Consider the following 57,671-nt stretch of genomic DNA (forward strand, 5'->3'; position numbering starts at 1 on the left):
TGCCAACGAGGCCTGGCCGAACCTGCAGTATCACTTCCTGCCGATCGCGATCAGCTACAACGGCAAGAGTGCGGTGCAGGGCCACGGCTTCCAGGCACATGTCGGTTCCATGCGCTCCCAGAGCAAGGGCCGTGTCCGACTGACCTCACTGGACCCCAAGGCCGCGCCCTCGATCTTCTTCAACTACATGGCCGAGGAGCGTGACTGGGAAGAGTTCCGCGCCGCCATTCGCCTGACTCGCGAGATCATCGCTCAGCCGGCACTGGACGATTACCGTGGCCGCGAACTGGCGCCGGGCGCTGATGTCCAGACGGACGAGCAGCTCGACGAATACGTACGCAATCATGCCGAGACGGCCTACCACCCGTGCGGCAGCTGTCGCATGGGCAGTGACGCGACCTCCGTGGTCGATGGCGCCGGTCGCGTGCATGGTCTCGACAACCTGCGCGTCGTGGACGCCTCGCTGTTCCCGGTCATCCCCACCGGCAACCTGAACGCACCGACGATCATGCTGGCGGAGAAGATGGCCGACAAGATTCGGGGCCGTGCTCCGCTGCCACCGTCCGACGCCGACTACTTCGTGATCGAGCCGGGCACACCGGCCAAGCAGCCCGCCAAGCGCCAGATCGATTCCGCGCCGATCAACGGCTGATCCCGCGCGATCAACGTAAGCCTCCGTTATGCTGACGGCAGGCATGGAAGCACCATCGATCGTTCGAGGCCCCGCACTGCGGGGCCTTTTTTATGTCTGGCATGTCTCGCTTCCAGACCATCACTTCCGTCGTGGCAGCCCACCTCCCCGTTTCTCCCCGCCCGCATCGCTTCATCCCGCCCGCATCGCTTCATCCCGCCCGCATCGCTTCATCCCGCCCGCACCGCCTCATCCCGTCTCATGGCATCAGCAGCTCCGATGACGTCCCGACCGGGGCCAGTGCCTCTCCCTGTATCCAAGGCCCCTTTCGCTGCCCATACGCCTTGCACAGCCACCATTGCTTTCCCCGCGACGCCTCTTCCATCGCTTCACCTTTCATACCTTCGACCTTGGGTGGACTGGCGGAGTGAGTCGAGTTGGGATAGGCTGACAATAATTCAAACAACTGTTCTAAACGCATGGCTGCTATGCTGAAGAGGAAGGCCATTCGCTAGAGCTCCCGCAACGCAACCTGGAGATCCTGCCATGACGCAGCTCATCCTCATCCTCGTCGCCCTTGCCGGTCTGCTGACCGTCATGGCACGTGAATCCGGTGCACTGGCCGCCATCGGCGTGCTGGCGGTCACCGGCCTCATCGGCCTGGGCATCGACACCCCGGTGCTTGGTGTCCTGCTGTTGATCAGCGCGGCACTGGTCGCCGTCTGCGGCCTGCCGGCGCTGCGCACCAAGTGGCTCAGCCCGCGGCTGTTCGCGATGTTCAAGAAGGTGTCGCCCAAGGTCTCGGCGACCGAGAAGGTAGCCCTGGAAGCCGGTACCGTGTTCTGGGACGCCGAATTGTTCTCCGGCAAGCCGCAATGGGACACCCTGACCGCACAGCGCAATGAGGGCATCTCCAGTGAGGAGCAGGCCTTCATCGATACGCAGTGCTCCATCGCCTGTGGCATGACCAACAGCTGGGAAATCGCCCGCGAGCGTGCGGATCTTCCCGAGGAACTGTGGGAATTTCTCAAGCGCGAGAAGTTCTTCGGCATGATCATTCCCAAGCAGTACGGCGGCCTCGGCTTCTCGGCCAAGGCGCAGTCACTGGTACTGCAGAAGCTGGCGGTCAACGAGACGCTGATGGTCACCGTCGGCGTGCCCAACTCCCTCGGCCCGGGTGAGCTGCTGCTCAAGTACGGCAGCGAGGAACAGAAGGATTATTACCTGCCGCGCCTGGCGGATGGCCGCGAGATCCCCTGCTTCGGCCTGACCGGCCCGCGTGCCGGCAGTGACGCGACCTCCATTCCGGACACCGGTATCGTGTGTCGCGGCATGCATGACGGCGAGGAAGTCGTCGGTATCCGCCTCAACTTCGAGAAGCGCTGGATCACCCTGGCGCCGGTCGCCACCGTGGTCGGCCTGGCCTTCCGCATGTTCGACCCCGAGCACCTGCTGGGGGACGTGGAAGACATCGGCATCACCTGCGCCCTGATTCCGCGTGATACCGACGGCATGGACATCGGCCGTCGCCATCACCCGATCGGCGCGCCGTTCATGAATGGCCCGATCTTCGGCAAGGACGTCTTCATCCCGCTCAGCTATCTGATCGGTGGCGAGCAGATGGCCGGCCAGGGCTGGAAGATGCTGGTCGAGTGTCTGTCGGTGGGTCGCTGCATCACCCTGCCGTCCGGCTCCGCGGGCATCTCTCGCTACGCACTGGGCTGGAGCGCCGGTTTCGCGCGCATTCGCCGCCAGTTCAACCTGCCGGTGGCCGAGATGGAAGGCGTGCAGGAGCCGCTGGCTCGCATGGCCGCGATGAACTACATCAGCCAGGCCGCCGTACTGCATACCGCCAACATGATCGACAACGGCCACAAGCCGGCCGTGCCCTCCGCCATCCTCAAGAGTCAGCTGACCGAGATGGCCCGCACGCTGCTGACCGATGGCATGGATATCCACGGCGGACGCGGCGTGACGCTCGGCCCGCGCAACTACATCGGCGTGGCATATGCCGGCACCCCGGTCTCGATCACGGTGGAAGGCGCCAACATCATGACCCGCAACCTGATGATCTTCGGTCAGGGGGCCATCCGCTGCCATCCGTACGTGCTGGAAGAGCTGGCCGCCAAGGATGCCGATGACCTGAACGCCTTCGACAAGGCCTTCTTCCGCCATGCAGGCCTCATCTTCGGCAGCGCGGCCCGCGCCTTCAGCCAGAGCTTCGGCATCGGCGGCAAGACCACCGGCTTCGACGCCGTTGCCACGCCCTATGCCAACCACATCAATCGCTTCAGCGCCGCCTTCTCGCTGTCCGCCGATGCGGCCATGGCCAGCCTCGGCTCCAGCCTCAAGGCACGCGAGATGCTGTCGGCTCGTCTGGGTGACGTGCTCTCCAACCTCTACCTGGCGTCCCTGACGCTCAAGCAGTGGCACGAATCGGACGCCTGTGAGCACGAGGAAGCGCTGTTCCACTACAGCATGCAATGGTTGCTGCATCGCACCGAGAAGGCACTCGACGAACTGCTCGCCAACCTGCCCAACCGTGCCCTGGCCACGACATTGCGCGTCGTCACGCTGCCGCGTGGTCGTCAGTTCGCCATGCCCAGGGACAGCCTGACCCGCGAGATCGCACGTGCCGTCTCCACCGACAGTGCACTGCGTACCAAGCTGACCGACAACACCTGGGACGCTCAGGACGAAGGCCAGAAGGACAATGCCCTCGCCCGCTACAACGCGCTGCTCAAGGATTACCCGCGTGCGGAGCCGATCTACAAGACGCTGGCCAAGGCCTACCACAAGGGCGAGATCCCGGCCGACGCACTGTCACCGGAAGCGCGCATCGAAGCGGCGGTCGAGGCCGGTATCCTGTCCGCTGAGGATGGCGACTTCATGCGCGTCTTCGAAGCCGAGGTACTCGACATGCTGACCGTCGACCACTTCGATTTCGACGCCTTCGTGCGCAAGCCGATGGCGAGTGACGGCACAGCCTCCAACCCACAGCAGGACGCCGCCTGATCACCGGCCGACGCCCGCGTGAGCGATGCAAGACCTGATCGCTGATCGCAGAACCAAAAAGGCCCCGCTCAGTGAGCGGGGCCTTTTTATTGGCAGGAGGCGCCATGCTTCGCGTCATCTCGATCTCAGATATGACGCGCGAAGTGCTCGAGATCACGCACGAAGGCGTTCTTGTAGGTCTCGAAGTCCTTCGGGCGCGCCTTGAAGGTGCGCTTGATGCGCTCGCGATCCAGACGCAGCGGCTCGTCCAGCGCCGCGAGAGTGCCGACACGCGCCGCCGGATTCATGCCGACCAGCTCACGCGGGCGATCGCCTTCGGCCTCGGCCTCCAGCCAGTCGTTGATCCCGGCGCGACGCAGCACGCTGACCAGCGAGCCGTCGGTGAGACGCACCTGCAGACGACCGTGATCCGCCAGCTGTGACACCAGCGCGATGCCGTGGTCATGGCCACGATGGACCGGCGGCGTCGCCCACAGGGCAAGATTCAGCCCGCGCGCATTCTCGTCGAGCACCAACAGGGCGGCGGAGTGGATGCGCTCGGCATCGTCCACCAGCGCGAACAGGCGAGCGGTCTCGTTCTCGAACCAGACACCTCGGACACCGGCATAGCTCACCAGCGCATCCAGCCCCCCCTCGCGGCCATGCACTTCGGCACACAGCATCGCCAGACACGCATCGCGCCGGGCACCGGCACTCACTTCCACCACTTTCATCGCATTCTCCGCCACAGGCATTTTCAGCGCGCAAGACTAGCACACTCGCCGGATGATCGCCTGATCCACCGCGCCCCGTGCAGGGCCGACGGTAGTTACCCGCACATGAACATCCAACCGTCATAAAGTTGTAAGGAAAGCCTTCTAGAGTCGTCTACGCTTTTCGGACGATCATCATAAGAACAAAAAGATGTTCGCTTGATCGTTCGCCATCGATCGACAGCAGTCAGCCTGCGCGACTCCCACAAGGCTGACCAGGGACCCTCTCAGGAGCTCGACCATGCGCCGCCCTACCCATCACGCAATGCTCAACACCCGTGGCACCCGTCATCTTGCCAGCCTCGCGCTGGCAGTCGGTTTCGCGACCGCTTCCGCCAGTGCCCTGGCCGCCACCGAAGTCGAGTGGTGGCACGCCATGGGGGGCGGACTTGGCAAGAAGGTCGACGAGATCGCGGCCGACTTCAATGCAAGTCAGGATGAATTCGTCGTCAAGCCGGTCTTCAAGGGCAACTACTCCGAGACCATGACGTCCGCCATTGCCGCCTTCCGGGCCGGCAAGGGCCCGGACATCGTGCAGATCTTCGAGGTCGGCACCGCCACCATGATGAGCGCCAAGGGTGCCATCATGCCGGCCCATCAGCTGATGGCGGACTATGCACCGTCAGAAGGCGCGAGTTTCGATCCGAAGGCCTACCTGTCTTCCGTCACCGGCTACTACACCGACACCGAAGGCAAGATGCTGTCGATGCCGTTCAACTCCTCCACCCCGGTCACCTATTACAACAAGGACATGCTGGCCAAGGCCGGTGTCGAATCCGTGCCGGCCACCTGGCAGGAGCTGGGTGATGCCCTCAAGAAGGTCGTCGATTCCGGCGCGGGCAGCTGTGGCCTGACGACCACCTGGCCGTCCTGGGTGATGCTGGAGAACTTCTCGGCACGCAATGACGTACCCTTCGCCAGCCAGGCCAATGGCTTCGCCGGCACCGATACCCGCCTTGAATTCAACAAGACCGCCGTGGTCGACCACATCCAGCGCCTCGACGACTGGCAGGCCGACAAGCGCTTCGTGTTCGGCGGTCGCTTCGATGACGCGGCGCCGAAGTTCTACTCCGGTGAGTGCGCGATGATGATGGGCTCCTCCGCCAGCTATGCCGGCGTCAAGGAAAGCGCCAAGGGCTTCGAGTTCGGCGTGGCACCGCTGCCCTACGACAGCGACGCGATCGAGACGCCGCAGAACTCCATCATCGGCGGCGCGTCACTGTGGGTGCTGTCCGGCCACAGCGATGAGGAATACCAGGGCGTCGCCAAGTTCTTCCAGTACCTCTCCAGGCCCGAAGTCCAGGCCGACTGGCACCAGTTCACCGGTTACCTGCCGATCACCACCGCCGCGGCGGAGCTGACACGTGAGCAGGGCTTCTACGCCGAGAATCCGGGCACTGACGTCGCCATCACCCAGATGACCTCCGTGACCCCGACCGAGAACTCCAAGGGCCTGCGTCTGGGCAACATGGTGCAGATACGTGACGTGATCAACGAAGAGCTCGAGAAGATCTTCGCTGGCAAGGAAAGCGTGCAGGACGGTCTCGATCAGGCTGTCGAGCGCGGCAACAAGCTGCTGGAGAAGTTCGAGCGCGCCAACGGCTGAACACCGCCACACCATGGTGGGCCGCCTGGGCGGCCCACCATGCCTGGATGCCAGAGAGCGGAAAGCGCACCCGAAACCGGTGCCCTTTCCCTTCTCTCCCGGCTTGATGGCGCATGGTCGGCCGAATCCACGCCGACCATGCGCACACGACTGACGTGATCAGTCCCTCTTCCTTGCGAGACCTCTGCTGCATGGCCCATTTCAATCGACATCCCTTCACGCCGTGGATCCTGCTGGCCCCCCAGCTGATCATCGTCGGCGTGTTCTTCTTCTGGCCGGCCCTGCAGGCCATCGAACAGGCTTTCTATATCGAGGATGCCTTCGGGCTTTCACGTGAATTTGCCGGACTTGCCAACTTCCTCGCGGTCCTCGGCGAAGCCGAATATCTGGAGACCCTGTGGACGACGGTCTACTTCTCGTTTGCCGTCGCCTTCGGCGCCATGGCACTCGCCCTTGGGCTGGCCGTGCTGGCAGACCGCGTGCTGCGTGGCGCCAGCACCTACAAGACCTTCCTCATCTGGCCCTATGCCGTCGCACCTGCCGTGGCCGGCGTCCTGTGGCTGTTCCTGTTCGACCCGACGCTCGGCATCCTGCCGGAACTGCTGTCCGCCATCGGCATCGACTGGAATCACAACCTCAACGGCAACCAGGCCATGCTGCTGGTGGTACTGGCCTCGATCTGGAAACAGATGAGCTACAACTTCGTGTTCTTCCTCGCAGGTCTCCAGGCGATCCCCAAGAGCCTGCTGGAAGCGGCCGCTATGGATCGCGCCGGCCCCTGGCGACGTTTCTGGACCATCACCTTCCCGCTGCTCTCCCCGACCAGTTTCTTTCTGCTGGTGATGAACGTGGTCTACGCCTTCTTCGAGACCTTCGGCACCATCGATGCCACCACCTCGGGTGGTCCGGGCGGCTCGACGCGCACCCTGGTCTACAAGGTGTATGAAGACGGTTTCGTCGGTCAGGATCTGGGGTCGAGTGCCGCCCAGTCGGTGTTGTTGATGGTCATCGTCGGCGTGCTGACGCTGATCCAGTTCAAGTATGTCGAGAAGAAGGTGCAGTACTGATGCGCTACAACCGTCCCGGGCTTGATATCGCAAGCCATGCGCTCTTGATCGTCGGCTGCGCGCTGTTCTTCCTGCCGGTGTGGATCGCCTTCAGCGCCAGCACCCACGAGATGGGCGACCTCTACTCCAACGTCGCCCCCGTCTGGATAGGCGAGGCAGGATTCGACAACTACCGCCACCTGCTGGAAGACCCCGTCAGCAGTCTCGGCGCCGACGTGATGACCCTGCTGTTCAATTCGATGCTGATGGCACTGGGCATCGCCATCGGCAAGATCATCATCTCGGTACTGGCGGCCTATGCGATCGTGTTCTTCGAGTTCCGCTTCCGCAAGCTGTGCTTCTGGCTGATCTTCATCACCCTGATGTTGCCGGTGGAGGTGCGCATCCTGCCGACCTTCAAGGTGGTGGCCGACCTCAACATGCTGGACAGCTATGCAGGCCTGATCCTGCCGCTGATCGCCAGCGCTACCGCGACCTTCCTGCTGCGCCAGTTCTATCTGACCATCCCGGCCGAACTGGTCGAGGCGGCACGCATCGATGGCGCCGGGCCGTGGCGCTTCCTCAAGGACATCCTGCTGCCGCTGTCGAAGACCAACATCGCGGCACTGTTCGTGATCATGTTCATCTACGGCTGGAATCAGTACCTGTGGCCGCTGCTGATCACCACGGATGCCGACTACCTGACCATCGTCGTCAGCCTCAAGCGCATGCTGACCACCGGCGACGGCCTGGTGCCGTGGCAGGACGTCACCGCCACCACGCTGCTGGCCATGGGGCCGCCGGTGCTGGTGATCCTGTTCATGCAGCGCTACTTCATCAAGGGGCTGGTGGACAGCGAGAAGTGACCTCCTCTCGCCCCGGCACCTCGTGATTCGCGCCCCTTTTACCTGACGCCTTGCGCCCGGCCACCTGATTCCGTTCCGCCGTGATGGGCCGCTCTCACGCCTGTCACGGCACCGTTTTGGATATTCATCTCATGGCAACACTGACACTCAAGCAGCTCAAGAAGCAGTACCCCAATGGCTACCAGGCCCTGCACGGCATCGACCTGGAGTTCGGTGAGGGCGAGCTGATCGTCATCGTCGGCCCTTCCGGGTGCGGCAAGTCCACCCTGCTGCGCACCCTGGCGGGGCTCGAGGATGTCTCCGAAGGCGATCTGGAGATCAACGGCAAGCGCGTCAATGACCTGGAGCCCGCCGAGCGCGATATCGCGATGGTGTTCCAGAACTATGCGCTCTACCCGCACATGAGCGTGTTCGACAACATGGCCTACGGCCTCAGGAACCGTCGCACGCCCAAGGACGAGATCCAGCGCCGCGTCAGCGAGGCCGCCGAACTGCTGGGCCTGACCGAGCTGCTCGACCGTCGTCCCAAGCAGCTCTCCGGCGGCCAGCGTCAGCGTGTCGCCATGGGGCGCGCCATCGTGCGCAAGCCGCAGGTCTTCCTGTTCGATGAGCCGCTCTCGAATCTCGATGCCAAGCTGCGCGTGCAGATGCGCCTCGAGATCCGCCGCCTGCAGAAGCGCCTCAAGGTCACCTCCGTCTATGTCACCCATGACCAGACCGAGGCCATGACCCTGGCAGACCGCCTGGTGGTGATGAATGGCGGCCACGTCGAACAGTTCGGCACGCCGATGGCGCTCTATGACCGACCCGCCAGCCAGTTCGTCGCCGGCTTCATCGGCTCGCCTGCCATGAACTTCCTGAGCGCCACCCGTACGGAGGCAGGCCTCTCGCTGCCCTGCGGCGCGCGCCTGGCATTGCGACCGGCGGCCAGAGAACACGAGGCGACTCCCATGGACGCCGCACTGACGTTGGGCATCCGCCCGGAACATCTCGAGGTTCTGCAGCCGGACAGCCCGCTGCCACCGGGTGCCGCGGAGCTTGTGGCCCGCATCGAGCTGGTCGAGCCACTGGGCGCGGACACCCTGGCGTACTGCCGACTGGACGGCCAGGCGGAGCCGCTGGTGGTGAGACTGGACGGCGAGCATGCCGTCGCCGAGGAGCAATGCCTGCGCCTGGCCATTCCGCCTGCACGCGCGCATCTGTTCGGTGCGGATGGCAAGCGCCTGACAACTCACGAGTGATGGAGCACCTGGCCTGCGCACGAGTCGCCACAGCGAAACCTGGAGCGGAACCTGTCGCGAAAGGCACATGCACACAAAAGTGATTGCCCCCGTAGCGTCATCATCGGATGGTAACAAGGACACGCCGGGTGCTCGTCCTGACGCGTCGAGCCTGACACCATCCACCAACGAGGTTCATCGATGTCATCATCTTTCTCCCACGGCACATCGCTTGCATTGCCAATAGCCATCGCTCACCGCGGGTTGTCCGCCTATGCACCGGAAAACACGCTCAGCGCCATTCGCGCCGCCCATGAGGCCGGCCACCAATGGGTGGAGCTGGATGTCCAGCTGCTCAAGGATGGCACTCCTGTCATCTGGCACGATGCCAGCGTCAATCGTTGCTCCGATGGGCGTGGACGGCTGAGAAATCTGGATCTGGCAGCGGCCCGGGCGCTGGATGTGGGCAGCTGGTTCAGTGCCCGCTTTGCCGGGGAACGCATGGCGACACTCGAGGAAGCCCTGGCATTGATCGCCTCGCTGAGCATGGGGCTCAATCTCGAGCTCAAGCTGAGTCCAGGGCACGACACTCGAGCACTGGTCGAGAAAGTCGTGCCCATGGCGGTCGAGGCGCTGCCCGTCGGGCGGCTGATTCTCTCGTCATTCGACCCGCAAGCCCTGCGCATGAGCCGGGAACGTGACGGCAAGGTGATGATCGGGCTGCTCTACGACGCCATTCCCGACGACTGGGAGGCATTGGCCGAGGACGTGAAGGCAGTCACCGTACATGCGGACTGGCGTGCACTGACACGTGTCGCGGCGAGTCGCGTCACGGCCACCCAGCGCAAGCTGCTCTGCTACACGCCCAACGATGCCGCGGCCTTCTCCCCTCGCTGGGCCTGGGGGGTCAGTGCCGTCATCAGCGATGACCCCGGTATCTTCTCCGAGCAGGACCTTGCGCAGTCTCCCTGTACCGAACGCACCTTATCGTGAGATCGCCATGAGCCAGTCACTGGAGACATTGAGCCCGCGCCAGCTGCGCATTCTCGAGCGCCTGGCGCGAGACGGCCAGTTGAGCGTCGAGCCGCTGGCCGTGGACTTCGAGGTCACACCGCAGACCATACGCCGCGATCTCGGCGTGCTGTGTGATCTCGGACTGGCGCGACGGCGTCATGGCGGCATCGAACGTCCGCTGGGTGGACACAATCTGGGCCACACCCAGCGCAGCATGCTGGCAAGACCGGCCAAGCAGGCCATGGCGGCCCAGGTCGTCGCCGAGATAGCCGATGGCGCCTCGCTGGCACTGGGAATCGGCACCAGCGTGGTGGCTGTCGCCGAGGCACTGATCGCCCGGCGCGGCCTGCGCGTGATCACCAACAACCTGCAGGTGGCACAAGCGCTTTCCAGCCACCCGGATGTCAGCGTGCAGCTTGCCGAGGGCCAGCTTCGCCCTCGGGATCTCGATGTGGTCGGCAGCGCCACCGTGGCCTTCTTCACCCGGCATCAGGTGGACATCTCCGTGCTGGGATGTGGCGGGCTGGATGCCGAGGGGCTGCTGGATTTCGACCCTGAAGAGGCCGCCGTCAGTCGCGCCCTGCTCAGGCATGCCAGACGCCGCATCCTGGTCACCGATGCCAGCAAGTGGGGGCGTGCCGCCATGTGCCGGATCGGCCCGCTCACCGATATCGATCTGCTGATCACCGACAGCCCCCCACACGCCAGCGAGCACCAGATGGCGTTGACCGAGGCGGAGGCTCACTCACTGCAGGTGATGTACCGCCAATGAATCACTCAGCCCCCGCCCCTGTGGCCCACCGCTCACGAGGATGATCGGAATCACCATGCAAGCCTTCGCTCACTGCCCAGCCACCACCCTGTCCGGCATTCGCTACCTGCTGACCGACATCGATGACACCCTCACCCGGGAAGGGCGACTCGATGCCTCGACATTGGCGGCTCTCGAGCGTCTGGAGGCAGCCGGCATCAAGGTCATTCCGGTCACGGGCGGCTGTGCCGGCTGGTGCGATCATATCGCCAGGGCCTGGCCAGTGGCCGCCGTGATCGGGGAGAACGGCGCCTTCGCCTTTCAGCGCCAGGGGCAGCGGATACTCACGACCTGGTGGGAGGACGAAGCACGTCTGCGCGCGCGTCAACGCCATGTGATGACGGTGGCGCGCCAGCTGCTGCTCAATCACCCCCAGGCCGCACTGGCCCAGGACCAGCCCTTCCGCTACGCGGATGTCGCGGTGGACCACTGTCAGGCCGTCAGCCCGCTGTCGCAGGCACAGATCCACGCCATCATCGCCGGCTTCACGGCCGCCGGCATTCAGGCGCGTGCCAGCTCCATCCATATCAATGCCTGGCAGGGTGACTTCGACAAGGCACGCATGGCCGTGCGTGTCCTGACCGAGACCTTCGGACTGGACCGCATGCAACTGGAACAGGAGGTGATGTACGTCGGCGATGCCCCCAATGACGCGCCGATGTTCGCTACCTTCCGGCATACCGTGGGCGTCGCCAATATCCTCAAGCATCGTGCAGCGCTGGGCTGGGAGCCCGCCTGGCTGACCCGCCACGGTCATGGCGCCGGGGTCGAAGAAATCGCCGATGCCCTGCTCGGGTCACATGCGGCCATCGACAGCGGACACTGAGACTGCCGAGCGGCTGCACTTGTCGTACTGAGCCTGCCAGACCGAGTCCTTCGAGCTGAGCCCGTCGAACTGAGCTCACCAAGCTTGACCTGGCGACATGAAAAAGCCCGCCTCGGCATTCCGAGACGGGCTTTTGTTGTCTGAAAGATAACAATATCAACAAAGAACAGACTGCCTACTGTGGAAAGAACAGCCCACGCAAGCCTTCACCCGGGTCTTCGAAACGCATGAAGGCCTCGCCCACCAGGAAGCCGTGGACACCACGGTCACGCATCTTCGCCACATCTTCACGGGTGTGGATACCTGATTCGGTCACGACGCGCACTCCCGATGGCATGTCGGTCAACAGGTCCAGCGTCGTCTCCAGTGAGGTCTCGAAGCTACGCAGATCACGGTTGTTGATTCCGACCAGCTCGATCCCCAGCGCCAGCGCACGCTTGAGCTCCTCGCCATCATGCACCTCGACCAGCACATCCATGCCCAGCTCTCGCGCCTGATCATGCAGAGCACTCAGGCGTGCATCGTCCAGTGCCGCGACGATCAGCAGAATGCAGTCGGCACCGATGGCACGCGCCTCGAGCACCTGATAGGGATGAATGATGAAGTCCTTGCGGATCACCGGGATCGAGACGGCGTCGCGCGCCTCGATCATGAAGTCCTCATGCCCCTGGAAGAAGTCGGCATCGGTCAGCACCGACAGGCAGGCAGCGCCGGCCTGCTCATATGCCACGGCGATCTCGGCCGGCGCGAAGTCTTCACGAATCACGCCCTTGGAGGGAGAGGCCTTCTTCACCTCGGCGATGATGGCCGGCTCACCGCGATCGATCCGAGATGTCAGCGCCTTGATGAAACCACGCGGCGCGCTCTGCTTCTCGATCAGCGCCTGAAGATCCGCCTCGCCCACCGCCGCACTGCGCTCGGCGATCTCTTCTTCCTTGCGCGCCAGAATTCTGGCCAGGATGGTCGGCAGCGCCTTGTCAGTCGTCTGTTGCTCGGTACTCATCAGCGGGTCGCTCCTTCATCATTGACCTGGGCGTAGACACGGGTGAAATCGGCAAGCTCCTTCATCTTCTCGAAGGGCAGCTTGCTGGCCTGCACGTCCTCGGCAATATTGACGCCTTCCTTGAGACTGTCTGCGATACCGGCCACGTACAGGGCCGCACCGGCATTGAGCGCCACGATATCGCTGGCCGGCCCCTCGTCTCCGCGCAGCGCCTGCTGCACCAGCTTCAAGCTGTCGGCAGACGTCGCGACTGCCAGCGAATCTAGCGACTGGCGCGCGATACCGAAGTCTTCCGGCGCGATGCGGTATTCGCGGATCTCGCCATCCTTGAGCTCATTGACCAGGGTCGGCGCCGCCAGCGAGATCTCGTCCAGACCGTCATCGCTGTGCACCACCAGCACATGCTCGGCCCCGAGACGCTTGAGCACTTCGGCCATCAGCGGCACCAGCGCGGGGTCATACACGCCGAGCACCTGACGGGTAGCGCCAGCCGGATTGGTCAGCGGACCCAGGATGTTGAACATGGTGCGCACCCCCATCTCGCGACGCGGACCGATCACGTGCTTCATGGCAGCATGATGATTGGGCGCGAACATGAAGCCGACCCCGATATCATCGATGCAGCGCGCGACCTGTTCGGCATTCAGCGCCAGATGGATGCCAGCCGATTCGAGCAGATCCGCACTGCCGGACGACGAGGAGACACTGCGGTTGCCATGCTTGGCCACATGCCCACCGGCGGCGGCCACGACGAAACTTGCGGCAGTGGAGACATTGAACAGATTGGCCCCATCTCCGCCGGTACCCACGATGTCCACCGCATCGGTGGCGCGCACCGTGACTCGCGTCATCAATTCACGCATCACCTGCGCGGCAGCGGCCAGCTCATCGACAGTCTCGCCTTTCATCGACAGGGCCATCAACAGTGCCCCTATCTGCGCCTGGGTTGCCTCGCCGGTCATGATGGCCGTCATGACCGCATGAGTGTCGTCGTAGCTCAGGTGCTGGCGGCGCATCACGGCGCCAATCGCCTCACGCATCTGCATGTTGTGTCTCCGCAGACGCCAGCCTCGGCGGCTGACGCATGAAAATGAAATATGACTCTTGCGATCTGCATCCGCTCAAGCGGCTTTCTCGACCTCGCCGCGACGCAGGAAGTTAGCCAGAAGCTCATGACCCTGCAATGTGAGGATCGACTCGGGGTGGAACTGCACACCCTCGACATCAAGCTCGCGATGGCGCAGCCCCATGATCAGCTGCGGGGTGACATCGTCGTCTCCCGTCCAGCTGGTGACGACAAGACACTCAGGCAGACTGTCGCGCTCGACGACCAGCGAGTGATAACGCGTGACTTCCAGCGGCTCGGCCAACGCGGCGAAGACGCCACTGTTGTCGTGATGGACGGCGGAGGTCTTGCCATGCATCACCTGAGGGGCACGCACCACCTTGCCACCGTAGACCTGACCGATGGCCTGATGGCCGAGACAGACCCCCAGGATCGGCAGCTTGCCGGCAAAGTGACGGATGACGTCCAGGGTAATCCCGGCCTCATTGGGCGTGCACGGCCCCGGCCCCAGCACCAGATGCGTGGCACCGAGCGCCTCGATCTGCTCGAGCGTGATGGCGTCATTGCGCACGGTCAGCACTTCGGCCCCAAGCTCGCTCAGATACTGGACGATGTTGTAGGTGAAGCTGTCAAAGTTGTCGATCATCAGCACGCGTGGCGCGCTGGCGTCCTGCGAAGTGAATGCCTGCATGGTCAGTGTCCATTCTCGGGAGCGGATCCGTGCCGTGATTCACCGGCCTGCCCGCCCTCCTTTGGTGTCGTTCCCGCCGTCCAGCAACAAAAATGCCGCCCTGGTCGGCGGCATTCTTCTGGTCGTACGTCCTCGAACTTCAGACATGCGAAAGCCGCCCCGATGTCAGGAGCGCCACCACTGCTGGTTGAGGTCGTGCGGGTTACGTAGCGTCATGGGTCAATAGTGCGTTGAGCCGTTGGGAGTGTCAATCACATGCGACATTGCAGGGAGCGGCCCCGCAAGGCCGCCGGGCCACTCCCTGTCGTGCATGGCGCGGCAATCAGTCCAGGTTGTCCAGGCCCCGCTCCGCCATCGCCACGGCACGGAACAGTGCGCGCCCCTTGTTGAGGGTCTCGTCCCACTCGGACTGCGGGACGGAATCCGCGACCACCCCGGCACCGGCCTGGACGTGAAGCACCTGATCCTTGAGCACGGCGGTACGGATCGCGATCGCGGTATCCATGTTGCCGTGCCAGGAGAGATAGCCCACCGCACCCGAGTAGATGCCACGCTTGACCGGCTCCAGCTCGTCGATGATCTCCATGGCGCGAATCTTCGGCGCGCCGGACAGCGTGCCCGCCGGGAAGGTGGCACGCAGCACGTCCATCGGCCCCAGCCCTTCCTTCAGCTTGCCGGTGACGTTGGAGACGATGTGCATGACGTGGGAGTAGCGTTCCACCACCATCTGGTCCGTCACCTTGACGCTACCGGTCTGACTGATGCGCCCGGCATCGTTGCGGCCCAGGTCGATCAGCATCAGGTGCTCGGCGATTTCCTTGGGGTCCGAGAGCAGATCCTTCTCGAGCGCCAGATCCTCCTCTTCGGTGGCACCGCGTACGCGCGTCCCGGCAATGGGACGCACCGCGACTTCACCATCCTCGAGACGCGAGAGAATCTCGGGCGACGAGCCGATGACGTGATGATCATCCAGATTGAAGAAGAACATGTACGGCGAGGGATTCAGACTGCGCAGCGCACGATAGAGATCCAACGGCGCGGCACGGTAGGGAATCGACATGCGCTGGGACGGCACGCACTGCATGACATCACCGGCCAGCACGTATTCCTTGATCTTCTCGACCGCGCCCTTGAAGCCTTCCTCGGTGAAGCCGGAAGTGAAATCGGTCTCCTGGACCGGATCACCGCCGGTGCCGGGGCTGACGGTATTCAGCGTGGCGCTGCGCAGCTGGATCTCGAGGCGCTCGAGACGCTCACAGGCTGCCTCGAAGGCATTGGGTGTCTCGGGGTCGGCATGGGTCAGCAACGTCAGGCGGCCAGAGAGATTGTCGAAGATCACCAGCTCGTCGGCCACCATCAACAGGATATCCGGCACGCCCAGCGGGTCCGGCTTCTCGACGCCCCGCAGGCGCGGTTCGATGTAGCGCACGGTGTCATAGCCGAAGTAGCCGACCAGCCCGCCATTGAAGCGTGGTGCGCCCTCGATGACCGGCACCCGGAAGCGCGTCTGGAACTGCTCGATCCACTCGAGCGGATCTTCCACCTCGGTCATGCCGGTCTGCTCGCCATTGACCAGATGCGCCACGACCTGACCACGCACCTCGATGCGCTCACGGCACGGCAAGCCGATGATCGAATAGCGCCCCCACTTCTCGCCGCCCTGCACGGACTCCAGCAGGAAGGTCCACGGCATGTCAGCCAGCTTGAGATAGGTGGACAGCGGTGTGTCGAGGTCCGCCAGCACGTCACGAGTAACGGGAATGCGGTTGTAGCCTGCCTCGGCCAGTTCAGCGAAGTGTTGTGGGGTCATCATGACCTGCAGTTCCTTCCACGGAGGGGGCGTTGCCGGTACGCGACCGGCTTGTCTGGCGTCAGTCTATCATCGCGTGCCGGTGGCGGCAGCGCTGTCTGGCAGGCTCAGCCTGCGACGACCAGCTCGGCAAGGGACTCGACGATGTGATCCGGATGACTGCGCGCGATCGGCTCACCGTGGTTGTAGCCGTAGGGCACCGCCAGCGTCCGGAAACCGGCGGCGCGACCTGCCGCGATATCGTGACGTGAATCCCCGACCATCAACGCCTCCCGCGGCGCGACCCCCAGGCGCTCGGCCGCGAACAGCAACGGCGCGGGGTCCGGCTTGCGCGTCGGCAGACTGTCGCCGCCCAACGCCAGCGCGAAGTGTTCCGCCAGCGAGAAATGCGAGAGCAGCGGTTCGATGAAGGTTTCCGGCTTGTTGGTGATCAGCACCACGACCACACCGGCCTGATGCAACCCCTCCAGACAGTCACGCGCACCAGGATATAGCCGTGTACGCGAGCTGGGGTCCGCGGCGTAATGCGCCAGGAAGCACTGATGCGCGCGCTCGACCCGCGTCAGATCATCCGTCGCCAGACCATGCGCCTCAAGCGCTCGCTCCACCAGCACCCGCGCGCCATTGCCGACGAAGTCGCGCACGCGGTCTTCCCCGAGTGCCGACAAGCCTTCATCGACCAGCATCCTGTCGATCGCGTTGGCAAGATCCGGCACCGAGTCGATCAGGGTGCCATCCAGATCGAAGGCCACCATCTTGATGCCCCGCAATGCCGGATGCGCCAGCCCGTGATCGAGGCTCTGTACCTGCTCGGGTCGGGGCCCGAGAGCGTCCCCGCCACGCGCGGTATCGCAGGGCGTGGAAGTGGAATGAGACGCGGTCTGGACAGACGCCTCGTCGGAAGTCTGCATTACCGTCTTTTCGCTCACCTGGCCTCCTGAGATCACTCGCTGAATCCGGCTGTCACGGGACGAGAATCGTCCGCCATTCATCCACGCAACGCATGGTTTCATCTGTTTTGTTGGAAAAATCCGTAAAAAAATTACATTCCTTCACCCTGCCACTATTAGCACGCCAGCGGTCACGTTACCATAGCGCCATTCAGTCGACCGTCCCTCCGGGTGTGGCGCCAGTGACAACGAAAAAACGCGCAACCCGACGCTCCGGCGACAGCCAGTTTCTGCTTGTCCTTTTCGATCTTGTCACTCTCAGGAGCTCTCCATGGCTATTCCCCGCATCGTGGTTGTCGGCGGTGGCGCCGGCGGTCTGGAACTTGTCACTAAGCTTGGCCACAAGCTGGGTCGCAAGAAGAAAGCCGAAATCATCCTCATCGATCGCAATTCCACGCATATCTGGAAGCCTCTGCTGCACGAAGTGGCCACCGGCGTGCTGGATTCCGGTCTTGATGAGGTGTCCTACCAGGGCCATTCCAAGGCCCACGGCTACAAGTTCCAACGCGGGACTCTCGAAAGCCTGGAGCGCGAAGAGAAGCAGCTGACACTGGCGGCCATCCACGATGCCAACGGCACCGTACTGCTGCCCTCGCGCACCCTGAGCTATGACTATCTGGTGCTGTCGCTGGGCAGCGTGTCCAACGACTTCGGTACCCAGGGCGTCGCCGAGCACTGTCACTTCCTGGACAGCCCGCAGCAGGCCGAGAAGTTCCGTCGCGACATGCTCGACACCTTCCTGCGCTTCAGCGCCAATGGCGACAAGTGTGAGCGTCAGCAGCTCAACGTCGCCATCATCGGCGCCGGCGCTACCGGGGTCGAACTGTCCGCCGAGCTGTTCGATGCCTCAAAGATGCTGCACAGCTATGGCTTCTCCTCGCTGGAGGATCGCCAGGTCAAGGTGCATCTGATCGAGGCCGCTCCCCGCATCCTGCCGGCCCTGCCGGAGCGCATCGGCAAGCCGGTCGCCAAGGAGCTGACCCGACTCGGTGTGGACATCCACACTGACACCCGCGTGACCTGCGCCGACGAACGCGGCATCACCACGGCCGATGGCACCCTGATCGAGGCGGATCTGAGCGTATGGGCCGCCGGTATCCGAGCGCCGTCCTTCCTGTCGGAGCTGGGCCTGTCCACCGAGCGCAACCACCAGGTCAAGGTCCACCAGACCATGCAGAGCATCGACGATGACGCCATCTTCGCGCTCGGCGATTGCGCCAGCTGCCCGCAGCCGGATGACAAGCGCGTGCCGCCACGCGCCCAGGCCGCTCACCAGCAGGCCAGTCTGATGGTCAAGAATCTGCGTGCGGCAATGGACAACAAGCCGCTGAAGGAATTCGTGTTCAAGGATCACGGCTCGCTGATCTCGCTGGCGCACTTCGATGCCGTCGGCTCGCTGATGCGCGGCGCCTCCGCACGCTCGTTGTTCATCGAAGGCCGCCTGGCCAAGTTCTTCTACGCCTCGCTGTATCGCATGCACCAGATGGCGATCCACGGCGTGATCAAGACCGGCATGACCGTGATCGTGGATGGCCTGAATCGCTACCTGCGTCCGAAGATGAAGCTGCACTGATCACCTGTTCAGAACGAAAACGCCCCCCGACGGTCTCCGTCGGGGGCGTTTTCGTTCAGGCACTTGTGCGTTCAGGCACTTACCCGAGCAGGCTCTCAAGCGTCAGTTCGCCGGCAATCAGGCGCCGCTTGGCGGAGACACTCAGCTGCTTGACGCGGTACTCGAGCTTGAGTGCCCGCGAGCGATCCCCGACCGCCTGTTGATAACACAACGTCAAGGGCCCCTTGCCACGCAGGGCACGCGCGCCCCGCTTGCCGCCGGCATGCTCGCTCAGGCGACGCGTCACATCGGTACTGATGCCGGTATAGAGGCGCCCCTGGGCCGTCTCGAGGACATACAGCCACCACTCGGATGACGTCTCGCCCGTCTGCGCCGCCGCGTCCGCGACACGCGGTTCTCCCGGCACAGTCGCTTCCGGCACAGTCGCTTCCGGCATGGCCGGATCAGCCACGCACGCTGGCAAGCTCGGCACGCAGTTTCGCCAGCACGCTGTCATAGCGGTTGGCATCGCTGTCGCTGCGCGCATTGAAGATGGCGGAACCCGCGACGAAGGTGTCAGCCCCGGCACGCGCGATCTCGGCGATGTTGTCGACCTTCACGCCACCATCGATCTCGAGACGGATGTTGTAGCCGGAGGCATCGATGCGCCGGCGCGCTTCACGCAGCTTGTCCAGCGTTCCGGGGATGAAGGACTGCCCGCCGAAGCCCGGATTGACGCTCATCAGAAGGATCATGTCGACCTTGTCCATCACATAATCGAGATAGGACAGCGGCGTGGCCGGATTGAACACCAGGCCGGACTTGCAGCCCGCGTCACGGATCAGTTGCAGCGAGCGATCGACGTGATCGGAGGCTTCCGGATGGAAGGTGATGAAGCTGGCGCCTGCCTCGGCGAAGTCACCGATCATGCGATCCACCGGGGTGACCATCAGGTGCGCATCGATCTCTGCCGTGATGCCATAGTCGCGCAGCGCCTTGCACACCATCGGACCGATGGTGAGGTTGGGCACGTAATGATTGTCCATCACGTCGAAGTGCACGATATCCGCACCGGACGCCAGCACATCCTCGACTTCCTGCCCCAGGCGGGCGAAGTCGGCAGACAGGATCGACGGGGCAATCTTGAAATCATTCGGCAGTAGATCAGACATGTCATCAGGCGCCATCAGCAAGTGGAAGGGGCATTTTACGTCACCCTCTCACAAAAGACAGGCACTGTGTGAAGCGTCAGGCTGTCCCGGCACCAGCGCTTGCGTTCCCCTCTGCGCGACGGACGCCGTCGTCATCGAGGTTGAAATTGGTGCATTAGCATCTGATAGTAAAACGGTTCGTCTGGGTAGCCACTCCCGATGCGACTCACGACAGCACGTGGCGCGCGCGTCACCGACGCCATGCAGCGACTCCAATAACGATAAAGGGACTACCACTCATGTTCGACACCCCTTGTGCAGCACGCAAGCGTCTGAAGACCTTCGCCGCGGCGGCACTGCTGCCTCTGGCAGGTCTGCTGCCCACCGCGATGCCGGCCGCCTTCGCGGACAGCAGCGCGATTCTGGAAGGCGAGCGTTTCCATCCGGTGGAAGGCAAGCATGGCATGGTCGCCACCAGCCATTACCTGGCCTCACAGGTCGCACGTGATGTCCTGGCGGAAGGCGGCAATGCCGTCGATGCCGCCGTGGTGGCCGGCTTCGCGCTGGCCGTGACCCAACCCCGCTCCGGCAACATCGGGGGCGGCGGTTTCATGCTGGTGTCCGATGAGAAGACCGGCAAGGTGGTCGCCATCGATTACCGTGAGAAAGCTCCGGCTGCGGCCAGCGAGACGATGTTCCAGAACGAGAATGGCGAAGCCGTGGCCGAGTGGTCTCGCTTCACGCATCGCGCTGCGGGCGTCCCCGGCACCGTGGCCGGTCTTGCCAAGGCATTGGAGGACTACGGCACCCTGACGCTCGAGCAGGCACTGGCTCCGGCCATCAAGCTGGCGGAAGACGGTTTCGTCATCCCGACCCGCTTCGCCAAGGGGCTGAGCGATGCCAAGGACCGCCTCGCCAAGTGGGACAGCACCGCCAAGGTGTTCTACAAGCCGGATGGCAGCAACTATCAAGCTGGCGAGCTGTTCAAGCAGCCGGAGCTGGCCGCGACGCTCAAGCGTATCGCCGCCAATGGCCCGCGCGAGTTCTATGAAGGAGAGACCGCCAGGCTGATCGTCGCCGAGATGGATCGACACGACGGCATCATGACGATGGATGACCTGAAGGCCTACGAGCCGGAAATCCGTGAGCCGGTCCATGGCACCTACCGTGGCTACGACATCTTCTCGATGAGCCCGCCCTCCTCCGGCGGGGCGCACATCGTCCAGATTCTCAACATGCTCGAGGGTGACGACATCCAGGCGATGGGCTTCAATTCCGCCGCCACCATCCACGTGATGGCCGAGGCGATGCGCCGTGCCTACGCCGATCGCTCCGAGTATCTGGGCGACACCGACTTCGTCGATGTGCCGCTGGCCGGCATCACCTCCAAGGACTACGCCAAGGAGCTGCGCGGCCAGTTCGACATGAACCAGGCCACGCCGTCCAGCGAGATCAAGCCCGGCAAGCCGCAGCCCTATGAATCCAACCAGACCACCCACTTCTCGATCGCCGATGGCAATGGCCTGGCCGTCTCCAATACCTACACCATCAACTTCAGCTACGGCTCCGGCATCGTGGTGGATGGCGCAGGTTTCCTGCTCAACAACGAGATGGATGACTTCTCGGCCAAGCCGGGCGTGCCGAATGCCTATGGCCTGATCGGTGGCGTCGCCAACAAGATCGAGCCGGGCAAGCGCATGCTGTCCTCCATGAGCCCGACCATCGTGATGAAGGATGGCAAGAACTTCCTCGTCACCGGCAGCCCCGGCGGCTCGCGCATCATCACCACCACGCTTCAGGTGCTGATGAACGTGATCGATCACGGCATGAACATCCAGTCGGCGGTCAGCGCTCCGCGCATCCACCACCAGTGGCTGCCGGATGAGATCCGCATCGAGGCGGGCATCAGTCAGGACACCATCCGCCTGCTCGAGGCGATGGGCCACAAGGTCGTCACCAAGGACGCCATGGGGGCCATCCAGTCCGTGATGATCCAGGACGGCACCTTCTATGGCGGTGCCGACCCGCGCCGCTCCACCTCCTCGGCCATGGGGCTTTGAGCGAGGCCACTCGCGCTGCGCCTGACGCTCTGAGCGATGCGTCATCTGCCTGACTGGTCAGGACCTGCGATACGGGCGACACTCCACGGTGTCGCCCGTTTTCATGTCGCTCGCGCTCAACCAGGTGCTCTCTTGTCCTCCTCAAAGTCTCTTTCCTCGGCCGATGCCCGTTGGCGGCAACTGGCCAGCCGTTACCCCGTCGCCCTCATCGCGCTGGCTCAGCTGTTCGGCACCAGCCTGTGGTTCACGCCCAATGCCGTGCTGACGCCAATGCTGGCGAGCTGGAACTTTGCCGGCGAGAGCGCTGGCGCTCTGGGGCAACTGACCTCCTCGGTACAGGGCGGCTTCATCGTCGGCACCCTGACCCTGGGGCTGGCGGGACTGGCAGACCGCTTCGCGGCACGCCACCTGTTCATGGCTTCGTGCCTGCTGGGGGCGCTGACCAACCTGGCGCTCATCCTCGCGCCGGGGCTGTTGAGTGCCTCGGCGCTGCGCGTGCTGACCGGCCTGGCGCTGGCCGGCATCTATCCCATCGGGCTCAAGCTGATGGTACAGACGGCCCCGGACCGCGCCGGAGCTGCACTGGCCTGGCTGGTCGGCATGCTGGTGCTGGGCACCTCGCTGCCACATGGCCTGGCTGCCCTGCAACTCAGTGGCAGCTTCTCGCTTCCCTGGGGGGCGGCGATCGGCATGGCCTCGCTGCTGGCCGTGGCCGGGGCCGGACTGGTGGCCTTGCTGCCCGCTGTCGCCCCGCCCGCACCAGCGCCTGCCTCGACGCAGACATCCTTGCTTGCCCGCGCGACACGAGGGTTGGCCGCCTGGCGTCATCCCGGTTTCGTGCGCGGCGCGCTGGGCTACTTCGGCCACATGTGGGAGCTCTATACGCTGTGGGCATTGGTGCCGCTATTGCTGACGACCATGGCCAGACTCAACGGCCTCTCACTCTCGGCCACGCAACTGGCGCTGCACAGCTTCATGGTGATCGCGGTGGGCGGGCCCGGTTGCGTGGTCGGAGGCTGGCTGTCGCGCACCCGCGGGAGTCTGTGGGTCGCGCGCCTGGGATTGGCGGGCTCGGTGATCCTCACCCTGCTGTTCGTCGGTGCCATGCAACTCGAGGCCGGCTATGGCCTGCTGCTGGGCCTGCTGGCGCTCTGGAGTCTGATGGCCGTGATCGATTCCCCGCAATTCTCCGCGCTGGCGGCCGGCGGCACGCCCGTCGAGCTGCAGGCCAGTGCGCTGGCCTTGATGAATGCCATCGGTTTCAGCCTGTCACTGGTCTCGATCGCCCTGCTGACCCCGCTGATCGCCGCACAGGGCAGCCTGTTGCTGCTGAGCATTCTGCCCGGCCCCTTGCTGGGGCTGCTGGCATTGACGCGCCGGGTGCCGCCCGGCCAGTGAGCGTCGCCGAACGGGAACAGCCATGAGCCAGAATTTCCACTACTCACCCGGCGCGATCTGACCCTATACTCGCGCCCATCAATCCGGGAGCCTGCCATTCAGCCGGCTCTCGTGATCCTTCCACTGTTGACCGGCCACCGGCCCGGGAGCCCGAACGATGATGCGACACCTGCGTATTACCTGCATGAGCGTGGCCTTGATGGCCACGACCGCGCTACTCAGCGCCTGCGGCACCAGCCCGCAACGCCTGTACGTCAACCCGCAGGTTGGCGAGATGGGGGTGGTCGGCCATGGCCAGCAGGTGGTGGTGGAAGTGCGCGACGAGCGACCCTCTGAGCGCATCGGCACCCGTGATGGTGCCACCAACGCCTCCAGCTATCTGGTGGTCCCGACCGGCGATCTGACGCCCAAGCTGGAGGCACAGGCCATCAGCGCCCTGCGCCGCATGGGCTTCGTGCCGGTGACCGCCGAGCAGGCCAATGCCGGTGCCACCGAACTGACCCTCTCGCTGACCGAGCTGGCCTATGGCGTGAAGCGCGGCGGTCTGCTCACCGACACCGCGGCACTCAACGGAGTGATCCAGGCGGTCACGGTCTCCGGCAAGCAGCGCTACACCGGCAGCTATACCGCCACGCGTGATCAGGGCTACGCCCTCAAGCCCAGCCAGGAGAAGAATACCGAACTGGTCTCTCTGGTGATCGGGGATGCCCTGACACGCGCCTTCCAGGACACCACCCTGATCCGCCAGCTGGACCAGTAAGTCTACTCGGGAGACGCGTCCAGCAGCCCCGCACCACCTGCTCGCCCAACGAAAACGCCACCGCCGCCCAATGGGCGGCGGTGGCGTTTCACGAGATGAGGCAGACCCGCCAGGCATCGCGGCGAGGTGGATCAGTCAATCACTCTCTGGGCCCCTTGCGCACCAGCGCCCAGACCGTCTCGCGCAGACCACGATCATCCGGCGCACGGCGCTCCAGCACCTCCAGCGTGAAATTGGCGCCCAACAGCCGCCGGATCTCCGCCTCCGAGACATGAAACGGCGGCCCTTGCTCACGTTCCGTGTCACGCTCGAGACTGATCAACAGGCCGCGAGCGCCGGGCGGCAACAGCTGAGCCAGATGGAAGGCATAACGCTGGCGAGTCGCCTCGGGCAGTGCAATCAGCGCCGCACGGTCATAGAAGGCATCGAGATGATCGACATGATCGATGTGGAAGTGGAAGAAGTCTCCGCACCACAGCTCGACCGGCCCCTGACGGAAGCATTCGAAGTGATCCAGTCGATAGCGCGAGACATCCCCGACTCCCTCGGCCACGAAGGCCTCACAGGCCTGACGCGCAAGCTCGATCCCCAGCACCGGATGCCCCTGAGTCGCCAGCCAGCGCATGTCCAGACTCTTGCCACACAGCGGCACCAGCACCTTGGCCTGGGGCGCGACGTCGAGACGCGGCCACCAGCGCTCCAGCGCCGGATGGGGCGCCGGCAGATGAAACCCGATCCGGCCTTCGGCCCAACGCGCAAGCCAGGGGTCACTGGCCGGGGCATTGCCTGACATCAACGCTGACACGGGGTCATCTGCTGACATGGGAGAGCCCTCCTGGAATCTGGAGATGCCCGAGTGCGGCGACACTCGGGCGAGTGGAGACCTTCACGAATTACAGGAAACCGTGACGCTTCTTCTTGCGGCGCGGCAGGTGCGGCACGATCAGGCCGACCAGCAGTCCGGCACCGGCCACACCACCGCCATACATGAAGTAACGCATCAGCAGGTCCTGCTTCTGGGTGTCCAGCAGCGCCTGCATCTTGCGCATCTTGCTGCGGGCCTGCTCAAGCTCCGCGGACTGGCTGTTGCTGGAGGCTTCCAGCTCCTCGATGCGGGCCTGACGCGTCTCGAGGCCAGCCTTCATGTCCGAGACCCGGGTTTCCCACTCGTCATTGATACCATCGAGCCTGGCCGTAAGCTCCTTGACCTTGCTGCTGAGGGCCGGCACACGCGCATTGACGCTGCGCGTGTCCTGAAGGTCGGCGGAAGGCAGCCAGACCACGTCACCGCTGGCGGTGCGGATCTTGCTGTAGTCATTCTGGACGTCGAGCAGCTCGACCGGCTGCCCGGCCTCCACCGTGCCCACGATACGGTAACCATCGGTGGGGCCGCTGCGCACGAAGGTGGTGAGATTGTCAGAGACCCAACGCTCGCTCGCGGCATTGGCCAGCGGTGCAGACAGTCCCAGCATCAGGCTGCCGGTGACGCCAAGCCCAAGCAAGGCACGGCGCAATGAGCGCAGGCTCACGCTGCCGAGTGAACGAAGGGAAAAGGTGCTGAGAGTGAGTGATCGCATCATGTCGCGTTCTTCATGGGTGTCTGAGGGCGGTGGTCGCCGCTGACGAGCAGGCATCGGAATCGAGGCTTCCGAACGCATCTGCCGAACACCGTCGACCGCTTGTCGGCATGCCGTGACATGCCTTGATCTGCCCATGCGCTGTCTGACAGGTTGCGTGACGCGAGGCTTCCTGCCTGACATCACTATACCGCTGGGACGTAGTAGATATTTCGCTGTCATCAGACATCCACACTTTCTGTGGATAAGTCTTGGGACAACGTGACGATGGAAGGTCCGCGCACGGCGAAATGCCTGCCTCGCCAACAAATCGTTTATTTTTTGACCAGCACCAGTGCCGCCACTGTCGGCATGAAAACCTCAATAAATCAAGCTATTGACAGCTGCCTGTTTGCCCTGCAACACGGGCTTGAGACGGATATCACACGCGGACGTCGCCAATCTGCCCGTGAGGATACCACAGCCACCCTCAGCCTGAAGCCATGCGTGCAAGCCTCTCGCCACTCCCGTCCCGCCCCCGACATTTCCATGAGAAACCCCAGAGCTTGCAGGGGCCGCCACGGTCTGAGGGCTGGCCGCATGCCCGTCAGACTCCTATACTATGCCGTCCTGATTTCGGCTCAGGCACGCAGTGAGCATCACGTCTCAAGGCTGCCACGCCCTCGATTCCCGCCAGGCTAAGGCCTCGGGGCTCATTCATCACAAGTCGCGCCCCTTCTTCCTGACCACTTCTCAAGCCCTCCGCCACCCAAGGTGTCGAGAGCCGGGAGTGAACGAAGGTTCGGCGCGCAGCTCAGAGCGTTCACACAAGGCAATGGCGAAGAAACTCTTCATCAAGACCCACGGCTGCCAGATGAACGAGTATGACTCCGCGCGCATGGCGGATCTGCTCGGCGAATCGCACCAGATGGAAGTCACCAGCGACGAATCCGAGGCAGACGTCATCCTGCTCAACACCTGCTCCATCCGCGAGAAGGCGCAGGAGAAGGTGTTCCATCAGCTGGGACGCTGGAAGAAGCTCAAGGAGAAGAATCCGGACCTGGTGATCGGTGTCGGCGGCTGCGTGGCCAGTCAGGAAGGCGACAACCTGCGCAAGCGCGCGCCACATGTGGACATGGTCTTCGGCCCGCAGACCCTGCACCGCGTACCGAAGATGCTCAATACGCGTCGCGAGAGCCTCAAGCAGATCTCCGTGGTCGACGTGACCTTCCCGGAGATCGAGAAGTTCGACAACCTGCCCGCGCCCAAGAGCGACGGCGCCAGCGCCTTCGTCTCGGTGATGGAAGGCTGCTCCAAGTACTGCACCTTCTGCGTGGTGCCCTACACCCGTGGTGAGGAAGTCTCCCGCCCCTTCGAGAAGGTGATGGATGAAGTCATCCATCTGGCCGACCAGGGTGTGCGCGAGATCAATCTGCTGGGCCAGAACGTCAATGCCTACGCCGGCCTCAACCTGCTGGGCGAGGAGATCGACCTGGCCGAGCTGATCAGCTGCGTGGCGCAGGTCGAGGGGATCGACCGCATCCGCTTCACCACCTCGCATCCGCTGGAGTTCAAGGACTCGCTGATCGAGGCCTTCGGCGAGATCCCCGAGCTGGTCAGCCACCTGCACCTACCGGTGCAGTCAGGCTCCAACCGCATTCTGGCGGCGATGAAGCGTGGCCACGATCGCGATCTCTACATCGACAAGCTCGAGCGCATCCGTGCGCTGCGTCCGGACATCAGCTTCTCTTCCGACTTCATCGTCGGCTTCCCGGGCGAGACGGATCAGGACTTCATGGACACCATGGACCTGATCGGCCAGATCGGCTTCGATCACTCCTTCAGCTTCATCTACTCGGCGCGCCCCGGCACCCCGGCGGCCAGCCTCGAGGATGATACGCCCGAGGAGGTGAAGAAGGAGCGCCTGATGATCCTGCAGGATCGCATCAATCAGCAGGCGATGCAGATCGGGCGCAAGATGGTCGGCACCACCCAGCGCATTCTGGTCTCCGGGTTCTCGCCGCGTGATCCGGGCCTGCTGTCCGGGCGCACCGAGAACAATCGCGTGGTCAACTTCCGCGCCGCCAACCCGACCGAGCTGATCGGCTACCTGGTGGATGTCGAGATCACCGAGGCCTATCCCAATTCGCTGCGTGGCGAGCTCGCCTCTCCCTATCGCTATTGATCACTCGTCGCTCCAGGGATTGACGAGGCGCCATCAGCCCCCACTATCCAGCGGATAGCCACGTTGGCCGTACAGGACAATTGCCCTGTACGGCCATCGCGCATTAAGCTCTTCTCAACGACGTGGCAGCCGGGTTTCACTCAGGTGAATTCCTTGCCCACCGCGACTCACGCATTCACCTGCATCAGGACATTCGACGCCTTGAGCCACCAGCCCCAGCAAGCCAATCGCATTCTCAACATGACGCTCGAGCCGGCAGACCCACAGCGTCTGGCCAGCCTGACCGGTCAGCGCGACGAGCACCTCAAGCTGATCGAATCCCGACTCGGTGTCACCCTGCGCAACCGCGGCAACGACTTCCAGATCGCCGGCCCCTCGGCTGCCGTCAAGGCCGCAGCCAACGTGCTGGAGCACCTCTATCGCGAGACCGGTGCCGGGGAAGTCGATGCCGAGACCGTCCATCTCTTCCTGCAGGAATCCGGTGTCGAGGCACTGGTGGAAGCCGCGGAAGACCAGGACGTCAGCTACGGCGACGTGGTGATTCGTACTCCCAAGGTGCTGGTCCGCCCGCGCGGCTTCAACCAGCAGGGTTACGTCACCGAGATGCGCAACCACGACATCAACTTCGGCATCGGCCCGGCCGGTACCGGCAAGACCTATCTGGCCGTCGCCGCTGCGGTGGAAGCGCTCAACAATCAGGAAGTGCGCCGTATCCTGCTGGTGCGCCCGGCGGTCGAGGCCGGCGAGAAGCTCGGCTTCCTGCCCGGTGATCTGGCCCAGAAGATCGACCCCTACCTGCGCCCGCTCTATGACGCCCTCTACGAGATGCTCGGCTTCGAGCACGTCAACAAGATGATCGAGCGCCAGATCATCGAGATCGCCCCGCTGGCCTACATGCGTGGCCGGACGCTCAACAATGCCTACATCATTCTCGATGAGTCCCAGAACACCACGCGCGAACAGATGAAGATGTTCCTGACGCGCATCGGTTTCGGCTCCACCGCCGTCATCACCGGGGATGTCTCGCAGGTCGACCTGCCGCGTGGTACCCAGTCGGGCCTTGCGCACGTGCTGGAAGTGCTCAAGGACACTCCGGGGATCAGCATCACCCGCTTCCTCGCCAAGGACGTGGTGCGTCACCCGCTGGTGCAGCGCATCGTCGAGGCCTACGACAGCTTCGAGGCCGAGGAAGAGAAGCAGGAAGGCGAGCGTCGCGAGAAGCGCCAGGCCGAGCGCGAAGCGCGCATGGCGGCACTCAATGCCCAGGGCAGCACGCCGCCTTCTGAGAACAGCTCGTCCAGTGACAGGCCCTCCGGCAATGGGGGTGCTCAGTGAGCCAGGCACCTGCCGTGGTCGTGGACCTGCAACTCGCTGTCACCGAGAGCGAGATCGATGGCCAGCCGTTGCCGGCGAGCCATCAGCTCGAGGCCTGGGTGGCCGCGGCGCTGGCAGGGGCCATGGCCGATGACGCCCTGCAGAGTGACGGCGAGGCGGATGACACCCCCTACGAGCTGACCGTGCGCCTGGTGGAAGAGGAAGAAAGCCGCGGGCTCAACCGCGACTATCGCGGCAAGGATTCCTCCACCAATGTGCTGTCCTTCCCGCATGAGCCACTGGATCTCGACGACTTCGCCCTGCCGGCCGAACTGGCGGAGCGTTTCGCCGAGGAAGCTCCGGGATTCGATGACGGTGAAGACGCCGGCCTCGACGGCCAGCCTCAGGGCGACATCGCTGACGACGATGTCATGCTGGAGTCAGGTGGCGTGGGGGATGCTGAGGCGCCGCAGACCCCGGAACTGATGACGGCTGAGGATGAGGCCGCGGATGAAGCGGACGACGCCTCGCGCTTTCTCGGCGACCTCGTCATCAGCGTGCACGTCGTGGCGCGGGAAGCGGCCGCCCAGGGCAAGTCCCTCGAGGACCATTTTGCCCATATGCTCGTGCATGGCACCTTGCACTTGCTAGGTTATGACCATATCGAGGACGATGACGCCGAGCATATGGAAGCCCTCGAGCGTGACGTGCTGGCAGGGCTGGGCATTGCCGACCCCTACCGGGAAGAGAATCAATGATGCCGATGCCCTTTCGCATCGGCAGCACCCGCCGTCGGGTAATGCCTGGTTCGTCCAGGCGTCACCCGGCAGCCCCGATACCCCCACGACGATGGGGTATCGCCACCGAGGAAAAGAGAAACTAACGCATGAGCGAAGACCGATCGGGAAGCCATTCGAAATCCTGGCTCGATAAGCTGTTCGGCGCCTTCTCAAGCGACACCGACGAACCCAGCTCCCGCAGTGAGCTGCTTCAGTTCCTGACCGAGGTAGGCCCACGCCTCAATCTCGATCAGGATGCGATTGCCATCATCGAGGGCGCGCTGGAAATCAGTGACCAGCAAGTCCGCGAGGTGATGATCCCCCGCTCCCAGATGCAGGCTATCCAGGTCGATCAGCGTCCTGAGGAGTACCTGCCGCTGATCCTCGAATCGGCACATTCCCGCTATCCCGTCATCGACGAGAACCTCGACGAGGTGCTCGGCATCCTGCTGGCCAAGGACCTGCTGCCGCTGATCCTGCAGAACGACAGCGAGCGCAAGCGCTTCGATCTACGCGAAGCCATCCGTCCGGCCATGTTCATCCCGGAGTCCAAGCGCCTCAACAGCCTGCTCAAGGAATTCCGCGAGACCCGCAATCACATGGCGGTGGTCATCGATGAATACGGCGGCACCGCGGGCCTGATCACCATCGAGGACATTCTCGAGCAGATCGTCGGCGACATCGAGGATGAGCACGACACCGATGAGGATGAGGATATCCGTGAGCTGGGCGACGGCCAGTTCGCCGTCAGCGCCCTGACCACCATCGAGGACTTCAACGAGCACTTCGCCACCGACTTCCCGGATGAAGAGTTCGATACCATCGGCGGTCTGATGATCCAGCGCTTCGGTCACATGCCACGTCGCCAGGAGTCGACCGACTTCGCCGGCTGGCGCTTCACCGTGCTCAATGCCGACAACCGTCGCATTCGCCAGGTGCAGGTCTGCCGCCTGGAAGATGCCACCGGTGATGCCCCGCCCTCCGCTGAGCATCGCGCGCACATCAGCGGTGAGTGACCCATGGCGCTGATGCCAGGCTGAATCGATAGAGGACAATGCCAGACATGCCCGACGGTGTGTCTGGCATTTTACAAGGAGAGCGGCATGTCCGAATCACCTCACCCGGCGGCCTTCAGGGGCACGTCGTCGTTGAGCAATGCGCTGGGCCACCTGCTGGCTCTGATCGCCGGTGTCTTGATCACCCTGAGTTTCGCCCCCTTCGAGCAATGGTGGCTGGGCCCGGTGGGTGCGGGGCTGCTCTACGGCGCCCTGCGCATGCCGAGCGGTGGCTTCCTGCGCGCCTGGTGGTATGGCGTCGGTCTGTTCGGCAGTGGCGCCAGCTGGGTCTATGTCTCGATCCATGATTACGGCTATACCGGCATGCCGCTGGCCGTGCTGCTGACGATGCTGTTCGTCTCCACCATGGCGCTGTTCCCGATGCTGTGGATGGGGCTGTGGCAACGCTTCTGCTCACGCCAGCTGGACGTGCTGTCGTTCGCTGCCGTCTTCGTCATCAGTGAGCTGTTTCGCACCTGGGCCTTCACCGGCTTCCCGTGGCTGCTGCTGGGCAACAGTGCGGTGGGGTCGCCGCTGGCCAATTGGGTGCCGATACTCGGGGTCTACGGCGTCTCACTGATCATCGCGCTGTCCGGTGCGTTGCTGTGGAACCTGGCGCTCAGGCGGCGCTGGCTGACCCTCGTGCCATTGGTGGTGATGTGGGGGGCGGGTCTGCTGCTGCCGACCAGCTGGACGCATCCCGGCGGAGAGCCGGCACGCGTCGCGCTGCTGCAGGGCAACCTGCCGCAGCTGATCAAGTGGAGCGCCGAGGGCCAGCGACGCGCGGCCAATACCTATGCCGCGATGACCCGGGCCGTGCAGGACGATGCCGACCTGATCGTGTGGCCGGAAACCGCACTGCCGATGCTGCGCGATCAGGCCGAGCCCTTCCTGGAACGCATCCAGGCGACGCTGCCTCCCAAGACCGGGCTGATCACCGGCATCGTCGAGCGCGACGCCGACAACCGCTTCTACAACAGCGTGATCCCCATCGATGACCCTTCGGCCCAGTACCGCAAGGAACATCTTGTGCCCTTCGGAGAATATGTGCCGCTGGAGAGCTGGTTGCGTGGCATCATCGGCTTCTTAGACCTGCCGATGTCGAGCATGCAATCAGGCGACAGTCAGCAGGAACCGCTGTTCGTGAGCGGGCTGCGTATCGGGGTCGCCATCTGCTACGAGATCGTCTATCCGGAGCTGGTTCGCCAGCGGGCGCTGAGCTCGACCGTGCTGCTGACCGTGTCCAATGACACCTGGTTCGGTCACTCCATCGGCCCGCTCCAGCACCTGCAGATGGCACAGATTCGCGCACTGGAAAACGGACGTTTCCTGCTGCGCGCGACCAGCAACGGGGTGACGGCGATCATCTCGCCACAGGGGGAGATCATTGCCCGCGCCCCGCAGTTCGAGGAAGCGACCGTCACCGGCGACATCCGCCTGCAGCTGGGCATGACGCCCTGGATGCGCTTCGGACTGCTGCCGATATGGATCCTGGTGGGCCTGCTGCTGGCACCGAGCCTGATGCTGGGCATCGGTGAACGTCTGGCGGCACGCCGTGGCATGAAGGCGTCCAGCTGATACGCTGCTCCCCCTATCCGCTGCCGGGAGATGCCCGGCAGCGCCTCTGAACAAGCGAGACCATCATGGGCTTCACCGAGTTTCTCGGCATCATCAAGGACCTGATACTGCCACCCGGCGGCCCGCTGCTGCTGCTGATCCTGACCATGCTGATCCTCAAGCGCTGGCCGACTCTGGCGCGGGCGTTGATGGCACTGGCCATTCTGGGCATGTGGCTCCTGGCGTCACCGGTCGTCTCCACACGCCTGATGGCCGGGCTTGAGCGCATTCAGCCCAGTGCACCGGCGGAATGGATTCAGGCTCAGGCGGTGGTCGTGCTGTCCGGTGGCCGTTACTACAATGCGCCGGAGCTGCAGGGACGAGACCGGATCAACGGCGAGACGCTCAGCCGGCTGGACGAAGGCGTGCGGGTCGCGCGCAACGCCGAGCTGCCGATCCTGCTGACCGGCGGCAAGGTCTCGTCATCGGACGATGGCACCCTGGCGGAACTGATGCAGCGCTCGCTGATCGATGAATTCGATTACCCGGCGCGCTGGCTTGAGAACCGCAGCGAGAATACCCAGCAGAATGCGCGCTACACTCGCGAGATGCTCAAGGAAGACGACATCAACAAGATCGTGCTGGTCACCAGTGCCTGGCACATGCCGCGCGCGATGCGCAACTTCCAGAATCAGGGCTTCCGCACCATCATTCCGGCCCCGGTGGGATACACCACCGTCTCCGGGCTGGGAATCGATGCCTGGATTCCCAACAGCTCCGCGCTGACCCAGTCACGCTGGGCACTGCACGAGTGGATCGGCTGGCTGGTGGGTCGCTAGACGCATCGAGGCCACCGATCAGAGACACGACGGGCTGCCCATGGGCAGCCCGTCGTGTCTCTGGTCATCAATGCCACCCTGCCACGCTCACGCTCTCAGGTGACCTCCTGCATCCAGCTGGCCTGCCTGAGCCAGGGCCCCAGCTGGCGACGCTGGAAAGCCGGGTCCCGCGTCCATTCATCGCATCCGACATGGGCATTGCCCGCGGGAAGCTCACCCAGCACATCATCGGGAAACGCCAGGCTGGCGCGCGAGTTCACCTTCAGCGAATAACAGCGGTCATGGCTCATGAGGCTGGTACGCAGATAGCGCCAGACGCGCTCCTTGAGAAACCATTGATCGATGTTTGGGGTTTCCACCTGCCGGGGACTCCAGTCCGCCAGCATCCCCTCCATCGAGGGCAGCACCCCGGCGACACCTCCCCAGAGTCCCGCCAGCACGAGATCGGTATGCGTCCACCAATCGCGCATCACATGGAAGAAGCGCCCGGAAGTCAGCCACATCTGCACGGCTCGTACCTCGCGAAGACTGATGACACTGTCGCAGTCCCGCACCAGGAAATAGCCAACGCCGGGATCATCCGCGACCGCAAATCGCCAGCACAGCCGCTGTCTGAGTGAGTCGGTCTTCGGACGTTCCACCAGCTCGGCGTCCAGCTGCCGGGCGATGTCCAGAAAATCCTCTGGCACACTGTCGTCGTGATACAGCCGCACCTGCCAGCCCGGGTAGAGCACCGGTGCCAGCAACAGGTTATGCAACATGCCATTCAGATAACGCGGCCCCTGGCCCCAGAGACCATAGGACAGCACTCGCCGCTTGCCGGCTGCCACCGCCGATGGGGCTCTGGAGGGCAATGCCCAGTCCTTGGCAAGCGGCTGGTCTCCGTACGCGACATCCTTGAGCTCCAATGCGCGACTGCCGAAGCCACGTGCCTGAGCATGGCGCCCCAGGCGTGCACAGCAGGAGGCCAATGCATCGAACAGTACCGGATTGCGGCTTCCTCCATCGACCAGCCTCTGCCCAGCGGCGATGGCCCCTGACGCATCACCCGCCCGCGACAGGCATACCACCCGATTGAGGGCGATTTCTTCATCCTCGGGGCATTCATCACAACCCTGGCCGAGTATCTGACCGGCAGCGCGATAATCCCCCAGCAGGAACAGGTAGTAGGACACCTGCTTGAAGAGGCCCGCGGCACGCGGGCGAGCCTGTTGATTGAAATGCGCGATCATGCACTGGACGGCTCGGGCGCGATGCCCTGCCGTCCACGCCTGATGCGCTGGCAGGAACCAGTCGTGCGGTGTCGCCATCAGTCCCGGGGGTCCGCATCGGTTGATGACGCGGGTTGCGGCGCCCCGCGTGCGAAGAAACGGTGCCCACAGGCATGGCAGGGCTCCAGTACGCTGGGGCGCGTCAAGGTCGTGATGGCCTCACAATGCACGCAGTGCAGCAGCCCCGGCGCGATGACTTCTCCACTGGTGTAGTCGGCGCGAGCGGCCTCGAGATCTTCCTCGAAGTGCGCGCGGTCCACCACGGTGCGATCCGCGATGGACATCAGCGCGGAACTGACGCTGCGCGACAGCACGTCGAGATCAATCCCCAGCCAGCTGGCGACCCCTTCGCCACCGGCCGCCAGGTGGCGACGGAATTCCTGCATGTCCCGCTCGACCCAGGCACGCAGCAGCGCCAGCTCGTCACGGGTGAACTCCTCGACCTCGGCCTCGAACTTCACCGCTTCATCCAGCTCGGCCTTGAGCCCTTCCCAGGACAACTCGCCGCTGCTGTCTTCCAGACGCGTCAGGATTCGCCCATAGGCATCGCCGAGACGTCCTTCCCCTTCGCCCTGCGGCTGGCGGGAGGGCATCGGGGTATCTTCAAAGCCGCTGTCATGCGAGGACGTGGTGGCACTGGCGGGATCGTGCGGATCACGGGGTTCACGTGGTTGGCTCATGGACTCTCCTTGTATCATCAGCGTCTCCCGGTCTGCGGGAGGCATGGGGCGCTCTCTCAAGCATGGTGGTGTTGGCGTTGCTTCACAAGCCACACCCACTCGTGGCCGCCTGCAGGACGTGACGCAGGTCAGGATATCGCGTCACCCTGTCAAGACCGGTCTCACGGCGGGCCATGGCAGTCGCCTCCCCTACCTGAGGCCTGGCGTCTGGGGTAGACTTGACCCCATCGCTGACAGTGGCGGCCTTGCCAAGCGGACCGCCCATCTCTTCACGCCCTGCCTGCCCGCTTGGACAGGTACAGGCCAACGCCAAGGTAGCAACGGACCCGATGGACTCACAGGATACGTCTCAACAGTACGCTCCCGACAAGATCGAACAGGCTGCCCAGCAGTACTGGGAGAAAAATCAGTGCTTCAAGGCGGTGGAAGATGCCAACCGCGAGAAGTTCTACTGCCTGTCGATGTTCCCCTACCCCAGCGGCAAGCTGCACATGGGGCACGTGCGTAACTACACCATCGGTGACGTGATCTCGCGCTTCCAGCGCATGCAGGGCAAGAACGTGATGCAGCCGATGGGCTGGGATGCCTTCGGCCTGCCGGCGGAAAATGCCGCGATGAAGAACAACGTCGCGCCGGGCAAGTGGACCCACGAGAACATCGCCTACATGCGCGATCAGCTCAAGGCGCTGGGCTTCGCCTACGACTGGAGCCGTGAGTTCGCGACCTGTGATCTCGAATACTACCGCTGGGAACAATGGTTCTTCGCCAAGCTGGTCGAGAAGGGAGTCGTCTACAAGAAGAGCTCCATCGTCAACTGGGACCCGGCGGACCAGACCGTGCTCGCCAATGAGCAGGTCATCGACGGCCGTGGCTGGCGCTCCGGCGCGCTGATCGAGCGCAAGGAAATCCCGCAGTGGTTCCTGCGCATCACCGACTATGCCGAAGAGCTGCTGGCCGACCTCGACAAGGTCGAGTGGCCGGAACAGGTCAAGACCATGCAGCGCAACTGGATCGGCAAGTCGCGGGGTGTCGAGCTGAGCTTCGGCCTCGATGCCAAGGCAAGCCAGGTGCAGGAATCCCTGACCGTCTTCACCACGCGTCCGGATACCCTGATGGGCGTGACCTACGTCGGTGTCGCCGCCGCTCACCCGCTGGCCAAGGCCGCGGCGGAGCACAATGCCGAGCTTGCAGAGTTCAACGCCGAATGCGCGCGTGGCGGCACCAGCGAAGCCGACATGGCGACCATGGAAAAACGCGGCATGGATACCGGCTTCAAGGCCATCCATCCGCTGACGGGCCGTGAAGTGCCGGTCTACATCGCCAACTTCGTGCTGATGGAATACGGTACCGGTGCCGTGATGGCCGTGCCGGCCCACGACGAGCGCGACCACGAATTCGCCACCAAGTACGGCCTGCCCATCGAAGCCGTGATCGCCGATGCCGACGGCAACGCGCCTGACGTCAGCGAGGCTGCCTTCACCGAGCACGGCGTGCTGATCAACTCCGGCGACTTCAATGGGCTCGACTTCGAGAGCGCCTTCGATGCCATCGCCGCACGTCTGGTCGAGCAGGGCCGTGGTGAGGTCAAGACCAACTTCCGCCTGCGCGACTGGGGCGTCTCGCGTCAGCGCTACTGGGGCGCGCCGATTCCAGTCAAGAATGGTCCGAATGGCGAATCCATCCCGCTGACCGACGACGAGCTGCCGGTCGAGCTGCCACTGGAAGTCGAATTCGACGCCTCCGGCGGTTCGCCGATCAAGAAGATGCCGTCCTTCAGTGACCTGGGCGATGGCTGGCAGCGCGAGACCGACACCTTCGACACCTTCATGGAGTCCTCCTGGTACTACGCGCGCTTCTGCTGCGCGGACAATGCCGAGGCCATGCTGGACGAGCGCGCCAACTACTGGCTGCCGGTCGACTACTACATCGGCGGCATCGAGCACGCCATCCTGCACCTGCTCTACTCGCGCTTCTTCCACAAGCTGATGCGTGACTTCGGCCTGGTCGACAGCGATGAGCCGTTCAAGCAGCTGCTGACCCAGGGCATGGTGGTCGCGGATACCTACTACCGCATCAACGAGAAAGGCGGCCGCGACTGGTTCAACCCGCTGGACGTGGACGTCGAGACCGACGACAAGGGCCGTGCCATCAAGGCCGTGCTGAAGTCCGATGGCCTGCCGGTGGAGATCGGTGGCACCGAGAAGATGTCCAAGTCCAAGAACAACGGCGTGGACCCGCAGTCGATGATCGACCGCTTCGGCGCCGACACCGTACGTCTGTTCATGATGTTTGCCGCACCGCCCGAGCAGTCGCTGGAGTGGTCCGATTCCGGTGTCGAGGGCGCGCATCGCTTCGTCAAGCGCGTCTGGCGCCTGGTTCACGAGCACGTCGCTGCCGGCACCCCGGCCGCGTTGGACGTGGCAGGCCTGAACGATGACCAGAAGGCGCTGCGTCGCAAGACGCACGAGACGATCGCCAAGTGCAGCGATGACATCGGCCGCCGTACCACCTTCAACACCGCCATCGCGGCCGTGATGGAGCTGGTCAACGCCATCAGCCGCTTCGAGGACGCCTCCGAGCAGGGCCTAGCCGTCAGCCGTGAAGCCGTCGAGGCCTGCGTGCTGTTGCTGTCACCGATCATCCCGCATGCCAGCCACTCGCTGTGGGCGACACTGGGCCACGAGGAAGCCGTGATCGACGCCAGCTGGCCGGTCGCGGACAGGGATGCGATGAAGAAGGACAGCATCGAGCTGGTCGTGCAGGTCAACGGCAAGCTGCGGGCGCGTCTGTCCTTCGCCGCCGATGCCGACCGTGATGCCATCGAGGCTGCTGCCCTGGCAGATGCCAACGTCACCAAGCACACCGATGGCAAGACGGTGCGCAAGGTCATCGTGGTACCGGGCAAGCTGGTCAACATCGTCGCCAACTGAGGCGATACCGGGGCACGCCCCGCACCCGGCGCCTGAGCGCGTCGGGCTCCTGCCAGCCATCCACATCCTCTTGCGGATGGCTGGCAGCCAAATTTCGTGCGCGGCATGGCTTGCGGGAATCTCCGGAGCATGCAGCGCTCTCGCAGGACATTCATGACACTCGTTCATGACAGGAGGTCACGGTGACGCAGGCGAATTCCAACAGTGCATCAGTGGACGCATCACGCAGCCCCGGCGAGACCGCAGCGTCAGCTGCCCCGCGCCGGTCGGCTCCTCGCCGCCTGATGGCGGCCATTGGCGTCGGCGTCGCGCTGACGTTGAGCGGCTGTGGCTTCCAGCTGCGCGATTACGACGCCACGCCGATGGCCATCACCGAACTCGATGTCCAGGCACCGAACACCGATACCCACGACGCGCTGCGCGAAGCGCTCAAGCAGGCCGACATCCGCCTGAGCGATGATGCACCACTGCGCCTGAATCTGGGCAAGCTGAATGAAGACGTCCATCAGATCACCTTTGGTGATGCAGGCAGCATCAAGCGCGAGCTGACCTATCGTGTCGTCTACTCGCTGCAACGCAAGTCGGACGGTGCCTACCTGGCCAACCAGCAGGAGCTGGAAGCCAGCAGCGACTACTACACCAACGACGACAACCTGCTCAACACCGATGACGTGCGTGAACGTGCCGGTGAGCAGAATGATCGTGAGCTGAGTCGTCAGCTGATGGACCGCCTGCGCGCCATCACCCCCTGAACTCTCTGAACTGGCGAGACGCTCACCAGTAGACCGCACCATCATCACGGCTCCGCGCTATCGGGCAACCGACCACCGCGGAGCCGTGTGCGTCTGCCGCCATCCAGCGTCACCGCCCTCTCCCGTGCAGGATCGAAGGACATTCATGAAGGTCTATCCCGACAAGCTGGAAGAGCAACTCAACAAGCGCCTGTCTCCGGTCTATATCGTGGCGGGCGACGAGCCTCTTATCCATCAGGAAAGCTGCGACGCCATCCGGCGCGCGGCGCGTGCGGCCGGCGTCGAGGAGCGGGAAGTCCTTCACGTCGAGAACGGTTTCCAGTGGGGTCGTCTGACCGAATCCGCCGCCAGCATGTCACTGTTCGCCTCGCGCAAGCTGATCGAGCTGCGCCTGGGCACCCAGAGCGCCGGCCAGGAAGGCAGCAAGGTGCTCAAGGCCTATGCCGAGCGCATCGAGAAGGATGGCGACATCCTGCTGATCACCGCCGCACGCCTCGACCGCAAGGTGCAGCAGACGGCGTGGTTCAAGGCGCTCGAGAAGGTGGGAGTGTTCATCGCGGTCTGGCCGGTGGATCATTCCCGCCTCGGTTTCTGGATTCGTGATCGCGCCCGCCTGCATGGCCTGGAACTGAATCAGGACGCCGCCCGGCTGCTGGCCGAGCGCATCGAGGGCAATCTGCTGGCCGCGGACCAGGAGCTGCAGAAGCTGGCGCTGCTGCACCCGCCGGGCGCACGCCTGGATGGCAATGCCATCGCCCAGGGGGTCGAGGACAATGCCCGCTATGATGTCTTCACGCTGGCGGATGCCTGCCTGAAGGGCGAGATCGAGCGCAGCGGGCGTATCGTGCTGGGTCTGCGGGGAGAAGGGGTCGAGCCGCCGGTGATCCTGTGGGCCTTGACCCGCGAGCTGCGCACCCTGCTCTCGCTGCGTCAGCACCTCGATCAAGGCCAGAGTTTCGAGCATGCCTGCAAGGCGCAGAAACCGATGATCTTCGACAAGCGGCGTCCCTTCTATCAGCAGGCGCTCAATCGTCTGCCCCACAAGCGTCTGCACAAGCTGCTGCTGTTCTCGCAGCGACTCGACATGGCAATCAAGGGCGGAATGACGCTGCCTATCTGGGACGGGATGGTGGATCTCGCCCTGACGCTCGCCGGTGGACGCGGCCCGCTGGCCGAACTGCCTCACGCCTACAAGGTGGGGTGATCCTGGCACGGTCCGACGTGCCTCTGACACGAGGGAGATCCCATGCAGATGACACCCCCGTTGCTTGGCGAAGGCGTCAGTGTCGAGACCCTGCGTCGATGGCTCGCCGAAGGCAACACGCTGACCGTGGAGATCCAGACGCTGGATCAGGGGCTGTATCTGGTGCGCCTGCATCATGCCGACGGCATCAGTCGTCTGGTCGATGAAGACGGTCAGTCCCTGCGCTTCACCGGCACGCAGTGGATCAGTCGCCTGTTGCTGCCGCTGGGGCTGACGCATGGCGTGCAGACCTGGGCGGAAGTGCAGGATGAGATGATCGGCCTCCCCACGACTCCGGTCGACAATGCCGGCCTGCTGGCCCATGGCACGCGTGTGGCGTTCAAGACGCTGTAGCCATGACAGAAGCCCCCGCCAGTTCACTGACGGGGGCTTCTGTCATGGCGGCACGCCCCTGTGACTCACGTGGGCGCTCGATCTGCGCTCAGTGCGCCTCCTCGACCTTCGACTTCACGAAGGCGGGATATCCATAGAGCTTGCGTGGATTGTCGCGGAAGATCTTCTCGCGCATCTCGCGCTCCGGCAGCCAGCGCTGCATCAATTCCGCCAGCGTGTCCTCCTCCGGCATCTCGACCCCGATATGCGGATGCGGCCAGTCACTGCCCCACACCACGCGTTCGGGATTGGCGGAAACCAGTGCCCGCGCCAGTGCCGTGACATCGGAATACGGCAGGCGTCCCCGGGTGGTGAGTCGATATGGCGCCGACAGCTTGGCCCAGGTACGTCCCTGCTTGAGCATCCGACACAGCGCGGTGAAACCGGGACATTCCGGCCCCCGTGAAGCCGCGAGGTGGCCCATGTGGTCGATCACCACCGGCACCGGCAGACTGCCGAGCCGTGCCTCCATGTCACGGAAGGTCGAGACATCGATCAGGCATTCCAGATGCCAGTCGAAGCGGGCCAGACGGTCCGCCAGCAGCACGACATCACGCCAGCGCAGCCCGCCGGAGAAGATCAGATTGAGGCGCACCCCGCAAACGCCCAGCCTGGAGAGCCGCTCAAGCTCTGCATCACTGATCTCGGGCGAGACCACGGCGATGCCACGATAATCCAGCCCGCGCTCACGACAGTTCTCGAGGCTGTCGCACAGCAGGCGATTGTCATAGCCATAGACACTTGGCTGGATCAGGACGCCATGACGGGCGCCAAGCGCGTGGTGCATTTCCAGCGCGTCCTTGAGCCCGAATTCGGCAGGGTTGTAGGTCCTGTCTTCCGCCAGCGGATAACGCACCGGATCGCCGAACACATGAAGGTGGCAATCAATGCTGCCCGGAGGCAGCCGGAACGTCAGGGGATGCGGCAGGGGGCGTGGCGGTGCCGCACACGGCAGATCCTGCTCGACATGGTTCCAATCCATCGATGCGACTCCCTCGCGTAACCTCGATCATCAAGCCCGGGGCGACGTCACGCTTAATCGCCCACTGCCACGATACTGCGCCGCCCTTCTCGTTTCCAGACAAAAGCCTGCCGACGAAAAAGCGGCATGTCCGAAGACATGCCGCTTGAGGTATCAGCGAGGCCTGATCGCTGACGAAAGGCGCTGACCGAAGCCGCTGACGTTCAGTCGAGTCGCTCGAAGACCGTCGCGACGCCCTGGCCCATGCCGATGCACATGGTCGCCAGACCCAGGCGCGTGTTCTGCTGCTTCATGACGTTGAGCAAGGTGGTGCAGATACGCGAGCCGGAACAGCCCAGCGGATGCCCCAGCGCGATGGCGCCGCCGTTGAGGTTAACCGCCGTGTCGGCGCGCTCCAGCAGGCCGAGGTCCTTGAGCACGGGAATCGATTGCGCCGCGAAGGCCTCATTGAGCTCGACGGTCTGGATATCGTCGATGGTCAGCCCCGCTGCCTTGAGTGCCTGCTTGGAGGCCGGCACCGGGCCGTAGCCCATGATGGAGGCATCGCACCCGGCCACACCGGTGGACAGTACGCGGGCGATGGGCTTGAGACCCAGCGCTTCGGCGCGCTCGGCGCTCATCACCGCCATGCCCGAGGCACCCACGGAAAGTGCGGAGGAGGTGCCCGCCGTCACGGTGCCGCCCTTGGGATCGAACACCGGCTTGAGGTTGCCCATCGATTCCATGCTGGCATCGCCACGGATGACCTCATCACGGGTCACCATCACGCGACGCCCCTCGGCATCATGGCCCTCGACGCCGATGATCTCGTCATCGAAACGACCTTCATCGGCGGCCGCCTGGGCACGCTGGTGAGAGCGCACGCCGAACTCATCCTGCTGCTCACGACTCACGCCGTGCATCTTGCCGAGCAGTTCTGCGGTCAGGCCCATCATCATCGCGGCCCTGGCCGCGTGCTTGCTGGCCGCCGGGTTGACATCGACCCCATGCGCCATCGGCACGTGCTCCATGTGCTCGACACCCCCGATGATGTAGAAGTCGCCCATGCCGGCCTTGATGTTGGCGGTGGCGATATGCAGCGCGCTCATCGAGGAGCCACACAGACGGTTGACCGTCTGCGCCGGCACGCTGCGCGGGATGCCGGTCATGATGGCGGCATTGCGCGCGATGTTCATGGCCTGTTCCAGGGTCTGGTTGACGCAGCCCCAGATGACGTCATCGACCTCTGCCGGAACCAGGCCGGGGTTGCGGTCGAACAGCGCCTGCATCACCGCGGAGGACAGGTTCTCGGCGCGCACGTGGCGGAAGGCCCCATTCTTGGCCTTGGCCATGGCAGTGCGCACGCCATCGACGATTACCACATCTCTCGGATTCAGATTCATTGTCTGGCTCCCTCATGGCCCTCGCTGTCGCGAGAGCCGAAAATTCTGGTCGGATAGTGCTGGCCCCACTTGGGTGTGCTCAGCAATCAAAGGCTCAGGCGTAGAAGGCGTCGCCGCGCTTGGCACGCTCACGCAGTGCCTCGGTCGGGCGATACAGCGGCCCCAGCTCATCGGCCAGGCTGTCGGCCAGCGCGACGAACTCTGCCACGCCCATGGCATCGACGTAGCGCAGTGCGCCACCACGGAACGGCGGGAAACCGATGCCGTAGATCAAGGCCATGTCCGCCTCGGCCGGCGTACCGACAATGTCATCTTCCAGACACCGGATGGTTTCCATGCACAGCGGCACCATCATGCGCGCGATGATGTCGTCATCGGAGAATTCGCGCGTCTCGCTGACCACTTCACTGACCAGTGCCTGCGCCGCTTCATCAGGCAGCTTCTTCGGCTTGCCCTTGCGGTCTTCCTCATAGCGATAGAAGCCCAGGTCGTTCTTCTGACCCAGTCGCTTGTTGTCGTACATCACCTGAATGGCGGTCTTGCCCTCACGCGCCATGCGATCCGGGAAGCCTTCGGCCATCACCGCATTGGCGTGGACCGCAGTGTCCATGCCGACCACATCCAGCAGGTAGGCCGGGCCCATCGGCCAGCCGAACTTCTCCATCACCTTGTCGACGCGCTGATAGTCGGCGCCCTTCTCGACCAACAGGCTAAAGCCACCGAAGTAGGGGAACAGCACGCGGTTGACCAGGAACCCCGGGCAGTCGTTGACGACGATCGGTGTCTTGCCCATCTGACGGGCGTAGGCGACGGTCGCGGCGATCGCCGCGTCACTGGATTTCTCACCACGGATGACTTCCACCAGCGGCATGCGATGCACCGGGTTGAAGAAGTGCATGCCGCAGAAGTTCTCGGGACGCTTGAGCGATTCGGCCAGACGCGTGATGGAAATGGTCGAGGTGTTGGACGTCAGGATGGTGGTATCCGCCACGTTGTCCTCGAGCTCGGCCAGCACCGACGCCTTGACCTTGGGGTTCTCGACCACCGCCTCGACGACCAGATCCACGTTGCCGAAATCGCCATAGGACAGCGTCGGGCGAATGTTGGACAGCCCCTGCGCCATCTTCTCGGTGGTCAGCTTGCCGCGCTCGACGCCCTTGCCGAACAGCTTGCGCGCTTCCTTCAGGCCAAGCTCGATGGCCTCGCCATTGATGTCCTTCATCAGGATCGGCGTGCCCTTGCTGGCGCTCTGATAGGCGATGCCACCGCCCATGATGCCGGCACCCAGCACGGCAGCCTGCTGGATCTTGCTCGCCTGCTTCTCGTATCCCTTGGCTTTCTTCTTGACCACCTGATCGTTCATGAACAGGCCGACCAGATTGAAGGCCACGTCGGTCAGCGCCATCCGGGCGAAGGTCTTGGCCTCGATGGCCTGGGCACGCTCACGCGATTCGCCCGCTCCCTTCTGGATGACCTTGATGGCCTCCACCGGCGCCGGATAGTGCGGGCCGGCCTTGCCTGCCACGAAGCCCTTGGCGGTCTCGAAGGCCATCATCTGCTCGATGGCATTGAGCTTGAGCGGAGAGGTCTTCTCGAGACGCCGTGCCATGTAGTCCAGCTCACCCGCATTGGCGCGCGCCAGAATGTCGAGTGCCGCCGCGTCCAGCTCGGCCACCGGCAGCACGGCATCGACGGCGCCGACTGCCAGGGCCTTGTCGGCGCGATTCTCGGTGCCCCCACAGATCCATTCGATGGCATTGTCCGCCCCGATCAGGCGCGGCAGACGTACGCAGCCCGCCCAGCCCGGAATGATGCCGAGCTTGGTCTCCGGCAGGCCGATCTTCGCGCTGTCCGCCATGACGCGGAAGTCGGTGGTCAGGGTGATCTCGCAGCCGCCGCCCAGCGCCAGCCCATTGATGGCGGTGACGGTGGGGAACGGCAGGTCCTCGATGGCATTGAAGATGCCATGGACGGTCATGTTCATGTCGATGAGGAAGGCTTCATCCTTCTCGAACATCTGATGGAACTCGGTGATATCGGCACCGACCACGAACGCTTCCTTGGCGGAGCGGATGACCAGCCCCTTCAGGTCGGCCGTCGCCTTGATGGCCTCCACCGCCTCCCCCAGCTCCTTGAGTACGTAGCTGGCCAGCTTGTTGACCGATTCGCCTTCAAGGTCGAGCGTCAACAGGGCGATGGCGTCCTGATTGGCCTCGACGGATAGCGTTTTGCCTGAATAGATCATCCACGGATCTCCACAAGAGAAAGGGGTGAAGGGGCTGTCAGGCGCAGGATGGTCTCTGCCATGGATGCGCTGGCAACCGGCCTCGCCGGACTCGAAGCTTCCAGAGGCGCCGCAGGAGAGTCATCTCTCGCCACAGCGCTTCATACAAGCGTTTGAATACAGCCAGCTTGGGCCACAGACGGGCAAAGATCAAGCCTGCGGACATTAGCGAAAGGTCGGGGGTCCGGGGCTGTCTCCATGCCGGTTCCTGTCTCTGGCGCCTGACTTCGACAGCGGGTGTGGGCAAAGATCGACGCTACACCCGGAAAGGCAGTCGCGTTACTCTTGGCGCTTTCCCGTCACGCAGGCTGGCAGCGGCATATCCTTGCCCTCCAGCAGGCTCTCAAAGGCCACATCGATATCATGCTTTCATGAGCAGCACTCTCACCGCCCTGTATCTGCGCCTGACCGGCATCGTCGAACGCACCAAGCGCTGGCACTGGCTATGGCCTCCCATCGGCTTCGCTGCGGGTATCTGCAGTTTCTTCCTAGTCAATCGTCAGCAATGGCTGGGCGGCATGCTGGCACTGGGCATGATGCTGGCCTGGTTGATCCTGATCGCCGAAGGCCTGTGGAGCCGTCTGCGCCGTCATCGCGGCCAGAATGCCCTGCCCCGCAAGCTGGCCACCTTCGTGGCGCAGCTGATCCAGCAGGAGACCCTGTGCTTCACGTTGCCGTTCTTTCTGGCGACGACAGACTGGGCCAGTGGCCAGGCAGGTTTCACCTTGCTGCTGTGCGGCGCGACTCTGCTGTCGATACTCGACCCCTTCTACTACCGACTGGCCGAGCGCCATCGCTGGCTGTACTTCGGCTTCCACGCCCTGTGCGTATTCGTCGTGGTACTGGTCACCCTGCCCCTGTTGCTGGAACTGACCACCGGCGAGAGTCTGTTGGCTGCCTGTGCCGCGATGAGCCTGTTCGCGCTGCCCAGTGTCGCCAACCTGCGGATTGCCCGCGGGCTGGTCGGTGGCCTGGCGATGATCGGCATCAGCGTGATGCTGGGGGTGGGCGCATGGGGGGCACGCGCCTGGATTCCGCCTGCCACGCTCTGGATCAACGCCAGCAGCCTCTCGCCGGACTTCGACACCGCGGCGCGGACACCGCGGGGCGAGATGCATCTGACCCCAGCACAACTCTCCGCTAGAGGCCTCTACGCCTACACGGCCATTCGCGCCCCGCGCGGGTTGTCGGAGAAGGTCTATCACGTCTGGCGACATGACGGGGAAGTGGTGGATCGCATCGCCTTGAACATCAACGGCGGTCGCAAGGAAGGTTACCGGGCCTGGACACACAAGACGGCCTTCCCCAAGGGCAGCGAGGGGGAATGGGAAATCGATGTCGAGACCATGAACGGGCAGCGCATCGGCAGTCTGCGCTTCCTCGTCAGTGATGATCCGCAGGTAGCCACCTTCGCGGACAGCAGCCTGGCACGGCCGGCGGGCATCCCCGGCTGGCGGATCACCAACCTGATTCCGGGCCTGTGACGCTTCGCGACGTGAGTGACCCTGAAGCGTGAACCCTCGGTTACTCGACCTTGGGCGTAAAATTCGTTCGCAGGCTTGTAATTATCCAGGCTGCCTAGCATGCTGAAGACAAGGGCGGCACCGAGGGGTGCCAGGATAAAAGCCCACTCATCCTTTGCACTCTGTGGACGACATACCCATGCATGAAGATATCGGGCTAAAGCTTTCCCGCCTGCCGCGCCTATGGCGCGCCATCCTGGACCAGCGACTGTCCCCGCTTGGGCTGACACAAACCCGCTGGATGACGCTGGTACACCTGTGGCGACTCGGAGACGGCCAGCCACAATGTGATCTGGCACGCTCCATCGGCATCGAGGCACCGTCTCTGGTACGCACGCTTGATCAGCTCAGCGAACAGGGGCTGGTGGAACGCCGCGCCTGTGAGGAAGACCGCCGCACCAAGCGCATCTTCCTGACACACAAGGCACTGCCGCTGATCGAGAAGATCGATGCCATCGCCGAGCAGACCCGCATCGAGATGCTCGAGGGGCTCACACCGGAGCAGGTCGACCAATTCTGCGAATGCCTGCGCGTCATGGAACGCAATGGCCTGGAAATCTCCGAGAAGGTGCCGGAAAGCGCCTGAACGAGCGTGTCCGGATACGCCAGCGGGAAAGGAAAAAGCCCCCATCGAGTGACTCGACGGGGGCTTTTTTGCAAGACGTTCAAGGCAAGCTCAGGTCACGCGCCGGCCCTGTTCGCGGCCGAGGGCAGCCCGAGATATCACGCTCACCCGCCCGGCATTCTGGGCTCTGTCCCCACCAACGGACGGCGGCGATGGGCAATGGGGGCCTTGGCGATCAACAGGGCATGCAGTGCCTCGAACTCCCGGCGCCACGCCTCGCAGTCTTCCAGTGCCAGGCTCTCCCCCCACCACAGCGTCAAACCGGACAGTGAGGACTCCAGCATCAGGGCATCCTCCGGCAACGCCCGCGTGAGATGTTCCAGAGCAGCCGCGAAGTCGGAGTCCTCCGCCAGGCGACTCTCTTCACGCCAACGATATCCGGGCACGGCCTCACGCAGTGCATCGCTGGCCCACTCGTCGTGGACGAGGATGAAGGGAGTGACATCGCGCTCGGTGGGCCAGGGACGACGATAGCCGACGATCCCCTTGGGGGCATCCGAAAGCGGTGCTGCCTTCAGGTCAACCCGCATGCCGTCCGCGATCACGGCCTTGCGCACCAGTGACGTGCGTGTCTCACGCTTGCTGGGGCGTAACCATGTCAGCGGCGACAACATCGCCAGCACCACGAAAATGATGATCAGAGCTGTCGTCATGAAATGTCCTGCCAGGAAGTGTCAGTAAGAAATTCGCGTCATCATCGAACGACTGCGGAAAACGCCGCCGTGCGGACAACCAGAAACGTGCCCAGAGCCCGAGCCATCCAACCGCGTACGGGGGTTGCGCCTGGCGCACTGGCAATACGTTGATGCAAGTCATTGTCTTCCGGGGGGCGGCAAGCCTAGCATGGAAGCAGGTGCACGACGCCACTCGAATGGCCCACCTCTACGGGAGGAATTCAGGATGAGCAACGAATACAAGCATGTACTGGTCGCTGTCGATCTGACCAAGGATTCCCACCTGGTACTGGAACGCGCACTGCCCATCGCCAAGCGCAATGGTGCCAAGGTGTCCATCATGCATACCCTCGAGCCACTGGGCTTTGCCTATGGCGGGGACATCCCGATGGATCTGACCAGCATTCAGGATCAGCTGGATTCCCATGCCCGTGAGCGACTGGGGGACATCGCCACGCCACACGGTATCGCGCCTGAAGATCAGCATGTCGTGGTCGGCATGCCGGACAGCGAGATTCATCGCTTTGCCGCAGAACATGACGTGGATCTGATCGTGGTCGGCTCACATGGTCGCCATGGCTTCGCCCTGCTGCTGGGCTCCACCTCCACGGGTGTCCTGCATGGTGCCCAGTGTGATGTGCTGGCCGTCCGAGTGGGGGCAGATGACAGCGAAGAATGACGCCGGCGGTCAGTGAGCCGAGATGACACGAGGGCAGCCAATGGCTGCCCTCGTGTCATTCCGCACCCGGGGAGACGAGAGAAGAGACTCAGCCTTCCTGCATGGCCTCAAGCTCCATCCAGCGCTCCATCGTCTCTTCCAGCACCTGCTGCTTGTGGCTGAGCTTCTCGAGCGTCGTCTTCACGGCCTTGGCATCCCCCGTGTAGAACTCGGGCGCCGCGATCTCGGCTTCCAGCGTCGCGATCTCCGCTTCCAGCGTCTCGATGGTCGCCGGAATCAGATCCAGCTCGCGCTGGAACTTGTAGGGCAGCTTGACCTTCTTGGGGGCCTGCTGCGCCTGGGCGGCTTCACGCTTGCGACGCTCATCCTCGGCCTGCGCCTCACGACGGTGCTTTTCCTCGCGCTCACGCTCGACTTCCCACGGTGCCGGCGGCAGATGCCCGCCCTGACGTATCCAATCGCTGTAGCCCCCGACATACGGCTTGACGATCCCGTCGCCCTCAAAGGCCAGGATATTGGTGACCACGTTGTCCATGAAGGCACGGTCGTGGGAGACCAGCAGCACGGTACCGTCGAAGTCGAGCAGCAGCTCCTCGAGCAGCTCCAGCGTCTCGACATCCAGGTCGTTGGTCGGCTCATCGAGCACCAGCACGTTGGCCGGCATGGTGAACAGACGCGCCAGCAGCAGGCGATTGGACTCGCCCCCTGACAGCGAACGCACCGGCTGACGCGCGCGGTCCGGCGTGAACAGGAAGTTCTGCAGGTAGCTCATCACGTGCATGTCACGCCCGCCGACCGTGACACGGTCGCTGCCGCGCGCCACGTTGTCGTAGACGGTGGCTTCCATGTCCAGGCCCTTGCGCAGCTGATCGAAGTAGGCGATCTGCAGCTTGGTGCCTTCGATGCGCTTGCCTTCACTGGCCTCGAGCTGACCCAGCAGGATATGCAGCAGCGTCGTCTTGCCCGCGCCGTTGCGCCCCAGCAGGCCGACCTTGTCGCCGCGCTGGATCTCGACGCTCAGGTCACGGATGACCCACTTGTCCTGCGCCTCGTCGTAGCGATAGCTGACATTTTCCAGCTCCACGACGCGCTTGCCGCTGCGCTCGGCAGAATCGACGGCGATACGCGCACGGCCCTGCACCTCACGACGCTGACCACGCTCATCACGCATCTTCTCCAGCGCGCGCACGCGGCCTTCGTTACGGGTGCGGCGCGCCTTGATGCCCTGGCGGATCCAGGTCTCTTCCTGGGCCAGTTTCTTGTCGAATTCGGCGTTTTCCTTGGCCTCGACATCCATCTCGTGCTGCTTCTGGGCCTGATAGGCCGCGTAATCGCCCGGATAACGGCCGAGGCGGCCACGGTCCAACTCCAGAATCTGGGTCGCCAGGCGCTTCAGGAAGGCCCTGTCGTGGGTGATGAACAGCACGGCGCCGGAGAAGGCCGCGACCTGCTCTTCCAGCCAGGCGATGGTATCGAGATCCAGATGGTTGGTCGGCTCATCGAGCAGCAGCAGGTCCGGGTCGGATACCAGCGCACGCGCCAGCGCGACACGCCGACGCCAGCCACCGGAGAGATCTTCCATCATGGTGTCTTCCGGCAGGCCCAGGCGGGTCAGCACGGTATCGATACGCTGCTGGAACTGCCAGCCATCGACGCTTTCCAGCGCGACCTGCACGTGCTCGAGACGCTTGAGGTCCGGTTCCGGATCACTGATCAGGTGATGGTATTCCGCCAGCAGCGCACCTGCCTGCGGCAGGCCTTCGGCAACGATATCGAAGATCGTGCGACCTTCCGCCGCCGGCAGATCCTGGGAGAGCACACCGATCTTGAGGCCCGGCGCCTTCCACAGCTCACCGGCATCGGCCTGGAACTCGCCGGTGATCAGCTTGAGCAGGGTCGACTTGCCGGTACCATTGCGGCCGACGAGCGCCAGACGCTCGCCGCGCTCGACGACAAGATCCGCCCCATTGAGCAGAACGTGATGGCCATAGGCCAGCTGTAGATTTTCCAGTCGTAACAATGCCATGTGCAGCAGCAACTCGTGACGGGTCCGGGGCCGGGAAGGCCGCGGAGGAAGTGGGAGTCAGGCGGACAGGCCGCCGCCAGCGACGCGCGCCGGAGAATGACGCCATTCTACCCGAGGCGCAGCGTACAGGCGATGGAAGACACCGCAAGGGCTGAAAGACATCGGCGGCTTGGGTAGAATGGCCGACCACTTGAAAGCACGTCGTGCGCCTGGCATTGCCAACGAGCCGATCGCCCGGTGCCGGACTCTCGAGTGCCAGGCCAGCAGACGACCTGGTACGCCTTTCACTGCCGTGTTCCTTCTCCCTCCCCCGTGACTCAAGGGTGTTCGATGTCCGCGCTTCCTCCCCATGCTGATCCCTCAGCGCTGCCCTGCTATGACCCGGAGCAACTGAGCGAGACCTCGCTTGCCGACCTGTGCGCCGACCTGTCCCTCGATGACAGCGAGCGTCAGACGGCCCTGACTCGGCTGGTGCCGGCGCTGCGCTTCGCAAGCCCGACGCCGCTGATCGACATCGGCGTCAACCTGACCCATGAAAGCTATGCTCAGGACATCGAGGGCACCTTGCTGCGAGCTCGCGCGGCGGGCGTCAGCCAGCAGATCCTGACCGGCACCAGCCTGGACGGCTCGCGTGAGGCTCAGGCGCTGGCGGCGCGCTATCGTGGCCTTTCTGCCACCGCCGGTGTGCATCCGCATGATGCCAGCCAGTGGAACGATGGTGTCGAGCGCGGTATCCGGGAGCTGCTGGCCCAGCAGGAAGTGGTCGCGGTGGGCGAATGCGGCCTGGATTTCAATCGCAACTTTTCCACGCCCGCCGAGCAGGCTCGCGCCTTCGAGGCCCAGCTGACCCTTGCCGCCGAGACAGGATTGCCACTGTTTCTGCATGAACGTGACGCCGGCCGACAGATGCTCGAGATGCTCAAGCACTGGCGGGATGACATCAGCCACGCGGTCGTGCACTGCTTCACCGGCGAGCGTGAGACACTATATGGCTATCTGGATCTCGACCTGCATATCGGGCTGACCGGCTGGCTGTGCGATGAACGCCGCGGCGAGCACCTGCGCAGCCTGTGTCGCGAGATTCCGCTGGAACGCCTGATGCTGGAAACCGACTGCCCCTATCTGGTGCCACGCAATCTGCCCGCCAAGCTCAAGGGACGCCGCCACGAACCCTCGCTGCTGGTCTGGATTCTGGCCGAGGTCGCTGCCCTGCGCGGCATGGAGATGGAAGCGCTGGCGCAGGCCACCACGGCGACTGCCACCCGCTTCTTCCGCCTGCCCGCGGCCTGACACGGCACGCCTTCCCTTGCACGCCCTTCTTTGCACGCTTCCCTGCTCTGGACACGACAATGCACGAATACGAACCTGAAACAGGCGACTTCCCCGCCTTCATCGCCGTCGAGACAGGCGAGGACTCAAGCCTGCCCCTGGCCATCGCCTGGGCCTTGCCCGATGGGCAGATGAAGCATGTCTTGATTCAGCCTGACGATGAATGGCTGGATGGGGAAATGCTGGAACTGGGCGACTACAGCCTGGATGACCTGAGAAGTTTCGGCGTCAGCCCTCTCGACGTGCTCAAGGAGCTGGAGCAGGACTACTACCAGACCACGCTCTATACCACCGGCGTCATGGATGACGAACAGGCGCTGGCGCGTCTGTTCGATGCCTACAACATGGACCCCTTCATCGAGTTTGCTCCTGCCGAGGGCCTCTATCCGGAACTATCCCCCGGCGACTGGGCACGCGAGCGCAACAACATGCTGTTCGAGCAGGGGCTGCAGCCCTTCCGACCGGACAACGAGGTGATGGTGATGCTGGCCATCCACACCCGCCTGCGCGGTGACGGTGTGCGTGGCGATGAAGACATCCAGGGCACAGGCCCGGACTATGAGATCGACTGGGAAGAAGACGTCTGATTTCCTTCCGCCATCTCTGAAACGCAGAACGCCCCGACAACCGGTAGTTGTCGGGGCGTTCTGGTTCACGACTTCAGTCTGTCCCGCAAGGCTCAGCCGTTGGAGCGGCCACCACCGCCATTGCCACCGCTGGAGCGATTGCGGCCACCACGTGAACGACGACGCGGACGCTCTTCACTGGACGGTGCCTCCGGCGCGCGATTGCCGTTCACTTCCGGGCGCGGCGCGACGCGGTTCCCATCCACCTCACGCGGAGCGGGAGCACGATTACCGCGATTGTCGTCGTCGTGATTGGCACCGCCACCTTGCGGGCGCTGGCCGCCAGTACGCTGACCATCCGAACGAGCGCCGCCAGTGCGCTGACCGCCCGAGCGCGCGCCGCCAGTGCGCTGGCCGTCAGAGCGCTGACCGCCATTGCCACGGCCTTCACCGGCAGGCTTGCCACCAGTGCGCTGACCATCCGAGCGCGCGCCGCCAGTGCGCTGGCCGCCATTACGTTGGCCGTCAGAGCGCTGGCCGCCATTGCCACGACCTTCACCGGCAGGCTTGCCGCCAGTGCGCTGGCCGCCAGAGCGCTGGCCGCCAGAGCGCTGGCCGCCACGCGGCTGACGCGGCTCACGTTCCGGCTCGACGTCGACTTCCGGCACGAAACCTTCCACTTCGACACGCTTGAGCTTGCCCTTGAGCAGACGTTCGATACCGCCGAGCTCCTTGCGCTCATCGCTGGAAACCAGCGAGATGGCACGCCCGCTGGCACCGGCGCGACCGGTACGTCCGATCCGGTGAACGTAGTCTTCCGGGACATTGGGCAGTTCGTAGTTCACGACCTGCGGCAGCTGCTCGATATCCAGGCCACGTGCCGCGATATCGGTGGCAACCAGCACGCGCACTTCGCCGTTCTTGAAACCGGCCAATGCCTTGGTACGGGCATTCTGGCTCTTGTTGCCATGAATCGCCGCGGCGCTGATGCCGGACTTCTCGAGCTTGGTCGCCAGACGATTGGCCCCATGCTTGGTACGCGTGAAGACCAGCACCTGATGCCAGTTTTCCTTGAGGATCAGATGCTTGAGCAGCGAAGGCTTGTGGCTCTTCTCCACGGTATGGATATGCTGCTCGACCTTCTCGGCCGTGGTGTTGCGCGGGCTGGCTTCCACGGCGACCGGATCATTGAGCAGCTTGTTGGCCATGCCGCGAATCTCGTCCGAGAAGGTCGCGGAGAACAGCAGCGTCTGCCGCTTGGTCGGCAGCAGCTTGAGCAGGCGGCGGATGTCGTGGATGAAGCCCATGTCCAGCATGCGGTCCGCTTCGTCCAGCACCAGCGTCTCGAGATCCGAGAAATCGATGGCCTTCTGGGAGTGCAGGTCCAGCAGGCGACCCGGTGTGGCGGTCAGGATCTCGACGCCGGAAGACAGGCGGCTGATCTGCGGATTGATCTTCACGCCACCGAACACCACGGCATTGCGCAGCTTCAGGTGACGGGAGTAGGCAGTGACGTTCTCGTCGATCTGCGCGGCCAGTTCACGCGTCGGCGTGACGATCAGGGCCTTGATCTTGCGGGCGCCTGCAGGGGCGCCGTTTGAGAGGCGCTCGACCAGCGGCAAGGCGAAACCGGCAGTCTTGCCGGTACCGGTGCGCGCGGCAGCCATCACGTCACGACCTTCCAGCACGGCAGGAATCGCACCCGCCTGCACCGGGGACGGCGTGGAATAGCCCATCTCGGCAATCGCTTTCAGTACAGGAGCGGACAGCCCCAGGGCGGCAAAAGCCGGGATGGAGTTGGCAGTAGTCTCAGTCATCAATATCTCTTCGGCTGACCGGCCACGTGCTGGTCGATCATTAAGGAATGGCGCCTGGCCGGGCACGTGCCGGGAGAGAGAGCGAGGCGTATCAGGCACAGTGAAGAAGGCGTTGGTCTGGGGGACCTCGGCGGACTGCTGCCAGTCGCTCGCGTCAGGCGATGACCCAGTCTATCACCTTCCGCCGGCGACTGCAGAAGCACGCGCCCGGTGGTGGCCCCTGATGACTCAATGCCAGTGCAGCGGATAGCGACGATGACGCGCCAGGTTGTTGATCAATACCGCCAGCACCAGCATGGCCAGGCACCCCAGACCGACGGGAAGCAAGGCATACCAGTAGCCGAGTGCATGCAGGGGTTCACCGCCGATCACCGCGATCAAGGCCGTGGCGCCGCCCGGCGGATGCAGGGTATGCGTCAGCTGCATCACCAGCAGTGCCACCGAGACTGCCATGGCGGCTGCCAGCCAGCCATCGCCCAGCCAGTGATAGCAGGCCACGCCGACCAGCGCCGACAACAGGTTGCCGCCCAGTACGTTGCGCGGCTGCGCCAGCGGACTATGCGGCGCACCGTAGAGCAGTACCGAGGTCGCCCCGAAGGAGCCGACCAGCAGCAAGGTGCTGACCGCCAGATAATGTGATGACATCCAGCCGATCAACGCCATGCCGAGAAAGGCCCCCAGCCAGGACCACAGGGCATCGGCAACATGCGGCTTGCCACGCTTGAGCGGGCCTCCGCGCATCTTGGTCAGATAAGGCTTGATCATCGTGCGAGTCGTCTCCGGGAGTGTCCTTGCGTCATCAAGCGCTGCACCCTAGGCGATCTCAAGGGCAGGGACAACTACCGTATGGCAATAAGCTGATGCCCGCTCGGCACCGGTCACTCCCGTCACGCACGCCGGCTCTCGTCTCTCTTGCTCGTTCACGCTTCGCTGCGTGAGGCGACGATGGTGCGCGAGATCACGATCACCGGCAGGATACCGACCAGCACGATCACCAGTGCCGGCAGCGACGCCTGCTCGAGCATTTCATCGGAGGCGTACTGATAGACGTGAGTGGCGAGCGTATCGAAGTTGAAGGGGCGCAGCAGCAAGGTGGCCGGCAGCTCCTTCATGGCATCCACGAACACCACCAGCGCCGCGGTCAGAAGCCCCGGACGAATCAGCGGCAGATGCACACGACGCAGGGTCGAGAAGGTGTTCTCGCCCAGCGAGCGTGCCGCCATGTCCATCGAGGGCGTGACCTTGTCGAGGCTCGACTCGATGGAGCCCGCGGCAATCGCCAAGAAGCGCACCACATAGGCGATGATGATCGCGCCCATCGTTCCCGTCAGCAGCAATCCGCTGGAGATGCCGAAATTGGCCCGCAGGAAGCTGTCCAGTGCATTGTCGAAGCCGGATAGCGGTACCAGAACGCCCAACCCCAGCACGGCCCCCGGCATGGCGTAGCCCAGACTCGAAAGCTTGAGTGCCTGCTGTACGCTGGCGGTGCGATCCAGCCGCTTGGCATAGGCCAGCAGCACCCCGATGATCAGGGTCAGTACCGCAGCGCTCACCGCCAGTATCAGGCTGTTCACGGCATAGCCTGCGAAGTCCGGTGTCCAGGATTCCTCGAAATACAGGATGGCGTGCCGCGAGAGCAAGCCCACCGGCAGCAGGAAACCGAAGAACAGCGGCAGGAAACAGGCCAGTGACGCCACTGATGCCCGCCATCCCGTCAGGGTCGGACGTTGATAGCGACGGTAGCGATCGCCCTTGCCGAACTGGCGCTGACGACGCCGAGCATGCCGCTCGAGCCAGATCAGCGTGACCACGAAGATCATCAGGCACAGCGCGATCTGCGCCGCACCGCGCAGGCTGCCCATGTTGAGCCAGACATTGAAGATGCCGGCGGTCAGCGAGCGTACCGCGAAGTAGTCCACAGTTCCGAAGTCGTTGAGCGCCTCCATCATCGCCAGTGCAAGGCCGACGGCAATCGCCGGTCGGGCGCTGGGCAGTGCCACGCGCCAGAAGCTTTGCCACCCGTTGCAGCCCAGCGTTCTGCTGGCATCGCGCAGTGAGGGCGACTGATCGAGAAATGCCGAGCGTGCCAGCATGAAGACATAGGGAAACAGCACCAGGGACAGCATCAGGATGGCGCCCCCCAGGCTGCGGATCTCCGGGAAGTAGTAATCCTGGGGCGAATCCCAGCCAAACAGGGCACGCAGCGCGCCCTGGAAGGGGCCGGCATACTCAAAGACGTCGGTATAGATATAGGCGATGACGTTGGCGGGAATCGCGAACGGCAACAGCAGCGACCACTCGAAGGTGCGTCGCAGCGGAAACTGATACATGGTGGTCAACCAGGCCGAGACGACCCCCATGCTGCCACTGAGGACCGCCACCCCCGCCACCAGCGCCAGACTGGTCATGACGTAATCGGGAAGCACGGTGGAGACGAGATGCGGCCAGATGCCCTCCCCGGCCTGATCACTGCCATCGTCACCGAAGACAGCCAGCCAGACGACGGCCAGCACCGGCATGACCACCAGTGCGGCCACGCCCCAGGCGCTGACGAACCAGCCCATGTGGGTTCCGAGACGCCGCTGACGACGCCGGATGGCCGCTGCATCGTAGTGCGCCATTTCCTGGGCGGCCGGCGATCGCCCGGTGCCGCTCATGGCGGCCACCGCCTCTCCTTCAAAGCTCGCACCTTGCTCAGCCAACAGCCGCTTGCCCTGGGTCATCTGACGTCCTCGTTATCCCGCAACTGCAATTGCGTCTATTTTACATGCTTTGCGCAAACGAAGAGGGGCTGTCGCATCGCGACAGCCCCTCTTCGTTCATGACAGCTCGCTCGGTAGCCTCTGGCTCCGGCGAGTGCCCTTACTGGTTGAAGCCGACTTCATTGACCATCTGCGCGGCGCGCTTGCGAAGCTTGGCGACTTCGGTCAGCGGCAAGTCATCCTGCTTGAACTCGCCCCATGAGGTCAGCAGCTCGGAGCTCTCGGCTTCCGGGTTGGCCG

The 57,671-nt window shown here is 63.8% G+C and carries 49 protein-coding genes and 1 pseudogene (2 of these 50 running past the window's edge); 28 read left to right on the forward strand and 22 right to left on the reverse strand.

Annotated elements, in window-relative coordinates:
• Window positions 1–652, forward strand: partial view of a choline dehydrogenase gene (gene betA / locus QD172_RS05730; RefSeq protein WP_279855207.1) — the end only. 1,064 nt of this gene lie to the left of the window's left edge; only the last 652 of its 1,716 coding nucleotides appear in the window; its start codon lies beyond the left edge, outside the window; its stop codon occupies window positions 650–652.
• Window positions 653–890: 238 nt separating this feature from the next.
• On the opposite strand, the gene QD172_RS05735 is transcribed toward betA, so the two are convergent.
• Window positions 891–1,139 (reverse strand): hypothetical protein, encoded by a 249-nt coding sequence (locus QD172_RS05735; RefSeq protein ID WP_084209253.1) that lies wholly within the window; start codon window positions 1,137–1,139, stop codon window positions 891–893.
• Window positions 1,140–1,177: 38 nt separating this feature from the next.
• Here QD172_RS05735 and QD172_RS05740 point away from each other — a divergent pair, with 38 nt between their 5' ends.
• A complete protein-coding gene (locus QD172_RS05740; protein ID WP_279855208.1) occupies window positions 1,178–3,646 on the forward strand; it encodes an acyl-CoA dehydrogenase in 2,469 nt (822 codons plus the stop codon).
• Between the two features lie 125 nt (window positions 3,647–3,771).
• Here QD172_RS05740 and QD172_RS05745 read toward each other — a convergent pair whose 3' ends face one another.
• A complete protein-coding gene (locus QD172_RS05745) occupies window positions 3,772–4,359 on the reverse strand; it encodes a hypothetical protein (RefSeq protein ID WP_077371445.1) in 588 nt (195 codons plus the stop codon).
• Between the two features lie 304 nt (window positions 4,360–4,663).
• Here QD172_RS05745 and ugpB point away from each other — a divergent pair, with 304 nt between their 5' ends.
• The 7 genes from ugpB (at window position 4,664) to QD172_RS05780 (ending at window position 11,787) form a co-directional block, all read left to right on the forward strand.
• Window positions 4,664–6,004, forward strand: coding sequence for a sn-glycerol-3-phosphate ABC transporter substrate-binding protein UgpB (gene ugpB, locus QD172_RS05750; protein WP_279855240.1), 1,341 nt, complete (start codon window positions 4,664–4,666; stop codon window positions 6,002–6,004).
• A 191-nt stretch (window positions 6,005–6,195) separates the two neighbouring features.
• A complete protein-coding gene (ugpA, locus tag QD172_RS05755) occupies window positions 6,196–7,071 on the forward strand; it encodes a sn-glycerol-3-phosphate ABC transporter permease UgpA (RefSeq protein WP_077371440.1) in 876 nt (291 codons plus the stop codon).
• Window positions 7,071–7,916, forward strand: a complete 846-nt coding sequence (ugpE, locus tag QD172_RS05760; protein ID WP_084209256.1) for a sn-glycerol-3-phosphate ABC transporter permease UgpE — start codon at window positions 7,071–7,073, stop codon at window positions 7,914–7,916. Before ugpA ends, ugpE begins: the two co-directional genes overlap by 1 nt.
• A gap of 131 nt (window positions 7,917–8,047) precedes the next feature.
• The gene (locus QD172_RS05765) at window positions 8,048–9,157 is read left to right on the forward strand and encodes a sn-glycerol-3-phosphate import ATP-binding protein UgpC (protein ID WP_279855209.1); all 1,110 of its coding nucleotides are present in this window, start codon (window positions 8,048–8,050) and stop codon (window positions 9,155–9,157) included.
• Window positions 9,158–9,337: 180 nt separating this feature from the next.
• Window positions 9,338–10,129: a glycerophosphodiester phosphodiesterase family protein gene (locus QD172_RS05770; RefSeq protein WP_279855210.1), complete on the forward strand. Its 792-nt coding sequence runs from the start codon at window positions 9,338–9,340 to the stop codon at window positions 10,127–10,129.
• 7 nt (window positions 10,130–10,136) lie between these two features.
• Window positions 10,137–10,922 carry a DeoR/GlpR family DNA-binding transcription regulator gene (locus tag QD172_RS05775; RefSeq protein WP_279855212.1) on the forward strand — a complete coding sequence of 262 codons (786 nt, stop codon included), beginning with the start codon at window positions 10,137–10,139 and terminating at the stop codon, window positions 10,920–10,922.
• A gap of 55 nt (window positions 10,923–10,977) precedes the next feature.
• Complete coding sequence (locus QD172_RS05780; protein ID WP_084209799.1) at window positions 10,978–11,787, forward strand: HAD-IIB family hydrolase; 810 nt, start codon at window positions 10,978–10,980, stop codon at window positions 11,785–11,787.
• A gap of 175 nt (window positions 11,788–11,962) precedes the next feature.
• On the opposite strand, the gene trpC is transcribed toward QD172_RS05780, so the two are convergent.
• From trpC to QD172_RS05805, 5 genes are all read right to left on the reverse strand, one after another.
• A complete protein-coding gene (gene trpC / locus QD172_RS05785; RefSeq protein WP_279855213.1) occupies window positions 11,963–12,790 on the reverse strand; it encodes an indole-3-glycerol phosphate synthase TrpC in 828 nt (275 codons plus the stop codon).
• Window positions 12,790–13,836, reverse strand: coding sequence for an anthranilate phosphoribosyltransferase (gene trpD / locus QD172_RS05790; protein WP_084209260.1), 1,047 nt, complete (start codon window positions 13,834–13,836; stop codon window positions 12,790–12,792). The genes trpC and trpD overlap by 1 nt, the downstream gene beginning before the upstream one ends.
• A 75-nt stretch (window positions 13,837–13,911) precedes the next feature.
• Entirely contained in the window at window positions 13,912–14,547 is a 636-nt protein-coding gene (locus tag QD172_RS05795; protein ID WP_077371419.1) for an aminodeoxychorismate/anthranilate synthase component II, read from the reverse strand.
• 322 nt (window positions 14,548–14,869) lie between these two features.
• Window positions 14,870–16,357, reverse strand: coding sequence for an anthranilate synthase component I (gene trpE / locus QD172_RS05800; protein ID WP_077373081.1), 1,488 nt, complete (start codon window positions 16,355–16,357; stop codon window positions 14,870–14,872).
• A 107-nt stretch (window positions 16,358–16,464) separates the two neighbouring features.
• Window positions 16,465–17,112, reverse strand: a complete 648-nt coding sequence (locus QD172_RS05805) for a phosphoglycolate phosphatase (protein ID WP_077373077.1) — start codon at window positions 17,110–17,112, stop codon at window positions 16,465–16,467.
• Window positions 17,113–17,578: 466 nt separating this feature from the next.
• On the opposite strand from QD172_RS05805, the gene QD172_RS05810 reads away from it, so the two are divergent.
• On the forward strand, window positions 17,579–18,880 hold the full coding sequence (locus QD172_RS05810) for an NAD(P)/FAD-dependent oxidoreductase (RefSeq protein ID WP_077371416.1): 1,302 nt from the start codon (window positions 17,579–17,581) through the stop codon (window positions 18,878–18,880).
• Between the two features lie 79 nt (window positions 18,881–18,959).
• On the opposite strand, the gene QD172_RS05815 is transcribed toward QD172_RS05810, so the two are convergent.
• Both QD172_RS05815 and rpe read right to left on the reverse strand, forming a co-directional pair.
• Entirely contained in the window at window positions 18,960–19,316 is a 357-nt protein-coding gene (locus QD172_RS05815) for a GIY-YIG nuclease family protein (protein WP_077371413.1), read from the reverse strand.
• 7 nt (window positions 19,317–19,323) lie between these two features.
• Window positions 19,324–20,031 (reverse strand): ribulose-phosphate 3-epimerase, encoded by a 708-nt coding sequence (rpe, locus tag QD172_RS05820; RefSeq protein WP_077373074.1) that lies wholly within the window; start codon window positions 20,029–20,031, stop codon window positions 19,324–19,326.
• A 368-nt stretch (window positions 20,032–20,399) separates the two neighbouring features.
• Between rpe and ggt the strand changes: the two genes are divergently transcribed.
• From ggt to QD172_RS05835, 3 genes are all read left to right on the forward strand, one after another.
• Window positions 20,400–22,070 carry a gamma-glutamyltransferase gene (ggt, locus tag QD172_RS05825; protein WP_279855241.1) on the forward strand — a complete coding sequence of 557 codons (1,671 nt, stop codon included), beginning with the start codon at window positions 20,400–20,402 and terminating at the stop codon, window positions 22,068–22,070.
• Between the two features lie 132 nt (window positions 22,071–22,202).
• Window positions 22,203–23,468 carry an MFS transporter gene (locus tag QD172_RS05830; RefSeq protein ID WP_279855215.1) on the forward strand — a complete coding sequence of 422 codons (1,266 nt, stop codon included), beginning with the start codon at window positions 22,203–22,205 and terminating at the stop codon, window positions 23,466–23,468.
• A 157-nt stretch (window positions 23,469–23,625) separates the two neighbouring features.
• Window positions 23,626–24,228, forward strand: coding sequence for a YajG family lipoprotein (locus QD172_RS05835; protein ID WP_279855216.1), 603 nt, complete (start codon window positions 23,626–23,628; stop codon window positions 24,226–24,228).
• Between the two features lie 139 nt (window positions 24,229–24,367).
• Here the strand turns inward: QD172_RS05835 and tmpT are convergent, their stop codons facing one another.
• Both tmpT and QD172_RS05845 read right to left on the reverse strand, forming a co-directional pair.
• The gene (gene tmpT / locus QD172_RS05840) at window positions 24,368–25,051 is read right to left on the reverse strand and encodes a thiopurine S-methyltransferase (RefSeq protein WP_279855217.1); all 684 of its coding nucleotides are present in this window, start codon (window positions 25,049–25,051) and stop codon (window positions 24,368–24,370) included.
• A gap of 70 nt (window positions 25,052–25,121) precedes the next feature.
• Window positions 25,122–25,808, reverse strand: coding sequence for a TIGR04211 family SH3 domain-containing protein (locus tag QD172_RS05845; protein WP_307722825.1), 687 nt, complete (start codon window positions 25,806–25,808; stop codon window positions 25,122–25,124).
• Between the two features lie 811 nt (window positions 25,809–26,619).
• On the opposite strand from QD172_RS05845, the gene miaB reads away from it, so the two are divergent.
• From miaB to QD172_RS05875, 6 genes are all read left to right on the forward strand, one after another.
• Entirely contained in the window at window positions 26,620–27,969 is a 1,350-nt protein-coding gene (miaB, locus tag QD172_RS05850) for a tRNA (N6-isopentenyl adenosine(37)-C2)-methylthiotransferase MiaB (protein WP_279855242.1), read from the forward strand.
• 240 nt (window positions 27,970–28,209) lie between these two features.
• On the forward strand, window positions 28,210–29,304 hold the full coding sequence (locus QD172_RS05855) for a PhoH family protein (RefSeq protein ID WP_191237901.1): 1,095 nt from the start codon (window positions 28,210–28,212) through the stop codon (window positions 29,302–29,304).
• 122 nt (window positions 29,305–29,426) lie between these two features.
• Window positions 29,427–30,041: an rRNA maturation RNase YbeY gene (gene ybeY, locus QD172_RS05860; protein ID WP_279855244.1), complete on the forward strand. Its 615-nt coding sequence runs from the start codon at window positions 29,427–29,429 to the stop codon at window positions 30,039–30,041.
• A gap of 128 nt (window positions 30,042–30,169) precedes the next feature.
• Window positions 30,170–31,078, forward strand: coding sequence for a transporter associated domain-containing protein (locus tag QD172_RS05865; protein WP_077371396.1), 909 nt, complete (start codon window positions 30,170–30,172; stop codon window positions 31,076–31,078).
• 87 nt (window positions 31,079–31,165) lie between these two features.
• Window positions 31,166–32,695, forward strand: coding sequence for an apolipoprotein N-acyltransferase (lnt, locus tag QD172_RS05870; protein WP_279855218.1), 1,530 nt, complete (start codon window positions 31,166–31,168; stop codon window positions 32,693–32,695).
• A 65-nt stretch (window positions 32,696–32,760) separates the two neighbouring features.
• Entirely contained in the window at window positions 32,761–33,513 is a 753-nt protein-coding gene (locus QD172_RS05875; RefSeq protein WP_077371390.1) for a YdcF family protein, read from the forward strand.
• 95 nt (window positions 33,514–33,608) lie between these two features.
• Here QD172_RS05875 and QD172_RS05880 read toward each other — a convergent pair whose 3' ends face one another.
• Both QD172_RS05880 and QD172_RS05885 read right to left on the reverse strand, forming a co-directional pair.
• Window positions 33,609–34,823, reverse strand: a complete 1,215-nt coding sequence (locus tag QD172_RS05880) for a hypothetical protein (protein WP_279855220.1) — start codon at window positions 34,821–34,823, stop codon at window positions 33,609–33,611.
• Window positions 34,823–35,464: a zinc ribbon-containing protein gene (locus QD172_RS05885; RefSeq protein WP_308457316.1), complete on the reverse strand. Its 642-nt coding sequence runs from the start codon at window positions 35,462–35,464 to the stop codon at window positions 34,823–34,825. The genes QD172_RS05880 and QD172_RS05885 overlap by 1 nt, the downstream gene beginning before the upstream one ends.
• 329 nt (window positions 35,465–35,793) lie before the next feature.
• On the opposite strand from QD172_RS05885, the gene leuS reads away from it, so the two are divergent.
• The 4 genes from leuS (at window position 35,794) to QD172_RS05905 (ending at window position 40,743) form a co-directional block, all read left to right on the forward strand.
• Window positions 35,794–38,394, forward strand: coding sequence for a leucine--tRNA ligase (gene leuS, locus QD172_RS05890; protein ID WP_279855221.1), 2,601 nt, complete (start codon window positions 35,794–35,796; stop codon window positions 38,392–38,394).
• A gap of 182 nt (window positions 38,395–38,576) precedes the next feature.
• The gene (lptE, locus tag QD172_RS05895) at window positions 38,577–39,146 is read left to right on the forward strand and encodes an LPS assembly lipoprotein LptE (protein WP_084209267.1); all 570 of its coding nucleotides are present in this window, start codon (window positions 38,577–38,579) and stop codon (window positions 39,144–39,146) included.
• 145 nt (window positions 39,147–39,291) lie between these two features.
• Window positions 39,292–40,350, forward strand: a complete 1,059-nt coding sequence (holA, locus tag QD172_RS05900; RefSeq protein WP_077371377.1) for a DNA polymerase III subunit delta — start codon at window positions 39,292–39,294, stop codon at window positions 40,348–40,350.
• A gap of 42 nt (window positions 40,351–40,392) precedes the next feature.
• Complete coding sequence (locus QD172_RS05905; protein WP_279855223.1) at window positions 40,393–40,743, forward strand: DUF6482 family protein; 351 nt, start codon at window positions 40,393–40,395, stop codon at window positions 40,741–40,743.
• An 88-nt stretch (window positions 40,744–40,831) separates the two neighbouring features.
• Here QD172_RS05905 and QD172_RS05910 read toward each other — a convergent pair whose 3' ends face one another.
• From QD172_RS05910 to fadB, 3 genes are all read right to left on the reverse strand, one after another.
• Window positions 40,832–41,764 (reverse strand): amidohydrolase family protein, encoded by a 933-nt coding sequence (locus tag QD172_RS05910; protein WP_077371374.1) that lies wholly within the window; start codon window positions 41,762–41,764, stop codon window positions 40,832–40,834.
• A gap of 203 nt (window positions 41,765–41,967) precedes the next feature.
• Window positions 41,968–43,146 carry an acetyl-CoA C-acyltransferase FadA gene (fadA, locus tag QD172_RS05915; RefSeq protein WP_279855224.1) on the reverse strand — a complete coding sequence of 393 codons (1,179 nt, stop codon included), beginning with the start codon at window positions 43,144–43,146 and terminating at the stop codon, window positions 41,968–41,970.
• A 94-nt stretch (window positions 43,147–43,240) separates the two neighbouring features.
• Window positions 43,241–45,391: a fatty acid oxidation complex subunit alpha FadB gene (gene fadB / locus QD172_RS05920; RefSeq protein WP_077371369.1), complete on the reverse strand. Its 2,151-nt coding sequence runs from the start codon at window positions 45,389–45,391 to the stop codon at window positions 43,241–43,243.
• Between the two features lie 410 nt (window positions 45,392–45,801).
• Here fadB and QD172_RS05925 point away from each other — a divergent pair, with 410 nt between their 5' ends.
• A complete protein-coding gene (locus tag QD172_RS05925) occupies window positions 45,802–46,914 on the forward strand; it encodes a DUF5924 family protein (RefSeq protein ID WP_077371366.1) in 1,113 nt (370 codons plus the stop codon).
• A 178-nt stretch (window positions 46,915–47,092) separates the two neighbouring features.
• Complete coding sequence (slyA, locus tag QD172_RS05930; protein WP_077371363.1) at window positions 47,093–47,539, forward strand: transcriptional regulator SlyA; 447 nt, start codon at window positions 47,093–47,095, stop codon at window positions 47,537–47,539.
• A 143-nt stretch (window positions 47,540–47,682) separates the two neighbouring features.
• Here the strand turns inward: slyA and QD172_RS05935 are convergent, their stop codons facing one another.
• Window positions 47,683–48,231 (reverse strand): preprotein translocase subunit YajC, encoded by a 549-nt coding sequence (locus QD172_RS05935; RefSeq protein ID WP_279855225.1) that lies wholly within the window; start codon window positions 48,229–48,231, stop codon window positions 47,683–47,685.
• A 247-nt stretch (window positions 48,232–48,478) separates the two neighbouring features.
• Between QD172_RS05935 and QD172_RS05940 the strand changes: the two genes are divergently transcribed.
• Complete coding sequence (locus tag QD172_RS05940) at window positions 48,479–48,931, forward strand: universal stress protein (protein WP_077371357.1); 453 nt, start codon at window positions 48,479–48,481, stop codon at window positions 48,929–48,931.
• Between the two features lie 88 nt (window positions 48,932–49,019).
• Here the strand turns inward: QD172_RS05940 and QD172_RS05945 are convergent, their stop codons facing one another.
• Window positions 49,020–50,957, reverse strand: a complete 1,938-nt coding sequence (locus tag QD172_RS05945; RefSeq protein WP_136938377.1) for an ATP-binding cassette domain-containing protein — start codon at window positions 50,955–50,957, stop codon at window positions 49,020–49,022.
• 330 nt (window positions 50,958–51,287) lie between these two features.
• Here QD172_RS05945 and QD172_RS05950 point away from each other — a divergent pair, with 330 nt between their 5' ends.
• Window positions 51,288–52,247 (forward strand): TatD family hydrolase, encoded by a 960-nt coding sequence (locus tag QD172_RS05950; protein ID WP_279855226.1) that lies wholly within the window; start codon window positions 51,288–51,290, stop codon window positions 52,245–52,247.
• 59 nt (window positions 52,248–52,306) lie between these two features.
• Complete coding sequence (locus tag QD172_RS05955; protein WP_240499589.1) at window positions 52,307–52,873, forward strand: hypothetical protein; 567 nt, start codon at window positions 52,307–52,309, stop codon at window positions 52,871–52,873.
• A gap of 566 nt (window positions 52,874–53,439) precedes the next feature.
• On the opposite strand, the pseudogene QD172_RS05960 reads toward QD172_RS05955, so the two are convergent.
• The 4 genes and pseudogenes from QD172_RS05960 to QD172_RS05975 form a co-directional block, all read right to left on the reverse strand.
• Window positions 53,440–54,669 (reverse strand): annotated as a pseudogene (locus QD172_RS05960) (DEAD/DEAH box helicase); the annotation flags it as partial.
• A 228-nt stretch (window positions 54,670–54,897) separates the two neighbouring features.
• Window positions 54,898–55,434, reverse strand: coding sequence for an HPP family protein (locus tag QD172_RS05965; RefSeq protein WP_169477178.1), 537 nt, complete (start codon window positions 55,432–55,434; stop codon window positions 54,898–54,900).
• A 155-nt stretch (window positions 55,435–55,589) separates the two neighbouring features.
• On the reverse strand, window positions 55,590–57,392 hold the full coding sequence (locus QD172_RS05970; protein ID WP_279855228.1) for an iron ABC transporter permease: 1,803 nt from the start codon (window positions 57,390–57,392) through the stop codon (window positions 55,590–55,592).
• Between the two features lie 139 nt (window positions 57,393–57,531).
• On the reverse strand, window positions 57,532–57,671 hold the 3' end of the coding sequence (locus QD172_RS05975; protein ID WP_136938380.1) for a Fe(3+) ABC transporter substrate-binding protein. The gene runs 907 nt beyond the window's last position; the window shows 140 of its 1,047 coding nt (coding positions 908–1,047); its start codon lies beyond the right edge, outside the window — the gene reads right to left on this strand; its stop codon occupies window positions 57,532–57,534.

The sequence above is a fragment of the Cobetia sp. 10Alg 146 genome, from assembly GCF_029846385.1.
GTDB lineage: Bacteria > Pseudomonadota > Gammaproteobacteria > Pseudomonadales > Halomonadaceae > Cobetia > Cobetia marina.

What these genes read in the sequence shown, in the direction of transcription:
- QD172_RS05735 (WP_084209253.1), bottom strand. Translation starts at nt 1,139, where the DNA reads ATGGCCTTCCTCTTCAGCATAGCAGCCATGCGTTTAGAACAGTTGTTT.
- QD172_RS05740 (WP_279855208.1), top strand. Translation starts at nt 1,178, where the DNA reads ATGACGCAGCTCATCCTCATCCTCGTCGCCCTTGCCGGTCTGCTGACC.
- QD172_RS05745 (WP_077371445.1), bottom strand. Translation starts at nt 4,359, where the DNA reads ATGAAAGTGGTGGAAGTGAGTGCCGGTGCCCGGCGCGATGCGTGTCTG.
- ugpB (WP_279855240.1), top strand. Translation starts at nt 4,664, where the DNA reads ATGCTCAACACCCGTGGCACCCGTCATCTTGCCAGCCTCGCGCTGGCA.
- ugpA (WP_077371440.1), top strand. Translation starts at nt 6,196, where the DNA reads ATGGCCCATTTCAATCGACATCCCTTCACGCCGTGGATCCTGCTGGCC.
- ugpE (WP_084209256.1), top strand. Translation starts at nt 7,071, where the DNA reads ATGCGCTACAACCGTCCCGGGCTTGATATCGCAAGCCATGCGCTCTTG.
- QD172_RS05765 (WP_279855209.1), top strand. Translation starts at nt 8,048, where the DNA reads ATGGCAACACTGACACTCAAGCAGCTCAAGAAGCAGTACCCCAATGGC.
- QD172_RS05770 (WP_279855210.1), top strand. Translation starts at nt 9,338, where the DNA reads ATGTCATCATCTTTCTCCCACGGCACATCGCTTGCATTGCCAATAGCC.
- QD172_RS05775 (WP_279855212.1), top strand. Translation starts at nt 10,137, where the DNA reads ATGAGCCAGTCACTGGAGACATTGAGCCCGCGCCAGCTGCGCATTCTC.
- QD172_RS05780 (WP_084209799.1), top strand. Translation starts at nt 10,978, where the DNA reads ATGCAAGCCTTCGCTCACTGCCCAGCCACCACCCTGTCCGGCATTCGC.
- trpC (WP_279855213.1), bottom strand. Translation starts at nt 12,790, where the DNA reads ATGAGTACCGAGCAACAGACGACTGACAAGGCGCTGCCGACCATCCTG.
- trpD (WP_084209260.1), bottom strand. Translation starts at nt 13,836, where the DNA reads ATGCAGATGCGTGAGGCGATTGGCGCCGTGATGCGCCGCCAGCACCTG.
- QD172_RS05795 (WP_077371419.1), bottom strand. Translation starts at nt 14,547, where the DNA reads ATGCAGGCATTCACTTCGCAGGACGCCAGCGCGCCACGCGTGCTGATG.
- trpE (WP_077373081.1), bottom strand. Translation starts at nt 16,357, where the DNA reads ATGACCCCACAACACTTCGCTGAACTGGCCGAGGCAGGCTACAACCGC.
- QD172_RS05805 (WP_077373077.1), bottom strand. Translation starts at nt 17,112, where the DNA reads ATGGTGGCCTTCGATCTGGATGGCACCCTGATCGACTCGGTGCCGGAT.
- QD172_RS05810 (WP_077371416.1), top strand. Translation starts at nt 17,579, where the DNA reads ATGGCTATTCCCCGCATCGTGGTTGTCGGCGGTGGCGCCGGCGGTCTG.
- QD172_RS05815 (WP_077371413.1), bottom strand. Translation starts at nt 19,316, where the DNA reads ATGCCGGAAGCGACTGTGCCGGAAGCGACTGTGCCGGGAGAACCGCGT.
- rpe (WP_077373074.1), bottom strand. Translation starts at nt 20,031, where the DNA reads ATGTCTGATCTACTGCCGAATGATTTCAAGATTGCCCCGTCGATCCTG.
- ggt (WP_279855241.1), top strand. Translation starts at nt 20,400, where the DNA reads ATGCCGGCCGCCTTCGCGGACAGCAGCGCGATTCTGGAAGGCGAGCGT.
- QD172_RS05835 (WP_279855216.1), top strand. Translation starts at nt 23,626, where the DNA reads ATGATGCGACACCTGCGTATTACCTGCATGAGCGTGGCCTTGATGGCC.
- tmpT (WP_279855217.1), bottom strand. Translation starts at nt 25,051, where the DNA reads ATGTCAGCAGATGACCCCGTGTCAGCGTTGATGTCAGGCAATGCCCCG.
- QD172_RS05845 (WP_307722825.1), bottom strand. Translation starts at nt 25,808, where the DNA reads ATGATGCGATCACTCACTCTCAGCACCTTTTCCCTTCGTTCACTCGGC.
- miaB (WP_279855242.1), top strand. Translation starts at nt 26,620, where the DNA reads ATGGCGAAGAAACTCTTCATCAAGACCCACGGCTGCCAGATGAACGAG.
- QD172_RS05855 (WP_191237901.1), top strand. Translation starts at nt 28,210, where the DNA reads ATGACGCTCGAGCCGGCAGACCCACAGCGTCTGGCCAGCCTGACCGGT.
- ybeY (WP_279855244.1), top strand. Translation starts at nt 29,427, where the DNA reads ATGGCCGATGACGCCCTGCAGAGTGACGGCGAGGCGGATGACACCCCC.
- QD172_RS05865 (WP_077371396.1), top strand. Translation starts at nt 30,170, where the DNA reads ATGAGCGAAGACCGATCGGGAAGCCATTCGAAATCCTGGCTCGATAAG.
- lnt (WP_279855218.1), top strand. Translation starts at nt 31,166, where the DNA reads ATGTCCGAATCACCTCACCCGGCGGCCTTCAGGGGCACGTCGTCGTTG.
- QD172_RS05875 (WP_077371390.1), top strand. Translation starts at nt 32,761, where the DNA reads ATGGGCTTCACCGAGTTTCTCGGCATCATCAAGGACCTGATACTGCCA.
- QD172_RS05880 (WP_279855220.1), bottom strand. Translation starts at nt 34,823, where the DNA reads ATGGCGACACCGCACGACTGGTTCCTGCCAGCGCATCAGGCGTGGACG.
- QD172_RS05885 (WP_308457316.1), bottom strand. Translation starts at nt 35,464, where the DNA reads ATGAGCCAACCACGTGAACCCCGTGATCCGCACGATCCCGCCAGTGCC.
- leuS (WP_279855221.1), top strand. Translation starts at nt 35,794, where the DNA reads ATGGACTCACAGGATACGTCTCAACAGTACGCTCCCGACAAGATCGAA.
- holA (WP_077371377.1), top strand. Translation starts at nt 39,292, where the DNA reads ATGAAGGTCTATCCCGACAAGCTGGAAGAGCAACTCAACAAGCGCCTG.
- QD172_RS05905 (WP_279855223.1), top strand. Translation starts at nt 40,393, where the DNA reads ATGCAGATGACACCCCCGTTGCTTGGCGAAGGCGTCAGTGTCGAGACC.
- QD172_RS05910 (WP_077371374.1), bottom strand. Translation starts at nt 41,764, where the DNA reads ATGGATTGGAACCATGTCGAGCAGGATCTGCCGTGTGCGGCACCGCCA.
- fadA (WP_279855224.1), bottom strand. Translation starts at nt 43,146, where the DNA reads ATGAATCTGAATCCGAGAGATGTGGTAATCGTCGATGGCGTGCGCACT.
- fadB (WP_077371369.1), bottom strand. Translation starts at nt 45,391, where the DNA reads ATGATCTATTCAGGCAAAACGCTATCCGTCGAGGCCAATCAGGACGCC.
- QD172_RS05925 (WP_077371366.1), top strand. Translation starts at nt 45,802, where the DNA reads ATGAGCAGCACTCTCACCGCCCTGTATCTGCGCCTGACCGGCATCGTC.
- slyA (WP_077371363.1), top strand. Translation starts at nt 47,093, where the DNA reads ATGCATGAAGATATCGGGCTAAAGCTTTCCCGCCTGCCGCGCCTATGG.
- QD172_RS05935 (WP_279855225.1), bottom strand. Translation starts at nt 48,231, where the DNA reads ATGACGACAGCTCTGATCATCATTTTCGTGGTGCTGGCGATGTTGTCG.
- QD172_RS05940 (WP_077371357.1), top strand. Translation starts at nt 48,479, where the DNA reads ATGAGCAACGAATACAAGCATGTACTGGTCGCTGTCGATCTGACCAAG.
- QD172_RS05945 (WP_136938377.1), bottom strand. Translation starts at nt 50,957, where the DNA reads ATGGCATTGTTACGACTGGAAAATCTACAGCTGGCCTATGGCCATCAC.
- QD172_RS05950 (WP_279855226.1), top strand. Translation starts at nt 51,288, where the DNA reads ATGTCCGCGCTTCCTCCCCATGCTGATCCCTCAGCGCTGCCCTGCTAT.
- QD172_RS05955 (WP_240499589.1), top strand. Translation starts at nt 52,307, where the DNA reads ATGCACGAATACGAACCTGAAACAGGCGACTTCCCCGCCTTCATCGCC.
- QD172_RS05965 (WP_169477178.1), bottom strand. Translation starts at nt 55,434, where the DNA reads ATGATCAAGCCTTATCTGACCAAGATGCGCGGAGGCCCGCTCAAGCGT.
- QD172_RS05970 (WP_279855228.1), bottom strand. Translation starts at nt 57,392, where the DNA reads ATGACCCAGGGCAAGCGGCTGTTGGCTGAGCAAGGTGCGAGCTTTGAA.